At 67.2% G+C, this 55,759-nt stretch carries 56 protein-coding genes, 5 pseudogenes and 1 riboswitch (1 of these 62 cut by a window edge); of the genes and pseudogenes, 47 read left to right on the forward strand and 14 right to left on the reverse strand.

Annotation, left to right across the window (positions count from 1 at the left end; genetic code table 11):
- The 5 genes from ACRDTL_RS20925 to ACRDTL_RS20945 all read left to right on the forward strand — a co-directional run.
- Positions 1-1,129 (forward strand): AAA family ATPase (locus tag ACRDTL_RS20925; RefSeq protein WP_431508612.1); only part of this gene is annotated, 1,129 nt, incomplete at its 5' end.
- A gap of 12 nt (positions 1,130-1,141) precedes the next feature.
- Positions 1,142-2,383 (forward strand): signal recognition particle-docking protein FtsY, encoded by a 1,242-nt coding sequence (ftsY, locus tag ACRDTL_RS20930; RefSeq protein WP_431508613.1) that lies wholly within the window; start codon positions 1,142-1,144, stop codon positions 2,381-2,383.
- Positions 2,384-2,598: 215 nt separating this feature from the next.
- Positions 2,599-4,122, forward strand: coding sequence for an ammonium transporter (locus ACRDTL_RS20935; RefSeq protein WP_431508614.1), 1,524 nt, complete (start codon positions 2,599-2,601; stop codon positions 4,120-4,122).
- Positions 4,037-4,330, forward strand: a complete 294-nt coding sequence (locus tag ACRDTL_RS20940; RefSeq protein ID WP_431508677.1) for a P-II family nitrogen regulator — start codon at positions 4,037-4,039, stop codon at positions 4,328-4,330. The genes ACRDTL_RS20935 and ACRDTL_RS20940 overlap by 86 nt, the downstream gene beginning before the upstream one ends.
- Positions 4,331-4,366: 36 nt before the next feature.
- Positions 4,367-6,817, forward strand: coding sequence for a [protein-PII] uridylyltransferase (locus ACRDTL_RS20945; RefSeq protein ID WP_431508615.1), 2,451 nt, complete (start codon positions 4,367-4,369; stop codon positions 6,815-6,817).
- On the opposite strand, the gene ACRDTL_RS20950 is transcribed toward ACRDTL_RS20945, so the two are convergent.
- The 4 genes and pseudogenes from ACRDTL_RS20950 to ACRDTL_RS20965 all read right to left on the reverse strand — a co-directional run.
- Positions 6,814-7,113, reverse strand: coding sequence for a PE family protein (locus ACRDTL_RS20950; RefSeq protein WP_431508616.1), 300 nt, complete (start codon positions 7,111-7,113; stop codon positions 6,814-6,816). The two genes, ACRDTL_RS20945 and ACRDTL_RS20950, sit on opposite strands and share 4 nt — an antisense overlap.
- Before the next feature lie 20 nt (positions 7,114-7,133).
- On the reverse strand, positions 7,134-8,321 hold the full coding sequence (locus ACRDTL_RS20955; RefSeq protein ID WP_431508617.1) for a PPE family protein: 1,188 nt from the start codon (positions 8,319-8,321) through the stop codon (positions 7,134-7,136).
- Between the two features lie 19 nt (positions 8,322-8,340).
- Positions 8,341-9,213 carry a PPE family protein, SVP subgroup gene (locus ACRDTL_RS20960; protein ID WP_431508618.1) on the reverse strand — a complete coding sequence of 291 codons (873 nt, stop codon included), beginning with the start codon at positions 9,211-9,213 and terminating at the stop codon, positions 8,341-8,343.
- A 477-nt stretch (positions 9,214-9,690) separates the two neighbouring features.
- Positions 9,691-9,957 (reverse strand): annotated as a pseudogene (locus ACRDTL_RS20965) (alpha/beta hydrolase); the annotation flags it as partial.
- 64 nt (positions 9,958-10,021) lie between these two features.
- On the opposite strand from ACRDTL_RS20965, the gene ffh reads away from it, so the two are divergent.
- The 5 genes from ffh to ACRDTL_RS20990 all read left to right on the forward strand — a co-directional run bounded on the left by ffh (position 10,022) and on the right by ACRDTL_RS20990 (position 16,823).
- On the forward strand, positions 10,022-11,563 hold the full coding sequence (gene ffh / locus ACRDTL_RS20970; RefSeq protein ID WP_431508619.1) for a signal recognition particle protein: 1,542 nt from the start codon (positions 10,022-10,024) through the stop codon (positions 11,561-11,563).
- A 4-nt stretch (positions 11,564-11,567) separates the two neighbouring features.
- A complete protein-coding gene (locus ACRDTL_RS20975) occupies positions 11,568-12,635 on the forward strand; it encodes a metal-dependent hydrolase family protein (RefSeq protein WP_431508620.1) in 1,068 nt (355 codons plus the stop codon).
- A 37-nt stretch (positions 12,636-12,672) separates the two neighbouring features.
- A complete protein-coding gene (locus tag ACRDTL_RS20980) occupies positions 12,673-14,349 on the forward strand; it encodes a serine/threonine-protein kinase (protein ID WP_431508621.1) in 1,677 nt (558 codons plus the stop codon).
- Positions 14,350-14,428: 79 nt separating this feature from the next.
- Entirely contained in the window at positions 14,429-16,210 is a 1,782-nt protein-coding gene (locus ACRDTL_RS20985; RefSeq protein ID WP_431508622.1) for an N-acyl-D-amino-acid deacylase family protein, read from the forward strand.
- A 1-nt stretch (position 16,211) separates the two neighbouring features.
- Positions 16,212-16,823 (forward strand): TetR/AcrR family transcriptional regulator, encoded by a 612-nt coding sequence (locus tag ACRDTL_RS20990; RefSeq protein ID WP_431508623.1) that lies wholly within the window; start codon positions 16,212-16,214, stop codon positions 16,821-16,823.
- 13 nt (positions 16,824-16,836) lie between these two features.
- On the opposite strand, the gene ACRDTL_RS20995 is transcribed toward ACRDTL_RS20990, so the two are convergent.
- Together ACRDTL_RS20995 and ACRDTL_RS21000 are read right to left on the reverse strand one after the other, a co-directional pair.
- Positions 16,837-17,235: an STAS domain-containing protein gene (locus ACRDTL_RS20995; RefSeq protein WP_431508624.1), complete on the reverse strand. Its 399-nt coding sequence runs from the start codon at positions 17,233-17,235 to the stop codon at positions 16,837-16,839.
- 222 nt (positions 17,236-17,457) lie between these two features.
- Positions 17,458-18,330 carry a D-alanyl-D-alanine carboxypeptidase family protein gene (locus ACRDTL_RS21000; protein WP_431508625.1) on the reverse strand — a complete coding sequence of 291 codons (873 nt, stop codon included), beginning with the start codon at positions 18,328-18,330 and terminating at the stop codon, positions 17,458-17,460.
- 48 nt (positions 18,331-18,378) lie between these two features.
- Between ACRDTL_RS21000 and ACRDTL_RS21005 the strand changes: the two genes are divergently transcribed.
- The 5 genes from ACRDTL_RS21005 (at position 18,379) to trmD (ending at position 20,881) form a co-directional block, all read left to right on the forward strand.
- Positions 18,379-18,798 carry a nuclear transport factor 2 family protein gene (locus ACRDTL_RS21005; RefSeq protein ID WP_431508626.1) on the forward strand — a complete coding sequence of 140 codons (420 nt, stop codon included), beginning with the start codon at positions 18,379-18,381 and terminating at the stop codon, positions 18,796-18,798.
- A 141-nt stretch (positions 18,799-18,939) separates the two neighbouring features.
- Positions 18,940-19,416: a 30S ribosomal protein S16 gene (gene rpsP / locus ACRDTL_RS21010; protein WP_431508627.1), complete on the forward strand. Its 477-nt coding sequence runs from the start codon at positions 18,940-18,942 to the stop codon at positions 19,414-19,416.
- Positions 19,417-19,424: 8 nt separating this feature from the next.
- Positions 19,425-19,667, forward strand: a complete 243-nt coding sequence (locus ACRDTL_RS21015) for an RNA-binding protein (RefSeq protein WP_431508628.1) — start codon at positions 19,425-19,427, stop codon at positions 19,665-19,667.
- Between the two features lie 6 nt (positions 19,668-19,673).
- Positions 19,674-20,195, forward strand: coding sequence for a ribosome maturation factor RimM (gene rimM / locus ACRDTL_RS21020; RefSeq protein WP_431508629.1), 522 nt, complete (start codon positions 19,674-19,676; stop codon positions 20,193-20,195).
- On the forward strand, positions 20,195-20,881 hold the full coding sequence (gene trmD / locus ACRDTL_RS21025) for a tRNA (guanosine(37)-N1)-methyltransferase TrmD (protein ID WP_431508630.1): 687 nt from the start codon (positions 20,195-20,197) through the stop codon (positions 20,879-20,881). The genes rimM and trmD overlap by 1 nt, the downstream gene beginning before the upstream one ends.
- A gap of 84 nt (positions 20,882-20,965) precedes the next feature.
- Here trmD and ACRDTL_RS21030 read toward each other — a convergent pair whose 3' ends face one another.
- Positions 20,966-21,886 (reverse strand): hypothetical protein, encoded by a 921-nt coding sequence (locus ACRDTL_RS21030; protein ID WP_431508631.1) that lies wholly within the window; start codon positions 21,884-21,886, stop codon positions 20,966-20,968.
- 311 nt (positions 21,887-22,197) lie between these two features.
- Here ACRDTL_RS21030 and rplS point away from each other — a divergent pair, with 311 nt between their 5' ends.
- From rplS to ACRDTL_RS21055, 5 genes and pseudogenes are all read left to right on the forward strand, one after another.
- On the forward strand, positions 22,198-22,539 hold the full coding sequence (gene rplS / locus ACRDTL_RS21035; protein WP_431508632.1) for a 50S ribosomal protein L19: 342 nt from the start codon (positions 22,198-22,200) through the stop codon (positions 22,537-22,539).
- 55 nt (positions 22,540-22,594) lie between these two features.
- Positions 22,595-23,461 carry a signal peptidase I gene (lepB, locus tag ACRDTL_RS21040; RefSeq protein WP_431508633.1) on the forward strand — a complete coding sequence of 289 codons (867 nt, stop codon included), beginning with the start codon at positions 22,595-22,597 and terminating at the stop codon, positions 23,459-23,461.
- Between the two features lie 2 nt (positions 23,462-23,463).
- Positions 23,464-24,202 (forward strand): annotated as a pseudogene (locus tag ACRDTL_RS21045) (ribonuclease HII); the annotation flags it as partial.
- A gap of 81 nt (positions 24,203-24,283) precedes the next feature.
- On the forward strand, positions 24,284-24,589 hold the full coding sequence (locus ACRDTL_RS21050; RefSeq protein ID WP_012393608.1) for a DUF2469 domain-containing protein: 306 nt from the start codon (positions 24,284-24,286) through the stop codon (positions 24,587-24,589).
- Positions 24,590-24,634: 45 nt separating this feature from the next.
- Positions 24,635-25,885 carry an MFS transporter gene (locus ACRDTL_RS21055; RefSeq protein WP_431508634.1) on the forward strand — a complete coding sequence of 417 codons (1,251 nt, stop codon included), beginning with the start codon at positions 24,635-24,637 and terminating at the stop codon, positions 25,883-25,885.
- 14 nt (positions 25,886-25,899) lie between these two features.
- On the opposite strand, the gene ACRDTL_RS21060 is transcribed toward ACRDTL_RS21055, so the two are convergent.
- From ACRDTL_RS21060 to ACRDTL_RS21070, 3 genes are read right to left on the reverse strand one after another with little or no spacing between them, the layout of a single operon-like run.
- Positions 25,900-27,045, reverse strand: coding sequence for a PPE family protein (locus ACRDTL_RS21060; protein WP_431508635.1), 1,146 nt, complete (start codon positions 27,043-27,045; stop codon positions 25,900-25,902).
- Between the two features lie 59 nt (positions 27,046-27,104).
- On the reverse strand, positions 27,105-28,247 hold the full coding sequence (locus ACRDTL_RS21065) for a PPE family protein (protein WP_431508636.1): 1,143 nt from the start codon (positions 28,245-28,247) through the stop codon (positions 27,105-27,107).
- Positions 28,248-28,259: 12 nt separating this feature from the next.
- Entirely contained in the window at positions 28,260-28,559 is a 300-nt protein-coding gene (locus ACRDTL_RS21070) for a PE family protein (protein WP_431508637.1), read from the reverse strand.
- Between the two features lie 267 nt (positions 28,560-28,826).
- Positions 28,827-28,888, reverse strand: a riboswitch (Fluoride riboswitch).
- A gap of 137 nt (positions 28,889-29,025) precedes the next feature.
- Between ACRDTL_RS21070 and ACRDTL_RS21075 the strand changes: the two genes are divergently transcribed.
- Positions 29,026-29,346 carry a hypothetical protein gene (locus tag ACRDTL_RS21075; protein ID WP_431508638.1) on the forward strand — a complete coding sequence of 107 codons (321 nt, stop codon included), beginning with the start codon at positions 29,026-29,028 and terminating at the stop codon, positions 29,344-29,346.
- A gap of 27 nt (positions 29,347-29,373) precedes the next feature.
- On the opposite strand, the gene ACRDTL_RS21080 is transcribed toward ACRDTL_RS21075, so the two are convergent.
- Positions 29,374-29,757 (reverse strand): ArsR/SmtB family transcription factor, encoded by a 384-nt coding sequence (locus ACRDTL_RS21080; protein ID WP_431508639.1) that lies wholly within the window; start codon positions 29,755-29,757, stop codon positions 29,374-29,376.
- A gap of 85 nt (positions 29,758-29,842) precedes the next feature.
- Here ACRDTL_RS21080 and arsM point away from each other — a divergent pair, with 85 nt between their 5' ends.
- The 9 genes from arsM (at position 29,843) to ACRDTL_RS21125 (ending at position 37,411) form a co-directional block, all read left to right on the forward strand.
- Positions 29,843-30,610 carry an arsenite methyltransferase gene (arsM, locus tag ACRDTL_RS21085; RefSeq protein WP_431508640.1) on the forward strand — a complete coding sequence of 256 codons (768 nt, stop codon included), beginning with the start codon at positions 29,843-29,845 and terminating at the stop codon, positions 30,608-30,610.
- A gap of 93 nt (positions 30,611-30,703) precedes the next feature.
- Positions 30,704-31,072, forward strand: coding sequence for a YraN family protein (locus tag ACRDTL_RS21090; RefSeq protein WP_431508641.1), 369 nt, complete (start codon positions 30,704-30,706; stop codon positions 31,070-31,072).
- Positions 31,072-32,583, forward strand: coding sequence for a YifB family Mg chelatase-like AAA ATPase (locus ACRDTL_RS21095; RefSeq protein ID WP_431508642.1), 1,512 nt, complete (start codon positions 31,072-31,074; stop codon positions 32,581-32,583). Before ACRDTL_RS21090 ends, ACRDTL_RS21095 begins: the two co-directional genes overlap by 1 nt.
- The gene (dprA, locus tag ACRDTL_RS21100; protein ID WP_431508643.1) at positions 32,580-33,713 is read left to right on the forward strand and encodes a DNA-processing protein DprA; all 1,134 of its coding nucleotides are present in this window, start codon (positions 32,580-32,582) and stop codon (positions 33,711-33,713) included. Before ACRDTL_RS21095 ends, dprA begins: the two co-directional genes overlap by 4 nt.
- Before the next feature lie 25 nt (positions 33,714-33,738).
- Complete coding sequence (locus ACRDTL_RS21105) at positions 33,739-34,584, forward strand: siderophore-interacting protein (protein WP_431508644.1); 846 nt, start codon at positions 33,739-33,741, stop codon at positions 34,582-34,584.
- A gap of 23 nt (positions 34,585-34,607) precedes the next feature.
- Positions 34,608-35,768: a lactate 2-monooxygenase gene (locus ACRDTL_RS21110; RefSeq protein ID WP_431508645.1), complete on the forward strand. Its 1,161-nt coding sequence runs from the start codon at positions 34,608-34,610 to the stop codon at positions 35,766-35,768.
- A 32-nt stretch (positions 35,769-35,800) separates the two neighbouring features.
- Positions 35,801-36,703 (forward strand): tyrosine recombinase XerC, encoded by a 903-nt coding sequence (locus ACRDTL_RS21115; protein ID WP_431508646.1) that lies wholly within the window; start codon positions 35,801-35,803, stop codon positions 36,701-36,703.
- Positions 36,704-36,762: 59 nt separating this feature from the next.
- Positions 36,763-36,990: a CopG family transcriptional regulator gene (locus ACRDTL_RS21120; protein ID WP_431508647.1), complete on the forward strand. Its 228-nt coding sequence runs from the start codon at positions 36,763-36,765 to the stop codon at positions 36,988-36,990.
- Positions 36,980-37,411 carry a TA system VapC family ribonuclease toxin gene (locus ACRDTL_RS21125; RefSeq protein WP_431508648.1) on the forward strand — a complete coding sequence of 144 codons (432 nt, stop codon included), beginning with the start codon at positions 36,980-36,982 and terminating at the stop codon, positions 37,409-37,411. The genes ACRDTL_RS21120 and ACRDTL_RS21125 overlap by 11 nt, the downstream gene beginning before the upstream one ends.
- Positions 37,412-37,421: 10 nt before the next feature.
- On the opposite strand, the pseudogene ACRDTL_RS21130 reads toward ACRDTL_RS21125, so the two are convergent.
- Positions 37,422-37,877, reverse strand: a pseudogene (locus ACRDTL_RS21130) (M23 family metallopeptidase); the annotation flags it as partial.
- A 261-nt stretch (positions 37,878-38,138) separates the two neighbouring features.
- On the opposite strand from ACRDTL_RS21130, the gene rpsB reads away from it, so the two are divergent.
- The 6 genes and pseudogenes from rpsB (at position 38,139) to ACRDTL_RS21160 (ending at position 43,303) form a co-directional block, all read left to right on the forward strand.
- Complete coding sequence (gene rpsB, locus ACRDTL_RS21135) at positions 38,139-38,975, forward strand: 30S ribosomal protein S2 (RefSeq protein ID WP_431508678.1); 837 nt, start codon at positions 38,139-38,141, stop codon at positions 38,973-38,975.
- A gap of 1 nt (position 38,976) precedes the next feature.
- Positions 38,977-39,792, forward strand: a complete 816-nt coding sequence (tsf, locus tag ACRDTL_RS21140) for a translation elongation factor Ts (protein ID WP_431508649.1) — start codon at positions 38,977-38,979, stop codon at positions 39,790-39,792.
- A gap of 99 nt (positions 39,793-39,891) precedes the next feature.
- On the forward strand, positions 39,892-41,304 hold the full coding sequence (locus ACRDTL_RS21145) for an amidase (protein WP_431508650.1): 1,413 nt from the start codon (positions 39,892-39,894) through the stop codon (positions 41,302-41,304).
- Between the two features lie 75 nt (positions 41,305-41,379).
- Positions 41,380-42,057, forward strand: coding sequence for a class I SAM-dependent methyltransferase (locus ACRDTL_RS21150; protein ID WP_431508651.1), 678 nt, complete (start codon positions 41,380-41,382; stop codon positions 42,055-42,057).
- A gap of 137 nt (positions 42,058-42,194) precedes the next feature.
- A pseudogene (locus ACRDTL_RS21155) lies at positions 42,195-42,296 on the forward strand (DUF1360 domain-containing protein); the annotation flags it as partial.
- Between the two features lie 71 nt (positions 42,297-42,367).
- A pseudogene (locus ACRDTL_RS21160) lies at positions 42,368-43,303 on the forward strand (lysophospholipid acyltransferase family protein).
- Between the two features lie 123 nt (positions 43,304-43,426).
- On the opposite strand, the gene mbp1 reads toward ACRDTL_RS21160, so the two are convergent.
- Positions 43,427-43,666: a microaggregate-binding protein 1 gene (gene mbp1 / locus ACRDTL_RS21165; protein WP_431508652.1), complete on the reverse strand. Its 240-nt coding sequence runs from the start codon at positions 43,664-43,666 to the stop codon at positions 43,427-43,429.
- A gap of 380 nt (positions 43,667-44,046) precedes the next feature.
- On the opposite strand from mbp1, the gene pyrH reads away from it, so the two are divergent.
- From pyrH to ACRDTL_RS21195, 6 genes are read left to right on the forward strand one after another with little or no spacing between them, the layout of a single operon-like run.
- Positions 44,047-44,838, forward strand: a complete 792-nt coding sequence (gene pyrH, locus ACRDTL_RS21170) for a UMP kinase (RefSeq protein ID WP_431508653.1) — start codon at positions 44,047-44,049, stop codon at positions 44,836-44,838.
- Positions 44,839-44,893: 55 nt separating this feature from the next.
- A complete protein-coding gene (gene frr / locus ACRDTL_RS21175) occupies positions 44,894-45,451 on the forward strand; it encodes a ribosome recycling factor (protein WP_431508654.1) in 558 nt (185 codons plus the stop codon).
- A gap of 23 nt (positions 45,452-45,474) precedes the next feature.
- Complete coding sequence (locus ACRDTL_RS21180) at positions 45,475-46,380, forward strand: phosphatidate cytidylyltransferase (RefSeq protein ID WP_431508655.1); 906 nt, start codon at positions 45,475-45,477, stop codon at positions 46,378-46,380.
- Positions 46,381-46,408: 28 nt separating this feature from the next.
- Entirely contained in the window at positions 46,409-47,500 is a 1,092-nt protein-coding gene (rlmN, locus tag ACRDTL_RS21185) for a 23S rRNA (adenine(2503)-C(2))-methyltransferase RlmN (protein ID WP_431508656.1), read from the forward strand.
- A 55-nt stretch (positions 47,501-47,555) separates the two neighbouring features.
- Positions 47,556-48,065, forward strand: a complete 510-nt coding sequence (locus ACRDTL_RS21190) for a protein disulfide oxidoreductase (protein WP_431508657.1) — start codon at positions 47,556-47,558, stop codon at positions 48,063-48,065.
- A 9-nt stretch (positions 48,066-48,074) separates the two neighbouring features.
- Positions 48,075-48,941 carry a cytochrome c biogenesis CcdA family protein gene (locus ACRDTL_RS21195; protein WP_431508658.1) on the forward strand — a complete coding sequence of 289 codons (867 nt, stop codon included), beginning with the start codon at positions 48,075-48,077 and terminating at the stop codon, positions 48,939-48,941.
- A 40-nt stretch (positions 48,942-48,981) separates the two neighbouring features.
- Here the strand turns inward: ACRDTL_RS21195 and ACRDTL_RS21200 are convergent, their stop codons facing one another.
- Complete coding sequence (locus ACRDTL_RS21200) at positions 48,982-49,236, reverse strand: DUF2631 domain-containing protein (RefSeq protein WP_431508659.1); 255 nt, start codon at positions 49,234-49,236, stop codon at positions 48,982-48,984.
- Between the two features lie 122 nt (positions 49,237-49,358).
- Here ACRDTL_RS21200 and dxr point away from each other — a divergent pair, with 122 nt between their 5' ends.
- The 5 genes from dxr to ACRDTL_RS21225 all read left to right on the forward strand — a co-directional run.
- Positions 49,359-50,534: a 1-deoxy-D-xylulose-5-phosphate reductoisomerase gene (gene dxr, locus ACRDTL_RS21205; protein WP_431508660.1), complete on the forward strand. Its 1,176-nt coding sequence runs from the start codon at positions 49,359-49,361 to the stop codon at positions 50,532-50,534.
- Positions 50,531-51,733, forward strand: a complete 1,203-nt coding sequence (locus tag ACRDTL_RS21210) for a M50 family metallopeptidase (protein WP_431508661.1) — start codon at positions 50,531-50,533, stop codon at positions 51,731-51,733. The genes dxr and ACRDTL_RS21210 overlap by 4 nt, the downstream gene beginning before the upstream one ends.
- 24 nt (positions 51,734-51,757) lie before the next feature.
- Positions 51,758-52,936: a flavodoxin-dependent (E)-4-hydroxy-3-methylbut-2-enyl-diphosphate synthase gene (gene ispG, locus ACRDTL_RS21215; protein WP_431508662.1), complete on the forward strand. Its 1,179-nt coding sequence runs from the start codon at positions 51,758-51,760 to the stop codon at positions 52,934-52,936.
- A gap of 41 nt (positions 52,937-52,977) precedes the next feature.
- Positions 52,978-53,832, forward strand: coding sequence for a GNAT family N-acetyltransferase (locus ACRDTL_RS21220; protein ID WP_431508663.1), 855 nt, complete (start codon positions 52,978-52,980; stop codon positions 53,830-53,832).
- Positions 53,833-54,011: 179 nt separating this feature from the next.
- Positions 54,012-55,759, forward strand: partial view of a penicillin-binding transpeptidase domain-containing protein gene (locus ACRDTL_RS21225; RefSeq protein ID WP_431508664.1) — the 5' portion only. It continues 58 nt past the right edge of the window; 1,748 of the gene's 1,806 nt are visible here — the first part of the coding sequence; the start codon lies at positions 54,012-54,014; its stop codon lies beyond the right edge, outside the window.

The following is a 55,759-nucleotide window of genomic DNA, read 5'->3' on the forward strand; positions in this document are numbered from 1 at the left end:
GCGGTTGCGCGCGCAGCAGGCTCGCGTCGCGCGCGAGCGCGCGGCCGCGGTCGCCGCCGCGGTAGCCGACGCCGGGCGGCTGCTGGCGCAGCGACTGGTTCAGGTGGTCGGCGCCGCCTCGCGCAAGCGTGACGCACTGGCCACCGAACGCCAGCAGCGGTCGGTGGCGATGGCGGCGGTCCGCGACGAGGTGAACGCGCTGGATACCCGGATCGCAGCGCTCACCGAGTCGCTGCATCGCGACGAGGTGGCCAAGGCGCTGGCGGCGGAGCGCATCGAGCAGCTCGAGCAAATGGTGCTCGAACAGTTCGGGATGGCGCCCGACGATCTGGTCGCCGAATACGGTCCGCTGGTTCCGTTGCCGCCGACCGAGCTTGAGCTGGCCGAATATCAGCAGGCGCGCGAGCGCGGCGAGCAGGTCACCGCGCCGGCGCCGATGCCGTTCGACCGGGCCACCCAGGAGCGCCGGGCCAAACGCGCCGGACGGGATCTGGCCGAGCTGGGCCGGGTCAACCCGCTGGCGCTGGAGGAGTTCGCCGCACTGGAGGAGCGCTACAACTTCCTGTCCACCCAGCTCGAGGACGTCAAGGCCGCCCGCAAGGACCTGCTCGACGTCGTCGCCGACGTCGACGGGCGCATCCTGCAGGTGTTCGCCGACGCCTACGCCGACGTGGAACGTGAGTTCCGCGACGTGTTCGCCGCGCTGTTCCCGGGCGGGGAGGGCCGGTTGCGGTTGACCGATCCCGAGGACATGCTGGCCACCGGCATCGAGGTGGAGGCGCGCCCGCCGGGTAAGAAGATCAAGCGGCTGTCGCTGCTGTCCGGCGGCGAGAAGGCGCTGACCGCGGTGGCGATGCTGGTGGCGATCTTCCGGGCCCGCCCGTCGCCGTTTTACATCATGGACGAGGTGGAGGCCGCCCTCGACGACGTCAACCTGCACCGGCTGCTGCAGCTGTTCGACCAGCTGCGGGCTCAGTCGCAGTTGATCATCATCACCCACCAGAAGCCGACGATGGAGGTCGCCGACGCGCTGTACGGCGTGACGATGCGCGACGACGGCATCACCGCGGTGATCTCGCAGCGCATGCGCGGTCAGCAGGTCGATCAGCTCGTCGGCACCCCGGGATAGCGAGGAGTATTGGTGTCCGAAGGTGTGTGGATCGCGATCGCGGTCGTCGCCGCACTTGTCGTCATCACCGCGCTGATCCTGGGACTGGTCCGCCACCGCCGGCGGCGGATCAGCCTGTCGGCCCGTGAGCAGACGCTCGACCGCTCCGGCGGCTACACCGCGTCCTCGGGCATCACGTTCAGCCAGACAGCAATACCGGAGCGCATCGACACCACCGGACTGCCCGGCGTCGGCGATGACGCGACCATTCCGCGCGATGCACCCAAGCGCACGATCGCCGACGTCCAACTGCCCGAACCCGCGCCCGTCGCGCCGCCCGACATCGGCGCCATCGCGCCGCCGGACGGCCGGCTGGAACGACTGCGCGGCCGGCTCGCCAAATCGCAGAACGCGCTGGGCCGCAGCATGCTGGGCCTGCTCGGCGGCGGGGATCTCGACGAAGACTCCTGGGAAGAGGTCGAGGAGACCCTGCTGGTCGCCGACCTGGGCCCGGTGGCGACCGCCTCGGTGGTGTCAGCGCTGCGCGGCGAGCTGGCCGGCAAGAACGTGCGCACCGAGGCTGATGCCCGCGCAGTGCTGCGCGAGGTGTTGATCAACGAGCTGCAACCCGACCTGGACCGCTCCATCCGCGCGCTGCCGCATCCCGGGCACCCGTCGGTGCTGCTGGTCGTCGGCGTCAACGGCACCGGCAAAACCACCACGGTCGGCAAGCTGGCGCGGGTGTTGGTGGCCGACGGCCGGCGTGTCGTGCTGGGTGCGGCCGACACCTTCCGGGCCGCCGCCGCCGACCAACTGCAGACCTGGGGCGCTCGGGTGGGCGCCGAGGTGGTGCGCGGAGCCGAGGGCGCCGACCCGGCCTCGGTCGCGTTCGACGCCGTGGATAAGGGCATCGCCGCCGGCGCCGACGTCGTCGTCATCGACACCGCCGGCCGGCTGCACACCAAAACCGGGCTGATGGACGAACTCGGCAAGGTCAAACGGGTGGTGAGCCGGCGTGCGGCGGTCGACGAGGTGCTGCTGGTGCTCGACGCCACCATCGGGCAGAACGGGCTGGCGCAGGCGCGAGTATTCGCCGAGGTGGTCGACATCACCGGCACGGTGCTGACCAAGCTGGATGGAACGGCCAAAGGCGGCATCGTTTTCCGGGTGCAACAAGAATTGGGCCTACCGGTGAAGCTGGTCGGGCTCGGCGAGGGTCCCGACGACCTGGCGCCATTTGAACCCGGCGCGTTCGTCGACGCGCTGCTGGGCTGACATCACCCGAACATCTCCTGACATCGCCGCGTGGCGATCGCAAGGGCGGCGGAGCCGGGCGCTGGGGGCACCCCCAGCCGCGGAGCGGCGAGGGGGACGGGTTGTCACCATCACGTCGGTGAGCACGATGTAACCGGCGCGAAACCATGTTGCGTCGGATCCGAAACAACCCCTGCGCATTGTTTGACCAGGTCAATGACAGGAGGTTTGGGCGCGTGGACCAATTCCCGACGATGGGCGTGCCGAACACCGGTGACACCGCCTGGATGCTCGCCAGCTCCGCGCTGGTGCTGTTGATGACGCCCGGCCTTGCGTTCTTCTACGGCGGGATGGTGCGCGCCAAAAGCGTACTGAACATGATCATGATGAGCGTCAGCGCGATGGGCGTGGTGACCGTGCTGTGGGTGCTGTACGGCTACTCGCTGGCCTTCGGCGACGACGTCGGCAACATCGCCGGGAATCCTACGGAGTACTGGGGACTCAAGGGCCTGATCGGCGTCAATGGTGTTGCGGCCGTTCCGGCCGGTGATCCCGCCAGCTCGACCGCTGCGGTCGAGATTCCATTGGCGGGCAGCGTCCCCCAAACCGTCTTCGCGGCATTCCAATTGATGTTCGCGATCATCACGGTGGCGTTGATCTCCGGCGCGGTGGCCGACCGGTTGAAGTTCGGCAGCTGGATGTTCTTTGCGGCGCTGTGGGTGAGTTTCGTCTACTTCCCGGTCGCGCACTGGGTCTTCGCCTTCGACAAGGTGGCGGCAGCGCACGGCGGCTGGATCGCCAACAAGCTGCACGCCATCGACTTCGCCGGCGGCACCGCGGTCCACATCAACGCCGGCGTCGCCGGCCTGGTCCTGGCAATCATCCTCGGCAAGCGGCAGGGCTGGCCCAAAACCCCGATGCGCCCGCACAACCTGCCGTTGGTGATGCTGGGCGCGGGGCTGCTGTGGTTCGGCTGGTACGGGTTCAACGCCGGCTCGGCCACCAGCGCTAACGGCGCGGCCGGGTCGACGTTCGTCACCACCACCATCGCGACAGCGGCCGCCATGCTCGCCTGGTTGCTTACCGAGCGCATCCGCGACGGGCACGCCACCTCGCTGGGGGCCGCGTCGGGGATTGTGGCCGGATTGGTCGCCATCACGCCGTCGTGCTCGTCGGTCAACGTTTTCGGTGCGTTGGTGATCGGGGCGACCGCCGGTGTCGTGTGCGCGTTGGCGGTCGGTCTGAAATACCGGTTCGGCTTTGATGATTCACTTGACGTGGTCGCGGTACACCTGGTCGGAGGTCTTGCGGGCACGCTGCTGATCGGCCTGGTCGCGGCGCCGGGGACCACCGCCATCGCCGGTGTGTCGGGCGTGTCGCCCGGCTTGTTGTATGGGGGCGGCTTCGATCAGCTGTGGCGACAGACAATCGGCGCGGGCAGTGTTCTTGGCTATTCGGCTGTGGTGACAGCTATCTTGGCTCTGGCCATGAAACACACCATCGGGCTGCGGCTGGCCGCGGAGGATGAAGCCTCGGGCATCGACGAAGCTCAGCACGCCGAGGGCGGTTACGACTTCGCGGTTGTCGGCAGTTCGGTTCTTGCACATCCGGCTGAAGAGGAAAGAGGAAATGAAGCTGATTACCGCGATCGTCAAGCCCTTCACGCTCGAAGACATCAAGACCAGCCTCGAGGAAGCCGGGGTGCTGGGGATGACGGTCAGCGAAGTCCGGGGTTACGGGCGACAGAAGGGTCACACTGAGGTTTACCGGGGTGCTGAGTACTCGGTTGACTTTGTCCCGAAGGTCCGGATCGAGGTCTTGGTCGACGACTTTGCGACAGACAAAGTTGTTGACAGCATCGTTCGCGCGGCGCGCACCGGCAAGATCGGCGACGGCAAAGTATGGGTCAGCCCGGTGGAAACCGTTGTGCGGGTGCGTACCGGTGAGCGCGGGGCCGATGCCATATGAGACCAGCCCCAACTACCTGATCCGATCCGGGCAGGTATGAAACAGCACGGCGTAAGTTCTTTCCCGGCAACAGATTTAGCCGCTGCCCGGGCAAAGCTGCTGTCCAGCACGTCGAGTCAACTGGATGCGCCCGCGCTACGCCAAGCATGTTTGGAGCTGTACGAATCCTGGCTGATGGCAAAGGCCACCGAGATCGGTATCACGGCCGGTCGCGGTCTCGCTGTCGTCGCGACGGGCTCCCTGGGCCGTCGCGAGCTGCTGCCGTACTCCGACCTGGACCTGCTGCTGCTGCACGACAGCCTGTCCGCCGACATCGTCGGGCAGGTGGCAGATCGGCTGTGGTATCCGCTGTGGGACGCCAACATTCGTCTTGACCACAGCGTGCGCACCGTCGCGGAGGCACTGCGGGTGGCCGACGCGGATATTTCGGCCGGCCTGGCCATGCTGGACGCGCGTCACATCGCCGGCGATCAGCAGTTGTCGATGGCGCTCATCGACGGTGTGCGCCGGCAATGGCGCGCCGGAATCCGTTCCCGATTCGGCGAACTCGTCGAAACGGCGCAGGCGCGTTGGCGCCGCAGCGGCGAGATCGCCCACCGCGCTGAACCCGACCTGAAATGCGGCCGCGGCGGCCTGCGTGACGTCCAGTTGCTCGACGCATTGGCCCTCGCCCAGCTGGCCGACCGCCTCACCGTCCGCCGCCCGGGAACCTCAACGGCAGGTTCGCTGAGCGGCGCCTACCTCACCCTGCTCGACGTCCGCACCGAACTGCACCGCGTCTCGGGCCGCGGACATGACTTGCTATTGGCCCAGTACGCCGACGAGATCAGCGCCACTCTGCACGCCGGTGACAGATACGACCTGGCGCGGGCGCTGTCGGATGCGGCCCGCACCATCAGCTACCGCGTCGACGCCGGGCTGCGGACGGCCGCCAACGCGCTGCCGCGACGCGGCATCTCGGCGATGCGGCGGCGGTCGCGTCGTCCGCTGGATGAGGGCGTGGTCGAATACGCCGGGGAGATCGTGCTGGCCCGCGATGCCCGGCCGGAACGCGATCCCGGTCTGGTGCTGCGGGTGGCCGCCGCCGCGGCCGTCGCCAGGTTGCCGATCGCGGCGTCCACGCTGACCCGGCTGGCCGAAACCGCTGCCGAGCTGCCCACACCCTGGCCGCGCGAGGCGCTCGACAACCTTTTCGTGTTGCTGGCCGCGGGCCCGGCCGCGGTGGTGACAATCGAAGCGCTCGACCGCACCGGGCTGTGGGATCGGCTATTCCCGGAATGGGGCGCCGTTCGCGACCTTCCGCCGCGCGACGTCGTCCACATTTGGACCGTGGACCGCCACCTCGTCGAAACCGTCTCCCGGGCAAGAGTTTTCACCACCCGGGTAGCGCGTCCCGACCTGCTGTTGGTTGCCGCGCTGTTGCACGACATCGGGAAGGGCCGAGGCAGCGATCACAGCGTGCTGGGTGCGGAGTTGGCCACCCAGATCGGTACCCGGCTGGGGATGTGGTCGTCCGACGTCGAGATGCTGTCGAAACTGGTAGCGCATCACCTGTTGTTGGCGAAGGTCGCCACCCGCCATGACATAACCAATCCACAGGCCGTCGCGGCCGTTTCGGAGGCTCTCGGCGGGGATCCGGTGGTTCTCGACGTGCTGCACGCGCTGACCGAGGCCGACGCGCTCGCGACCGGCCCCACGGTTTGGAACGACTGGAAGGCGTCGCTGGTCGGCGACCTGGTGCGGCGCTGTCGAATGGTGATGGCCGGTGAGTCGTTGCCGCAGGCCGAACCGGTCGACCCGCACCATATTTCGCTGGCGGCCACCCACCGGGTGCATGTCGAGGTCAGACGCGGCAACGGTCCGCGCATCCACCACGCGGTGATGATCGCCCCAGACCAGCGCGGACTGCTGTCGAAGGCCGCCGGCGTACTCGGCCTCAACTCGCTGCGGGTGCATTCGGCGTCGGTGAATATCCACGACGGCGTCGCGATCAACGAATTCGTGGTCTCGCCGCACTTTGGTTCCCCCGCGGCCGCGGAACTGCTGCGGCAGCAGTTCATCACCGCGTTGGAAGGCGACATCGACGTCCTCGAGCTGCTGCACCGGCGAGCCTGTGACGCCCGACAAGCCGCGTCGCCTTCCGTCGGGCAGGTACGACAAGGCGTGCCGGTCACTTACCCGACCGCGCCGCCGCCGCGCATTCGCTGGTTCGACGGCGCCGGGCCCGGCGGGCTGATCGTGGAAATCCGCGCGACCGACCGGCCAGGCTTGCTCGCGTTGCTCGCCGGTGCGCTGGAGCACGCCGGAGTGGACATCATCTGGGCGAAGGTTGCCACCATGGGCTCGACGGTGGACGACGTGTTTTGTGTCGTGCTGCCGGCCCGCGCGACCGAGTCGATCCCAGCCATGCAGGCGGCGGTGGAGCGTGACTTGTTCGCGGTGTTGGTCTCCACCGGTTCCGACGAATCGCTCGACGAGGCTCGCTAGCCTTCCGCTACGACGCCGGTGTTCCCGGTGTCCGCGCACGACCCGGCGCTGGCGGCCAGGATGCTGACAAACATCTCATGCATTGCTCTGGCCTGGGCGCTAACCGCCTGGTAAACCTCGCCGTGCGTGGCGAACTGCGTCGCGATCACTGCCGATACCTCATCGGCCCCGGCCGGAACCAGGCCGACCGTCGGGCCGGCGGTAGCGGCTTCCCGTGCGGCCAGCGCCGAGCCGAGACTCGCTAATTTGGCGGACGCCGCCGACAACGCTTCCTTGTTCAGACCCTCGAAAGACATGGTTATCTCTTCCCTTTCCTTTAGACGAGAACCGTTTTGGGCATCACGGTGGGCTTGAAGCCATAACGGGGTGCTGCAAAGCCGTAAGATCCGCGGCCGGCCGAGGCGACCGACGGCATCCCGGCTGGCATGGTGGCCACCGGCACGCCTTCTTCGGCGGCAACGCTCCAGCCGGTGCCCGCCAACGTCGCCGAACCGGTGCCCGCCGGGGTGGCCGCAGACCAGCCGGCCGGCACCGACAACCCGCCGACCGCGGATGCCTGGCCCAAACCCGCCAACACCGGCGCGCCGCCGAAGCCTGCAGGACCCGTCGAGCCCGCCAGGACCGTTCCCAGGCCCGCGCCCAAGCCCTCCGGACCGACGGCATCCGCGAGGGCAGCTGCCGGGGTCATGCCGGCGAGGGTGTGTCCAAGCGCCACGGAGGTCGGGATGGTGTTCATGACAAACCACGCCGACGTGTTCACTGCTCCGTTCGTGGCATTCGACACGAACGGGATACCGAAGAAACTGTCGATCGAGCTCAAGATTCCACCCGACCCCGACGTGCCGGAGGCGCTTGCCAGCGGGGAGGCGAGGCTTCCCACCGTGGTTTGCAGGCCGGAAATCACCTGTGACAGCTGCGTCTGCAGACCGCCTGTGCCGGCCCCACCGACCGCGGCGGCTTGGGCGGCGATTCCCGACCCGTTGGCAATCGGCGCCGGCGAGGTCATCGGCTGAAGCACTCCGGCCGAATGTGAGCCGGCGGCGTAGCCGTACATCGCGGCGGCGTCCTGGGCCCACATCGCGGCGTAGTGAGCCTCGGTGGCCATGATCGCGGGCGTGTTCTGCCCGAGGAAGTTGGTCGCGACCAGGGCGGCCAGCTGAGTCCGGTTGGCCGCGATGACCGGGGGAGGCACCGTCATCGCGAAGGCCGCCTCGTAGGCGGCGGCGGACGCCATGGCCTGGACGGCGGCGTGCTCAGCGGCCGCGGCGGTGTGGTTCAGCCATGCCACGTAGGGCGCGGCCGCGGCGGCCATCGTCGCCGATGCCGGACCCAGCCACTCGTCGCCGGTCAGCAGTGAGATCACCGCCTCGTAGGAGGACGCGGTGGTAGCCAACTCGGCGCCCAGGGCACTCCACGCCGCCGCGGCGGCCATCATCGGTCCCGCCCCTGCGCCGGCGTACATGAGTCCAGAGTTGATCTCCGGACACAACGCTCCGAAATCCATTCCTGTCTCCTGCTCTTCGCTACACGACGGCCGGTTTGGGCATCACGGTGGGCTTGAGGCCATAGCGCGGCGCACCGAAGCCGGCGGCCTTCCCGGCTGTAGCCACCGACGGCATGCCGGCCGGGATCGTTGCCACCGGCGTGCTGTGTGGGGCAGCCGTCGTCCAGCCGGCGCCGGCCAACGTCGCAGGGGCAGGACCGACTGCCGAAGCGACCTCGCCGGCCCAACTGGGCGGCACCGACAAGCCGCCGACCGAGGATGCTTGGGCCAAATTCGCCAACACCGGCGCCGCGCCGATGCCTGCGGGGCTCACCGGCCCCACCGCACCCACCAGGCCCGCCAACCCGACGTCGGCAGCTCCCACCTCGGCAACCGCCTCGGCAGGAGCATCGAGAAGACCGCCGCCGGCAAGTCCGATCAGGTCCGACCCGGCGGAGGCCCAGTTCCCAGCGCCGATGTTGGCGATGTTGGCCAGGTTGCCTGACAGCCCACCCGGCCCGGTCCCGCCGAGGAGCCCGCCCAGCCCCGACGACCCGGACGACGATGAGCCAGCCCCCAAGAGCCCGCCGAGGATTCCCGAAGTCCCCGAGGAGGATCCGGCGGCAACCTGGTTGGCGGCCTCGGTGGTGCCATACGACGCGCCACTGGTGGCCAGGGTGTTCACAAACATCTCGTGAATCGCCGTGGCCTGGGCGCTGATCTGCTGGTACAGGCTTCCGTAGGAAGAGAACAGCATCGCCTGCAGCGTTGATACCTGATCGGCCGCCGCCGGAATCACCCCGGTGGTCGGGGCGGCCGTGGCCGCGCTTTGGGCGGTCATTGCCGAGCCGATACCTTCCAACTGGCTCGCGGCTGCGGGAAGCGCTTCAGACACTACGGTCACAAAAGCCATGAATTCTCCTCATAAGACACACCCGTTTGAAGTGCGTGGGGCACGTTGCACGTCCTTGAGCCTTCCTGAGACTTGCCCGGGAAAATGCTTCGGTAACGGTTTTTTAACGGTCGTGGGTGGACTCTTAACGGATCCAATCATCCGCGAATGAATTGGTAATTATTCCCTAACGCAGCCGTCGTGAACCCTTAACAGTGAGATTTCTTTAACAGCCCGGTTACGCCGCATGCGATCCCGGGCGTCAACTCCGGCCGGTACATCTTGCGGCGCGGTTATCGTCGCAGCTCAGGGCGGCAGCAGCGGCAGCGAGCGCGGAGCTGCCGGCCGCTGCCGTACGACGATCTTTCGGCGGCAATGATTTGCGCCGCTGGCATGCGCTCGGACGATAATGCAATGCCGAAGTTTGATTGGTATTTATTTCTTGTAATAATTGTGTTCGTCGAATTCCGCGATCGACCGCACAGGATTGCTGCGTCGTTATTCTGCGCGGTTGACAAGGTCGCGGATTTCAAGCCATTTGCGAATTCGTTCGGCGACGTTAGTCCATCCCGGTTCGAGCATCATGTTGTGCCCCATTCCGGGAAAGAATTCTGGTTCGGTCCGGTAAGCCCGCGCCGTAGCGCGCACTTCAGCGCTGGTGACCAACCCGTCGCGCTCGGCGCCGAGAACCAGGACCGGGGTGGTCACTCGCCCGGGTCTGACGCGACGCAAAATCGGATCAGTCAGGGAGGCCCGAAAGCTCTCGGGTCGCCAACCGGGTCCAAACCCCGTCAACGACGCGCTGATCGAATCCCATTAGGCTGGCACCGTGTTTGAATCGTTGTCCGACCGGCTGACAGGTGCGCTGCAGGGGCTGCGCGGCAAGGGCCGGCTGACCGACGCCGATATCGACGCCACCACCCGCGAAATTCGGCTCGCGCTGCTGGAAGCCGACGTGTCGCTGGTAGTGGTGCGGGCATTCGTCAGCCGGATCAAGGACCGCGCCAAGGGCGCCGAGGTGTCCGGCGCGCTCAACCCGGCGCAGCAGGTCGTCAAGATCGTCAACGAAGAACTGATCGCCATCCTGGGCGGTGAGACGCGCCGGTTGACGTTCGCCAAGACGCCGCCGACCGTGGTGATGCTGGCCGGTCTGCAGGGTTCCGGCAAGACGACACTGGCCGGCAAGCTCGCCGTCTGGCTGCGTGACCAAGGGCATACGCCGCTGTTGGTGGCCTGCGACTTGCAGCGCCCGGCGGCGGTGAATCAGCTGCAGGTCGTCGGCGAGCGCGCCGGGGTCACGGTGTTCGCGCCGCACCCGGGAGCATCGCCCGAAGCCGGGCCGGGCGATCCCGTCGCCGTCGCGTCGGCCGGGCTGGCCGAGGCGCGGGCCAAACATTTCGACGTCGTCGTCGTCGACACCGCCGGGCGGCTGGGTATCGACGACGCGATGATGGGCCAGGCCGCCGCCATCCGCTCGGCCATCGATCCGGATGAAGTGCTGTTCGTCCTGGACGCGATGATCGGCCAGGACGCGGTCACCACCGCGGAGGCGTTCCGCGAGGGTGTCGGCTTCACCGGTGTGGTGCTGACCAAGCTGGACGGTGACGCCCGCGGTGGTGCCGCGTTGTCGGTCCGCGAAGTTATCGGTGTGCCAATTCTTTTCGCGTCCACCGGCGAGAAGTTGGAGGACTTCGACGTCTTCCACCCGGACCGGATGTCCAGCCGCATCCTGGGCATGGGCGACGTGCTGAGCCTGATCGAGCAGGCCGAGCAGGTCTTTGACGCGCAGCAAGCCGAGGCCGCCGCGGCCAAGATCGGATCCGGCGAGCTGACCCTGGAGGATTTCCTCGATCAGATGCTGGCCATCCGGAAGATGGGCCCGATCGGCAACCTGTTGGGCATGCTGCCCGGCGCCGGCCAGATGAAGGACGCGCTGGCCGCCGTCGACGACAAGCAACTCGACCGGTTGCAGGCGATCATCCGCGGCATGACGCCGGCCGAGCGGGCTGACCCCAAGATCATCAACGCTTCGCGTCGGCTGCGTATCGCCAACGGTTCCGGCGTGACGGTCTCGGAGATCAATCAGTTGGTCGATCGGTTCTTCGAGGCCCGCAAGATGATGTCGTCGATGGTCGGCTCGATGGGAATTCCGGGGCTTGGCCGCAAATCGTCCACCCGTAAGGCCGGAAAAGCGAAAGCGGGCAAGGGCAAAAAGGGCAAGAAGCGCGGCCCGACACCGCCGAAGCGAAGTCCGATGGGTTTGCCGGCCGGATTCCCCGATCTGTCACAGCTGCCCGAGGGTCTTGACGAATTACCGCCCGGACTGACCGAGTTCGATTTGTCTCAGCTGAAGTTCCCGGGCAAGAAATAGCCGCATGCGCCTGTCCGTGCGTGGGCGCGGATTGCCCGACGGCGACCCTGCGCAGTGGTGGATCGTCGACGGCGAGCTCAGCGCCGAGCCCGTCACACATGCCGAGACCGTGTTCGACGGGGGCTGGATCATCCCGGGGCTGGTCGACGCGCACTGTCATGTCGGCATCGGCCCGGGCGGCGGGGTCGAGCTCGACGAGGCGATCCGTCAAGCCGAAACCGAGCGTGACGCGGGTGCCCTGCTGCTGCGCGACTGCGGCTCGCCGATCGACACCCGCAGCCTCGATGATCGCGACGACCTGCCCCGGATCATCCGGGCGGGGCGTCATCTGGCCCGCCCGAAACGCTATCTGCGCGGTGTGCCGATCGACATCGACGACGAATCGCAGCTTCCCGCGGCGGTGGCCGAACAGGCACACCGCGGCGACGGCTGGGTCAAGCTGGTCGGCGACTGGATCGATCGCGACGCAGGAGATTTGGCCCCGCTGTGGTCCGATGAGGTGCTCAAGACAGCGATCGACACCGCTCACGCCCACGGCGCACGGGTCACCGCCCATGTGTTCGGCGAGGACGCGCTACCCGGACTGATCAACGCCGGCATCGACTGCATCGAGCACGGCAGCGGGCTCACCGACGACACGATCGAGTTGATGGTCTCTCGCGGCACCGCTTTGGTGCCCACGCTGATCAACGTCGAGAACTTCCCCGGCTTTGCCGACTCGGCGGCGCGCTACCCACGCTATGCCGATCACATGCGCGACCTGTATGTCCGCGGCCCGCAGCGGGTCGGCGCCGCGCGCGAGGCCGGCGTGCCGATCTACGCCGGCACCGACGCCGGCGGCGGGATCGCCCATGGGCGGATCGCCGACGAGGTCGAGGCGCTCAAGGGCATCGGAATGAGCGCCACCGCGGCATTGGGCGCGGCGTCGTGGGACGCCCGCCGCTGGCTGGGTCGTCCCGGTCTGGACCACGGCGCGTCGGCAGACCTGTTGTGCTACAACGATGATCCACGCCAAAGTGCGGACCTGCTGAACCGGCCTGACCTGGTCATCTTGCGCGGGCAGATGTTCTGACCTACGGGCCGCTGCGGCCGGCGGATAGGATCGGCGCATGCCGTTGGCCCCCGGGGCGACCTTCGCCGGGTACACCATCGTTCGGATGCTGGGCACCGGCGGGCTGGGCGAGGTGTATCTCGCTCAGCATCCCACGCTTGCGCGCCACGACGCGTTGAAAGTCCTGCCCAGGGCGATGACGGCGGATCGCGAGTTTCGAACGAGATTCACCCGTGAGTCCGAGATTGCCGCAGCGCTGTTTCACCCGCACATCGCGCAGACGTATGACCGCGGCGAGTTCGAGGGACAACTGTGGATCGCAATGGATTACGTCAACGGCACCAATGTCGCACAACTCATGCGGGAGCAGTTTCCGGTCGGGATGCCGGCGGGCGAGGCCCTTGCGATCGTGACCGCGGTCGCCGGGGCATTGGATTACGCGCACCAGCGCGGAATCCTGCACCAGGATGTCAAACCGGCCAACATCTTTCTCACCAATCCAGACGACGGTGAACAACGGACCTTATTGGCCGACTTCGGAATAGGCCGTCCGCTCAGTGCGGCCGGCAGACGGACCGCAACCAACTTGACCGCGGCAACGGTCGCCTACGCCGCACCGGAACAACTGCTCGGCTCGACCATCGACGGGCGCGCCGACCAGTACGGGCTGGCCGCGACCGCATTTCATCTGCTCACCGGGGCGCCGCCGTACGAGGATTCCGACCCCGCGATGGTCATCAACCATCATCTCGGCGCCGTACCGCCGAAACTCAGTGATCGACACCCGGAGCTGGCACGCCTCGACGGCGCGCTGTCCAAAGCTTTGGCCAAAAATCCCGCGGACCGGTTCACCAGCTGTCACGAGTTCGCCGACGCGCTCAGTGATCGCGCCTGGAGCAGGGATCGCAGCCCCGAAGCATTCCTGAGCATCGTCGACTACCCGGACGAGACGATGCGCGACGCCGCGGTCGGGAAGCTCGCGCAGCACGGTCGACACGGCGCCGGCTCGCTATCGGCGATGACCACGTGGGTGCGCAGCCGGCCCTGGATTGTGCTCGGGTCGGTAACCGCGGCGGCGTTGTTGTTGTTAACCGGCTTGTTCGTCGGCATCATGGTCGGCCGACAAAACGACGCGGCGTCCACGCAGGCCGCCAGCCCCACGACCCGCTCCCCGGCTGCCGCACCGACGAGCAGCATTGCGGCCAGACCTGGACCGGGTGAGGCGCTCGACGGCGCCTATCAGGTTGACGTGAACCGGGCGGAGCAGACGTACAACGCAAATCCCGATCCTCAACCACCCAACGTGACCACCTGGTGGGCGTTTCGTTCGTCGTGCACACCCGCCGGGTGCGTGGCCGCCGGAATCATGCTCGACGACAAGAAACATCTGGTGGCCAGCCCGTCGGGTGGTGGGCACCCGATCGTGCTGGATTTCCGCGACGGTGCCTGGCAGTCCCGGCCCGAGACCGTGCAGTTCCCGTGTATCGGACAGGACGGGACAACCGCAATGCAGACCACCAAGCAGGTGTTGTCGGTGCAACCGGCCGGCCACGGCCCGCTGCGTGGTGTCATGACCGTCACCGTCGAGAGCAATGAGTGCGGCCAACAAGGAGCGGAGATAGTGATCCCGGTGGTTGCCGGACGGACCGGTGACGTGCCGCCGGGCGTCACGGTGCCCGGGCTGCCGTCGGTGACCGAGACGCCTGCCGCGCCGACCACCACGCGGACCCGCTGACCGGGCCGGGAAAGAAAGATTGTAAGTACTCACTATCTATGATATGGTCCGCTGAACCGAGACAAGAGGAGCAGTGCTGATGACTTATGACGTGATCGTTCGTGACGGCCTGTGGTTCGACGGCACCGGCAGCCCACCGCAGATCCGCACGCTGGGCATCCGCGACGGCGTCGTGGCTAAAGTCTCCGCCGAGTCCCTCGACGAAACCGGCTGCCCCGAGGTGATCGACGCGGCCGGGAAATGGGTGGTGCCCGGTTTCATCGACGTGCACACCCACTACGACGCCGAAGTGCTGTTAGATCCCGGGCTGCGGGAATCGGTGCGTCACGGCGTGACCACGGTGTTGCTCGGCAACTGCTCGCTGTCCACCGTCTACGCCGACTCGGCCGACGCCGCCGACCTGTTCAGCCGGGTCGAAGCGGTGCCCCGCAAGTTCGTGCTCGGCGCACTGGAAGCCAAGAAGACGTGGTCTGGTCCCGCCGAGTACGCCGCCGCCCTCGATGACTTGCCGCTGGGCCCCAATGTCGGCTCGATGCTGGGACATTCGGATCTGCGGACCGCAGTGCTGGGGCTGGGGCGGGCCACCGACGACGACGTCAGGCCGACGGATGCCGAACTGGACCGGATGGCGGCCATGCTCGACGAGGCGCTCGATGCCGGGCTGCTCGGCATGTCCGGAATGGACGCGGCGATCGACAGGCTCGACGGGGACCGCTACCGCTCGCGGGCACTGCCGTCGACGTTCGCCACCTGGCACGAGCGCCGCAAGCTGATCGCGGTGCTGCGCAAGCGCGGCCGGATCCTACAAAGTGCTCCCGACGTCGCCAACCCGCTGTCGGGGCTGCTGTTCTTCTTGTCCAGCAGCCGGATGCTTGGGCGCCGCAAGGGTGTTCGGATGAGCCTGCTCGTGTCGGCGGACGCGAAGGCGATGCCGGGCTCGGCGGGCGTCTTCGGTCCCGTCACCCGGTTACTCAACGCCGTGCTGGGTGCCAGCGTGCGGTTCCAGCACCTTCCGGTGCCGTTCGAGTTGTACTCCGACGGAATCGATCTCCCGGTCTTCGAGGAGTTCGGCGCGGGAACCGCGGCGCTGCATCTGCGTGACCAACTCGAGCGCAACAAGCTGCTGGCCGACACCGCATACCGGCGTAAGTTCCGGAAGGAGTTCGACCGTCGCAAGCTCGGACCCTCGTTGTGGCACCGTGACTTTCACGATGCGGTGATCGTCGAGTGCCCCGACAAGACGTTGATCGGCAAGAGCTTCGGTCAGATCGCCGACGAGCGCGGACTGCACCCGCTCGACGCATTTCTCGACGTGCTCGTCGAGAATGGGGAACGCAACGTGCGGTGGACCACCGTCGTCGGCAACCACCGGCCCAAACAGCTCAACAAGCTCGCCGCCGAACCCAGCATCCACATGGGCTTTTCGGACGCGGGTGCGCACCTGCGCAACATGGCCTTCTACAACTTCGGAGTGCGGCTGCTCAAGCGGACGCTGGACGCCGAGCGCGCCGGCGCGCCGTTCCTTGCCGTCGAACGTGCGGTGTATCGGCTGACCGCCGAGGTGGCCGAGTGGTTCGGCCTCGACGCGGGCACGCTTCGCGAAGGCGACCGTGCGGACTTCGCGGTGATCGATCCGGCCGGCCTCGACGAAACGGTGGAGGGTTATTACGAGCAAGCGGTGCCGTTCTATGGCGGGCTGAGCCGCATGGTCAACCGCAACGACGCCGCCGTCGTCACCACCGGGGTGGGCGGTGCCGTGGTGTTCCGCAACGGCGAGTTCCGCGACGGCTACGGCACGTCGGTGAAGTCGGGCCGTTTCCTGCGTGCCGATGCCCGTCAACCGCACCGGGTGCAGGTCTGAGATGGCGAGAACCCAGCAGCAGCGCCGCGAGGAGACGGTTGCGCGGCTGCTCGAGGCCAGTATCGCGACGATCGCCGAAGTCGGATATGCGCGTGCGTCGGCTGCGGTAATCACCAAGCGCGCCAACGTGTCTGTCGGTGCGCTATTCCGGCATTTCGACACCATGGGTGATTTCATGGCTGCCACCGCCTGCGAGGTGTTGCGCCGTCAGCTCGACGAAATCGGCAAAAGGCTCGCCGAAATTCCAGCCGACCAGCCGGCCTTGGCGGCGGCACTGACCATCCTGCGCGACGTCACCGGCAATTCCACCAATACGGTGATGTATGAACTCATGGTCGCTGCCCGCACCGACGAAAAGCTCAAGGCCACTTTGCAACACGTGCTGGAGCAGTACAGCTCGAAGATCTACGACGCGGCACGGGCGCTGCCCTACGCCGACAACGTTCCGGAAGAGACCTTCCCCGCAGTGGTGGCGCTGCTGACCAATATCTTCGACGGCGCCGCGCTGGTGCGCGCCGTGCTCCCGCAACCCGACATCGAAGGCCAGCGCATCACCCTGCTGACGTCACTGCTGGGTGGTCTGTTCCCGGGGTTGACCGCCACGGCCGAGTGACACGCGACGGGGGCTAGGCGTCGGCGAGTCTACTCAATGCGCCGTCGAGCGTGCGGTGCAGCGAGATGACCTCGTTCAGGCCCAGCAATGTGAGCGGCCGGTGGGTGGCCGGGCCGTCGGCAACCACCGCGAACCGGTCCGGGTCGGCCATCTTGCCGTGGGCTGCCATCAGGACGCTGATCCCCGCCGACCCGAGGAACTCAACCCGGGAAAGGTCGACGACCAGCCCATTCGGGTTTTTGGCGAGGGCGGATTCGAGTGCATCGGCCAGCTGGGGCGCGCTGAGCATGTCCACGTTTCCGCTCACCGGTACCACGATCAGCTGGCCAACCCACGTCTCGTCGACGTTGAAGTCGCTGCTGTCTGGTTGAGATGGGGTATTCGGTACAGCGTGGTGGTCTTCGGCCATCATCGCTCCTCGTTGCGCGTACCTGGACGGTCCGCTGGCGTCTACGACATGCTGTGGCTAGGGCTGTTGGCTAGGGCTGTGGCTCAACCCGGTAGCGGTGCCGGCGGATGCCCGCGCAATGCCGCGCAGGCCCATATTCGACTCCTGCAAAATAAGGTGCCACCTCATCGGCAGCCTAGCCCACCGCAGAGGCCGCCGCGACCGCCCGGGCACGCCCGGGTGCTCCTACAGCGTGCCGATCGCCGATGGCGGGTTGAGGGCGAAACCCCAGTCCAGCAGGCTGGCAGCCTGATCCCAATAGGTCGGTCCGCCCTCGTGTACCAGCCCGTACAGCATCGCGATCACCAGCCGTCGGCCGTCGCGGGCGGCGGCGCCGACGAACGTCTTGCGGGCGGCGTCGGTGAAGCCGGTCTTGCCGCCGATCGCGCCCGGATACCGGTACAGCAGTTCGTCCTGGTTGACGATCTGATGCTCGCCTCCATCACCGGGGAACATCGCCGACGGCTCGGCGATGATGTGGGCGAACACCGGATTGGCCAGCGCCGCCCGGAAGATGACGGCCAGGTCGTGCGCCGTTGAGGAGCCGGAGCCACCCGGTCCGTCCAGGCCCGACGGGGTGGCCGCATGAGTGCTCGCTGCGCCCAGCGCGGCTGCTTTGGCGTTCATCTTGGCCACGGCGGCCGCCTCGCCGCCCAGCATCTGAGCCAGCGTGTTGGCGGCATCGTTGCCCGACACCAGCAGCAGGCCGTCCAGGAGTTGGCGTGCGGTGTATGTGCGACCGGCTTTGATACCGACACAGTTGCACTCGACCTGGGTATCGGCTTCGTCGGCGACCACGGTGGAGTCCAGGCTCAGCTCGTCGAGCGCCGCCAGCGCCAACAGCACCTTGATCGTGCTCGCCGGTGGGTGGCCGACGTTCTGGTCACGCGCGGCCAGCACCCGACCGGTGTCGAGGTCGGCGACAATCCAGGTCTGAGCCGGGCCGTCGGGAATCGGCACCGAGCCGGCTGGCTGCACGGTAGTGTCGGCCCACGCTGCAGGGCTCTGCCCGAAGACGGCGGCGATCGCGACCGCGAAACACGCCATGACCTTTCGCATGGGCATTGAGCCTAATTGCGGCCACCTCATCGTGTTCAATCAATTCCCATGTTGAGTCAGGCCGAAATCTCCGACCGATTGGAGATCCAGCAGCTATTGGTGGACTACTCCACCGCGATCGATCTGCGCCGATTCGACGACCTCGACACGGTGTTCACCCCGGACGCACACATCGATTACAGCGCCTTCGACGGAATCGTGGGCCGCTATCCGGAGGTGAAGGCGTGGCTGGCGGAGGTGTTGCCGAATTTCGCCAACTACGCCCATATGCTGGGTCTTCCGTCCATCCGGCTCGATGGTGACACCGCCACCGCGCGGACCTTCTGCTTCAACCCGATGGTGTTCGGCGGGAAGGCCGTCACCACGATGCTGCTGGGGCTCTGGTACGACGACGAGTTCGTCCGTACCCCGGAAGGCTGGCGGATGAGCCGGCGCGTCGAGACCAAGTGCTTCGACCGGCGTCCGTGACGTCTGCGAGTCGCGGATTTCCACCCGACATCGGCGTTCTGGCACAATGGGCGGCTGCACACGCGAGGCAAAACCGGATCCCGGCATCCCGCCCGGATCGCTGAATTGCAGCGTGACACCCACAGGAGAAGTCGCTTAACCATGGCTGTGAAGATCAAGCTCACCCGGCTTGGCAAGATCCGCAATCCGCAGTACCGCATCGCTGTCGCTGACGCCCGGACCCGGCGCGACGGGCGCGCGATCGAAATCATCGGCCGCTATCGCCCCAAGGAAGAGCCGAGCTTCATCGAGATCGACTCCGAGCGGGCCCAGTACTGGCTGTCCGCGGGTGCTCAGCCCACCGAACCCGTGCTCAAGCTGCTGAAGATCACCGGGGACTGGCAGAAGTTCAAGGGGCTGCCCGGGGCCGAAGGCAAGTTGAAGGTCGTCGAACCCAGGCCGACCAAGCTGGAGCTGTTCAACGCGGCGCTGGCTGCCGCCGAGGGCGCGCCCACCACCGAGGCAGCGACGCCGAAGAAAAAGAAGGCCCCGGCCAAAAAGGCCGCGGCCCAGAAGGTCACCGCTGAGAATGCCGACGAGCCGGCCGGCGAGCAGGCCGAGCCGACGGCCGAAAGCTGACTGCCGCCATGAGTACCGCCGTCGTCGACGCCGTCGAACACCTGGTGCGCGGGATCGTCGACAACCCCGATGATGTCCGGGTTGACATGGTCACCAACCGGCGTGGCAGGACCGTGGAAGTGCACGTGCATCCGGATGATCTCGGCAAGGTCATCGGTCGCGGCGGACGCACCGCGACCGCATTGCGCACGCTGGTCGCCGGAATCGGCGGCCGCGGCATCCGCGTCGACGTGGTGGACACCGACCAGTAGGCGGCCATGGAGCTGACGGTCGGGCGCGTGGTCAAAGCGCACGGCGTCGCCGGCGAGGTTGTCGTCGAAGTCCGCACCGACGACCCGGAGGCCCGGTTCGCGCAGGGTACGGTGTTGCGCGCCAAAGGATCCGACGGTCAGGAGCGCCGCTACGCCGTCGACGCCGCACGTGAGCACGGTGGGCGGCTGCTGGTCCGGTTAGCCGGGGTGGCCGACCGCGTTGCCGCCGATGCGTTGCGGGGCAGCCTGTTCGTCATCGAGTCCGGGGAACTGCCGCCCATCGACGAGCCGGACACCTACTACGACCACCAGCTGGAAGGCCTTCGGGTGCGCACGACGGCGGGCCGCGACATCGGCACCGTCGCCGAGGTGCTGCACACCGCCGCCGGTGAACTGCTGGCGGTCCGTCGCGACGACGGCGGCGAGCTGCTGGTGCCATTCGTCGGCGCGATCGTGACATCGGTGTCGTTGGACTCGGCCACCGTCGAGATCGATCCGCCCGAGGGCCTACTGGAACTGGGGCGGTAATGCGCATCGATGTCGTGACGATCTTCCCGGCCTACCTGGACCCGCTGCGGCAATCGTTGCCGGGCAAGGCGATCCAGTCCGGACTCGTGCAGCTGGAGGTGCACGACCTGCGGCGCTGGAGCCACGACGCGCATCACTCGGTCGATGACGCACCCTACGGCGGGGGCCCGGGGATGGTGATGAGGGCGCCGGTCTGGGGCGAAGCGTTGGACGAGATCTGCTCGGAGACTTCGCTTCTGGTTGTTCCCACTCCCGCCGGTGCATTGTTCACCCAGGCGACCGCCGAGCGGTGGAGCAGCGCGGCGCACCTGGTGTTCGCCTGCGCCCGCTACGAGGGTATCGATCAACGGGTCATCGAAGACGCCGCACGGCGGATGCCGGTGGAAGAGGTCTCGATCGGCGATTATGTGTTGCCCGGCGGCGAATCGGCGGCATTGGTCATGATCGAAGCCGTCCTGCGATTGCTGCCCGACGTCATCGGCAATCCGCAGTCCCACCAGGATGATTCGTATTCCCCGGGGAATAGCGGCCTGCTGGAGGGTCCGTGCTACACCAGGCCGCCTACCTGGCGTGGGCTCGACGTGCCCGAGGTGCTGCTGTCCGGTGACCATGCGCGGATCGCCGAGTGGCGCCGGGCGGCAGCATTGCAACGGACCCGGGAGCGCCGGCCGGACCTCCTTCAGTAGCGCCGCGTTTCACGCGTCGAGTGTGTGGCTAGTGGCCGTCATTTTTGCGAATTCGCATCCACAAGCCACACACTCAAGCGTTGGCTAGATCCGGCCCTGGGGGAACATGGTCTTGACCGCCTGGGTGATGGTCGCCCGGGCGGTGGCGTCGTCGGAGGGCTGCAGCGACTCGACCACCATGATGTAGCGGCGGTCGTGGCCGATCACGCCGGTCGACAAGTGCATCCAGTCCGTGCCGATGCAGCACATCCACCCCTGCTTGACGGCAACCGGTTCGGCGGGCAGACCGTCCGGGATGCCGAACCGCTGCGGGTAGCCGTCGACACCGATCGCGGTGGATGCGGCGAGGTCGCCAACGATGATGTCGGCCTGCCTGGCCGGTAACCCCCCGGAGCCGCTGAGCAGCATGTCGTAGTAGCGAATCAGGTCGGATACCGAGCTCATGGTGTTCCACCAGCGCCCGTCGCTGGGCGGCGTGGTGGATGTCAGCCCGTACCGGCGCGCGACATCGGTGATGATCGCCTCGCCGCCGCGCTGGCTCCAGAAATTCTCCGCGACGCTGTCGTCGGAGGCGCGCAGCATGAGGTCGAGTGCCGGGCGGTCTTCTGCAGACAACGGGGTTTTGCCCTGCGCTTCGGCCAGCAGCAGATCATCGGCGATGAACAGCTTGGCCACCGATGCGATGCCGACCAGTTGGCCGTCACCGCTGGACACCATCTGGCCGGTGGCGCGGTCGAGTATCGCAACCGAGAGTGTGGCCCCTACAGCGGCGGCTTCGTCGGTGGCCTGCCGGATACGTGCCGGCAATCCGGCGAACGCCGCGGAGGGCTGTCCCCGCGACGACTCCGGCGCCATGATCGCCTGCACCAGCGGTGCAACGCGGCTCGTCCGGCCGACCGGTGACCGGGTGCTCGGTGCCCCGTACACCTTTGCCACCCCGCCCGCCACCAGCAAAGTGAGCACCGCTGTCGTCACGATGAGCAGCGTAGGGAACCGCGCTCGCATGCGTCTCCTCGGGCACCAATACGAAACACCTATGCGGGCTCACCACAACGACCATCCGCGCGGCCCGTCAGATTAACGTGCGTCCTTCGGTGCGTGTGGTCAGCCGCTCGTATATGTACCATTCAGCCTTGGTTTTCGGTCGGTAACTGCCCGGCGATTCGCTGCGATTTCACGCCCATGCCTGCCATCTGGCACAATTGGGCAGTTGTCTCCGGCACCAGATGCCCAAATCCATCGGCTCGGTTGACCGCTCACGCCACTTCAGGGTGAGCAGAAACTCGTGGCCGCGACCGCAAGGAAGTGTCTTCGAAATGAACACGCTGGACTTCGTCGACAAGGCGTCGCTGCGCGACGACATCCCGGTCTTCGGCCCCGGCGACACGGTCAACGTGCACGTCAAAGTGATCGAAGGTGCCAAAGAACGCATTCAGGTGTTCAAGGGTGTGGTGATCCGCCGGCAGGGCGGCGGCATCCGGGAGACGTTCACGGTGCGCAAGGAGAGCTACGGCGTCGGCGTTGAGCGCACCTTTCCGGTGCATTCGCCGAATATCGACCACATCGAGGTCGTGACCCGCGGTGACGTCCGTCGCGCCAAGCTCTACTACCTGCGGGAGCTTCGCGGCAAGAAGGCCAAGATCAAGGAGAAGCGCTGAGCGTCGGGCCGGTGTGGCTTGCGCCGGCGCAGACCGCCGTGGCTACCCTGATCCGGTGACCGAAACCACCGACTCGTCACCAGAGCCTCCACCCGATTCCGGTCCGGTCGAATCGAACCCCGCCACCAGCGAGGCGATCAGCTCGGACGCCCAGGAGAAGGAAAGCGGCACGAAACTGTCGGCGCCGCGCGAACTGGCGATTCTGGTGGCCATCGCGGTGGTTCTGTACTACGTCACGTTGACGTTTGTGGCCCGGCCCTATCTCATCCCGTCGGAATCGATGGAACCCACGTTGCAAGGCTCGCACGGCGTCGGTGACCGCATCATGGTGGATAAGGTCACCTACCGCTTCGGCTCACCGCGGCCGGGTGACGTCATCGTGTTCAAGGGGCCACCGTCGTGGAACGTCGGCTATAAGTCGATCCGCTCGGACAACACCGCGGTGCGCTGGGTACAAAATGCGTTGTCGTTTGTGGGCTTCGTACCCCCGGACGAGAACGACCTGGTCAAACGTGTCATCGCGGTGGGCGGGCAGACCGTGCAGTGCCGCAACGACACGGGGTTGACCGTCGACGGCAAGCGGCTGGGCGAGCCGTATCTGGATCCGGGGACGATGATGCCCAACCCTGACGTGCCGCTGCCGCCGTGCCCGGGTACCGGGGGTGCCGACGTCGAGTTCGGTCCGGTCGCCGTCCCGCAGGGCCGGTTATGGGTGATGGGCGATAACCGCACGCATTCGGCGGACTCGCGGGCGCACTGCACCAGCATCCCGGCCGACGCGCTGAAGGGCCTGCTGTGCACCGGTGACCCGATGTCGGGCACCGTGCCGGTGGGCAACGTCATTGGCAACGCCAGGTTCATCTTGTGGCCGCCGGCGCGCTGGGGTGTCGTGCGCGCGGTGAATCCGCAGCAGAATCAGTAGACATGGCCACCACCTGGCCGCCTCGGACGGTGATTCGTAAATCCTCAGGGTTGCGCACCCTGGAGTCGGCGCTGTACCGCGGCGGTCTGGGGCCGGTCGCCGGGGTCGACGAGGTCGGCCGCGGCGCCTGCGCCGGCCCGCTGGTGGTCGCGGCTTGTGTGCTGGGGCCCGGCCGGTTGGACAGCCTTGCGCTTCTTGATGATTCGAAGAAGCTCACCGAGAAGATGCGAGAGGCGCTGTATCCGCGGATTCGCCGCTATGCACTGGCCTACCACGTGGTGTACATCGGATCGACCGAGGTCGACCGGCGCGGTGTGCACGCGGCCAATATCGAGGGCATGCGCCGCGCGGTGGCCGGACTCTCGCTGCGGCCGGGCTACGTACTGTCCGACGGGTTCCGGGTGCCGGGACTGCCGATGCCGTCGCTGCCGGTGGTCGGTGGTGACGCGGCGGCTGCCTGTATCGCCGCGGCCAGTGTGCTGGCCAAAGTCAGCCGGGACCGATTGATGGTGGCGATGGACGGCGAGCACCCCGGCTACGGCTTCGCTGAGCACAAGGGCTACTGCACACCCGGGCATGGCGCAGCGCTGGGCGAGCTGGGTCCATGCCCTGAGCACCGCTATTCGTTTATCAACGTCCGGCGGGTGGCGACCGGAGCGGGCACCCGGGTGGTGGCCGAATTCAAGCCGGGCCCGCCGGACGAGGGTGGTGAATATCGGTGAGGAAAGATGGGACCAGACCCGCCCGGTACCGACGGGGGCCGTGTGGTGGCTCGTGGGACGAGGCGGGCAAATTGGCACAGCAGAAGGACGGCTGAGCAGGATGAGTGCCGAAGATCTCGAAAAGTACGAAACCGAGATGGAGCTCTCGCTGTACCGCGAATACAAGGACATCGTCGGTCAGTTCAGCTACGTCGTGGAAACCGAGCGACGGTTCTATTTGGCGAACAGCGTCGAGATGGTGCCGCGCAACGCCGACGGCGAGGTGTACTTCGAGTTGAGGCTGGCCGACGCGTGGGTGTGGGACATGTACCGGCCGGCCCGATTCGTCAAGCAGGTACGGGTGGTCACCTTCAAGGACGTCAACATCGAAGAGGTGGAAAAACCCGAGCTGCGGCTGCCCGAGTAGGTCAGGCCGGCCCGCGCTAGGGGACTGACAGAGGAACGAAGTCATATGACTGCGGAAGACCGCGATGCCGCCGGGGAACCGATAATTGAGTCGACTAACCGAGCCTGGCTCACTCCCGGTGTCGGTGCGGTCGGGGTGGCAAGCTTCTTCTCGGATACCGGCCATGAGGTGACGACGTCGGTTCTGCCGACATTCCTGACCGGCACCTTGGGGGCTTCGGCAGCCGCCCTCGGGATCATTGATGGGATCAGCGATGCCCTCATCGGTGTGATGAAGCTGATCGGCGGTCCGTTGGCGAACGATCCTGATCGGCGGGGACCCACCGCTTCGGGTGGTTACCTGGGGACGGCGCTGGCGACTGGAGCGATCGGTGCGGCGGCGACGGTGTGGCAAGCCGGTGTTCTGCGCGCCATCGCCTGGTTATCCCGGGGCCTACGGTCACCGGCGCGCGACGCTCTGCTGGCGTCGCTGAGCCCGGAATCCGCGCACGGCCGGGCATTCGGGCTCGAACGAGCAGGCGACAACCTGGGCGCGGTGGCGGGTCCTTTGCTGGCGGCCGGATTGGTGGCCTGGGTGGGTGTGCGGCCCGCGCTCTACTTGGCGGCTATCCCGGGCCTGTTCGCAGCGGTGGCGATCATCGTGGCCGCTCGAGAGGCCCGCCACCGGGTGCGCGCCGACGGGGCCCCGGTGGCGCGGCGACTTGAGTTTGGTGCGTTGCGCGACGCCGGCATGCTGCGAGCCCTGCTGCCGGTGGCACTGTTCGAATTCGGCAACGTCGCCACGACCATGCTGATACTTCGCGCCACGCAGTTGTTGACCTCACCGCAGCGGTCGGTGACCGCGGCGACATCGCTCGCGATCCTGATCTATGCCGGCCATAACGTGGTCGCGACGGTAGCGTCGCTGAGCGCGGGGCGGTGGTATGACCGAACCGGGCCGCGGGCGGTATTCGCGACCGGCGCGGCGGTGTACGTGATCGCCTACGGCGTGTTCGCCGCCGGGGGACATAGCCCCGTCGTAATAGCGCTGGCCTTCGCGGCAGCCGGGGCCGGCATCGGACTTGCCGAACCGACTCAATCGGCGGTGATTTCCCAACTCCTTCCCGACCGGCTTCGCGGCAGCGGATTCGGCGTACTGGGCGCGGTACAGGCAACCGGCGATCTGATGGCGACGGTGGTGGTGGGGGTGCTGTACACGGTGGCTTCGCCCGCGGTCGCTTTCGGCTACGCCGCCGCATGGATGGCGGCGGCCGTCATCGCTTCCGGGATGCTGCGGCCCGCGGCACGCCGGCCGTGAGTTAGTCCCTTCTGTCATCCAGCGGCAGGCGAGCGCGGTACCACGCTGCTGGTGCGCATCTTCGCCGCAACGTTGCTGACACCGCGCCCAGCCAATGTGCCCAGCAGGGCTTCGCCGAACATGCCTGAGCCGGGCATGGTTTGCGGGACGGCCGCGACGGCACCGGTGCCGGGTAGGGCTACCGCGGGGCTGGTCGGGAGCGTGGTGGTCGCGGCCCAGGTTTGTGGTACCGACAAGGTACCGACCAAGCTGGCCCGGCCCATTCCCGCCGATACCGCCGGAGCACCGATGCTGGCCGGACCGGCAGGCGCCAGCGGCCCACTCGACCCGGTAAAAAACGGACCGATCCCTTGAGCGGCATCGCGCCTGGCGTTGATCGCAATGGCGTTATTCGTCACCCCGATGGAGGACCCCGAGAACGACGAACTCGAGGTCGACGCGGCTGCGCTGGTGACGGACGGGATTTGCAGCAGCAGGTCTGCCGGAGACGGCAGGGTCGGGGCTGGTGGGTCGGCGGCGGGGGCGGCGAGTTGCTGCATCGCTGTGGGTATTTGCGTGAGCAGCTGCGGGGTGGCTTGCCCCGGGCCTGCGGCGGACTGGGCAGCCGCAGCGGTTTGCGCGGCCGCCCCGGCCGGGTCCGTGGTCCGCGGCGGGTCGGTGAACGGCGTCAGCCTCGACGCGGTCGACGAGGACGCCGCATAGCCGTACATCGCGGCGGCGTCCTGGGCCCACATCCGGTCGTAGTCGGCTTCGGTGGCCGCGATCTTCGGGCTGTTCTGGCCGAAAAAGTTGCTCGCGATCAGCGACATCAATTGGGTGCGGTTAGCCGCGATGAGCGGCGGGGGTACCGTCATCGCGAACCCCGTCTGGTACGCGCCCGCGGCGGTCTTGGCTTGGACCGAGGTCTGTTCGGCCTGCACGGCAGTGCTCTGCATCCAAGCCACATACGGCGCGATCGCATTCGTCATCATCATCGATGACGGGCCCTGCCATCCGGAAGTGGTCAGGCCGGTGATGACCGAGCCGTAGGCCGCGGCCGACGAGTTCAGTTCCTGGGCGAGTTGGTCCCATGCGAAGGCAGCGGCCAGCATTGGGCCCGAGCCGGGACCGAAATACATTCTGGCCGAGTTGATCTCTGGAGGAAGTGCTCCGAAGTCCATGTCTGGCATCCTTTCTTACCTGGTGGTATCGAGATTGGCGTTGTTGAGTGGTCTTCGCGTTATCCGGCTGCCGGTGAGCGCACGATGATGGGCTTGCTCTTTTGACGAGGACCGTCGAACCCGTGCCGCGAAAGCGTTCCTAAAACCGACTGGCTGAACACACTGCCGGGAACTGGTGACATATCCGTGGCCCCCGCCGAGGTGGCGGCAACACCGGAGTCCGGTAATCCCATTGCGACCATTCGGATCTCCGGCGCGGTCGTTGCCCAGTTGGGCGGCACCGACAAGGAACCGACCATGCTCGCCCGCGCCATTCCCGCTGACGGCGCTGATCCGCCAAGCCGCGACGGAGCGGCCGACACGAGTCGGCCGCCGGATTCGGCAGCCTTGTCCGCGTCCCGCGCCTCCTGGAAGGCGAGCCGCGTGTCCTGGATGAGAATGCTGCGCCCGGTGTTTCCGGCGTTACTGGAAGAGAGCGCTGTGTTGATGACGTTCGGCACATGCTCCACCGCGTTCACCAACGTCATTGCCGAGGAGGGCGCCGCGGGGTCCGCGAGTTGCTGCAGCGCGGTGGGCGTGGTGGACATCAGGTGCGACAGCGTCGTCGGCTGGGTCGCACCAGCATTGCTGGCGGCTTGGGCGACCGCGCCGGGTTGGGCGGCCAGTCCAGCCGGGTCGGTGGTCGGCCGCGGCGGCGAAAATGGGCTCAACTGGCTAGCGGCCGCCGACGATCCGGCGTAGCCGTACATGGCGGTGGCGTCTTGGACCCACATCTCGGCGTAATGAGCCTCGGTAGCCGCGATCGCCGGCGTGTTCTGCCCGAAGAAATTCGTTGCGACCAAAGCCATCAGCAGGCTGCGGTTAGCGGCGATCACCGGCGGAGGCACCGTCATCGCGAACGCGAGCTCGTAAGCCGCCGCCACCTCCATGGCCTGGGCGGCCGTCTGCTCGGCCTGCGCGCCCGTGCTGTGTAGCCAAGCCACATACGGTGCGGCCGCCGTAGCCATCGACAAGGATGCCGGACCCGACCAGCCGGCGCTGATCAGCTCCGAAACCACCGACCCGTATCCGTTTGCGGCGATGAATAGTTCGGCCGCCAGCGCATTCCACGCTGCAGCCGCGGCCATCATCGGACCCGCGCCGGGGCCGAAATACATTCGGGCTGAGTTGATCTCCGGTGGTAACGCGCCGAAATCCAGCACTTGTGCGCCTGTTCAGCCGGTGGCGATAGCGTTAGCTGCCTCGGTGGCCGCATAAGAGCCCGCGCTGGTGCCCAGCGTGTTCACGAACATCTCGTGGATCGCCGTGGCTTGGGCGCTGACCGCCTGGTACATCTGCGCGTGTACGGCGAACTGCGCTGCGGTGAGCGCCGATACCTCGTCGGCAGCCGCAGGGATCACGCCAGTTGTCGGGGCCGCCGCAGCCGCATTCTGAGTACTCATTGCCGAGCCAATACTCTGCAAGGTGCCCGCCGCCGACACCAACGTTTCCGGATGTGTGGTTACGAAAGACATGAAAACCCCTCCCTCAGAGGTGGTATTACCAATGACTGTGGATGAAATCGCTTGAGTTAGCCCGCCAGGAAGCTACGGCGGTTTAGGTGGGCGCGTCGGCGACGCGCGAGCCAAGCCATTGGATGAGCGGGACGAGTAAACCCACTGTGACATCAGGGTTTTCAATACGACGACACTGTCACCGGCGCCGAGCACATTGGTCGACGCGGCATATCGCCGGAAGGAAATTGCGGGATCCGCCACCGATCACACCTCCACCGTGTCGTTCACGCGGTAGAAGCTATTAGCCAGGGGTGGCGGTTATGGCGAGCTTCATCGCCTGAATGTGAGGCTACAGGAGGGTTGAGTTGGCCCGCAAGCTTTCTTGCGGCATTGACCGGCGGCACGCCATCATGGATACAGCAGTGAGCTCGCTCAAATCGCGGATGTCGCGGCGGGCCGCTGGATTTCGTGAGAGAAGGCCGTCGTGAGTTCGCCCTTGCGCCCGATCGGGAACGCGGCGCAGTTCGACATCATGTTCTGGTTGCCGCCAGGCGGCACCGACAACGACGTGTGGGCCAGTACGTGGGCGGAGTTGGCTGATCTCGATCCGGACGCTGTCGACCCGGTGCTCATCTTGCTTGCCGACGCCGACGTCGGCGGTTACGTGGCAACCCCGGGTGGCCGCTCGTCATGTGCGGGCAGCGAAGCGGTTCGCCGGCTCTGGGTGGATTCGCTGCAGTATCATCGCGCCGAAGACGTATTGATGGCCTTCTTGCGCAACCGAACTCAGTGCAACCGACCGTAATTGGCCGTCCGAAGCCCGGTCAGCCGGTCATGATATGCCCGAGGAACGCACATCGCTAACACTCTCCGAGGTTGCGCCCATGGCAGTGATCGCAATCGACACTGCGTCGAGGACGCCCGGCACCAGCCGGTAATAGGCCCATTTGCCGCGCTGCTCCCGCTCGATCAGGCCGGCGTCGACAAGGACCTTTAAGTGGTGCGAGACGGTCGGCTGTGACAATCCCACTGGTTCGGTCAAATTGCACACACACGCCTCGGCACCCTCGTGTGCGGCGATCAACGAGACCAACCGGAGCCGGGTCGGTTCGCCGAGCGCCTTCAGCACCGCGGCCAGCCGCTCGGCCGCGGCAGCATCCAGCACGTTGCCGGTAATCGGGCTGCAGCACGCTGAGAGGTGAACCGCCAAGGTCATGCCTTCAATTCTGCCACACGTATTGACAGGTATCGATGTATCCACCAGGCTATGTTCCATAGATAACCATCGATGTGAGGTACGGATGACCAACGACGCTGACCTACGCGAGCACGTCCGGACCCGCTATGCGCAGGCCGCGACCGCGGTGAGAGCCGGCGAACTTTTAACGGCGGAGAACTGCTGCGGGTCGTCATGCGGCCCTGGGAACCTCAACGAGACCTTCGGCGCGGCGTTGTACGACGCCGCCGAGCACTCCGAGTTACCGCCCGAGGCCGTCGCGGCGAGCCTGGGCTGCGGCAACCCGACCGCGGTCGCCGAGTTGCATCCGGGCGAACGCGTGCTCGACCTGGGCTCCGGCGGCGGCATCGACGTATTGCTGTCCGCGCGGCGGGTCGGGCCGAGCGGGTTCGCCTACGGCGTCGATATGACCGACGAGATGCTCGCCCTCGCCGAGGCGAACAAAACCAAAGCCGGCGCAACCAACGTCGAATTCCGCAAGGGCACCATCGAGGACATCCCCCTGCCCGACGCCGCCGTCGATGTGGTGATCTCCAATTGCGTCGTCAACCTGTCGGTCGACAAGCCCACCGTGGTTGCCGAGATGTTCCGAGTTCTGGTCCCCGGGGGCAGGATCGGGATCTCCGACGTCGTCGCCGAAGACCACCTCACCCCGGCCGACCGCGCCGAACGTGGCTCTTATGTCGGCTGTATCGCCGGGGCGCTGTCCAGGCAGGAGTACCTTGACGGGCTCGCCGCAGCCGGATTCGCCGATGCCTCAGTCACATTCACCCATCAAGTCGCCGACGGGATGCACGCGGCGATCATCCGCGCCACCAAGCCCGCCGGCTGATACCCCTGTGGATCAAGACGTAACTGGGGATAACTGACCGCTGACCCGGCGTGACGGGCCCGTCATGTCGGCGCCGTCGCGCAGGGTGTCCGCATGACCACGTTGACGCCGGCCGAACTGGGAGCGCTCGGCGAGCAGTTGGCCACCGATCACCTGACTGGGCTGGGACTGCAGATCCTGACCCGCAACTGGCGGTGTCGCTACGGCGAGTTGGACATCATTGCGGTCGACCCGGCCAGCCACACGGTGGTGTTCGTCGAAGTGAAAACCCGCACCGGCGACGGGTTCGGCGGGCTGGCCTACGCGGTGACCGACCAGAAGCTGCGACGGCTGCGTCGGCTGGCCACGCTGTGGCTTGCCGGCCAGCACCGACGGTGGACGGCGATCCGGATCGACGTGATCGGGGTGCGCATCGGTCGGCGCCGCACCCCGGAAATCACTCACCTGCAAGGGGTGGGCTGATGGCGCTCGGGCGTGCCTTCTCGGTTGCGGTACGCGGGCTCGACGGCGAGATCGTGGAGATCGAGGCCGACATCACCTCGGGTCTGCCGGGAGTGCACCTGGTTGGCTTGCCCGACGCCGCGTTACAGGAATCACGCGACCGGGTGCGCGCCGCGATCACCAACTGCGGTAACACCTGGCCGACAGCGCGGCTGACGCTGGCGCTGTCTCCGGCCACCCTGCCGAAAATGGGCTCGGTTTACGACCTGGCATTGGCCGCAGCGGTGCTCTCAGCGCAGCGAAAAACTCCGTGGCGGCGGCTGCAGACGGTCGTACTGCTTGGCGAGTTGGCGCTGGACGGCCGGGTCCGGCCGGTGCGCGGCGTGCTGCCGGCCGTGTTGGCCGCCAAGAGCGAGGGTTGGCCGGCCGTCGTGGTCCCGGCGGGCAACCTGGCCGAAGCCAGCCTGGTCGACGGCATCGAGATCTGGGGCGTGCGCAGCCTGGCACAGTTGCAGGCCTGGCTCGGCGGATCGGCGCAATTGGACGAACGGATTGCCGGGACGGTTGCGGCGCCGGAGTCGCAGGCGGATCTGGCCGACGTGGTAGGGCAGGCGCAGGCCCGTTTCGCAGTTGAGGTGGCGGCTGCGGGCGCGCATCACCTCATGCTCACCGGCCCGCCTGGTGTCGGAAAAACGATGCTGGCACAACGCCTTCCGGGCCTGCTGCCACCGCTCTCGGATAGCGAATCGCTGGAGGTCACTGCGATCCATTCGGTGGCCGGCTTACTGTCGGATGCCACGCCGCTGGTCACCAGGCCGCCGTTCGTGGCGCCGCACCCCAGCTCCAGCGTCGCCGCGCTGGTCGGCGGCGGGTCGGGGCTGGCGCGGCCCGGCGCGGTCAGCCGGGCCCACCGCGGGGTCCTCTTCCTCGACGAGTGTGCTGAAATCGGCGTCAGCGCACTGGAAGCGTTGCGAACACCATTGGAGGACGGGGAGATTCGCCTTGCCCGCCGCGACGGCGTGGCGCGCTATCCGGCCCGCTTTCAACTGGTGCTGGCGGCGAACCCGTGTCCGTGTGCACCGGCCGACCCGCGAGACTGTATCTGCGCCGCGGCGGCCAAACGCCGCTATCTCGGCCGGCTGTCCGGGCCACTGCTGGACCGCGTCGACCTTCGGGTCGAAATGCATTCGGTGCGGGCGGGAGCGTTCTCGGCGACGGCGGCCGAGTCGACCGAGCAGGTGCGCGGCCGGGTGGCGTCCGCACGTCATGCGGCGGCCGAGCGCTGGCGTTCCCACGGATTCACCACGAACGCCGAGGTCAGCGGACCGCTACTACGGCGAAAATTTCGGCTCTGCGGCGCGGCGATGGAGCCGCTGCGCACTGCGCTGGACCGTGGGCTACTGAGCATCCGCGGCGTCGACCGCACGTTGCGGGTCGCCTGGACACTCGCCGATCTTGCCGGCAGCACAACACCCGGGCTCGACGAGGTGGCCGCCGCGTTGAGTTTTCGCCAACCCGGAGCGGCGCGATGAGCGACCCGACGCTGCGGGCATGGGCCTACCTGTCACGAGTGGCCGAACCGCCGTGCGCCGAACTCGCAGCGCTGGTGCACCGCGTTGGGCCGGTGGATGCCGCCGAACGGGTCCGACGCGGGCAGGTCGACGACACGCTGACGCGCCATACCGAAGCCAGGCGCGAAATAGACCGGGCTGCAGAGGATCTCGAATTGCTGGATCGGCGCGGCGGTCGGCTCGTCACCGCCGACGACGACGAGTGGCCGGTGCTGGCCTTCACCGCGTTCGGCAGCGACACGGTTGCGGCCAAACCGCAGGCCAGGTCGCCGATGGTGTTGTGGGCGGTGGGGCCCGAACCGCTGGATGAGATCGCGCAGCGGGCGGCCGCCGTCGTCGGCACCCGGGCGGCCACCGCCTACGGCGAGCACGTGGCGGCGGACCTGTCGGCCGGCCTAACCGAGCGTGACGTGGCGGTGGTGTCCGGCGGGGCCTACGGAATCGACGGTGCGGCCCACCGCGCCGCGCTCGCCTCCGACGGCATCACCGTCGCGGTTCTGGCCGGTGGCATCGACATTCTTTATCCCGCAGGGCATTCCGGGCTGCTGCATCGCATCGGCGGCCACGGTTTGCTGGTCACCGAGTATCCGCCGGGTGTACGCCCGGCACGGCACCGCTTCCTGACCCGCAACCGCTTGGTGGCGGCGTTCGCGGGTGCGGCGGTGGTGGTGGAGGCCGGTCTGCGCAGCGGCGCGGCGAACACCGCCGCGTGGGCCCGGGCGCTGGGCCGGGTGGTGGGCGCGGTGCCGGGGCCGGTGACCTCCTCGGCATCGGCGGGGTGCCATGCGCTGTTGCGCGACGGCGCACTGGTGGTCACCCGCGCCGAGGACATCGTCGAGTTGGTGGGTCGCATCGGAGAGCTGGCGACCGAACAGCCACGGCCGGCCACAGCGCTCGACGGGCTCAGCGACGCCGAGCGGCAGGTCTACGAGGCGCTGCCGGGCCGCCGGACGGCCACCGTCGACCAGATCGCTGTCGCCGCCGGGTTGGCGCCCGTCCGGGTACTCGGCCCGCTGGCGATGCTGGAGGTCGCCGGGCTGGCCGAGCGCCACGACGGCGGGTGGCGCATCGTCCGCCGGCCGAAGGCGTGAACGGCGCGCTCGTATAGTCGACGGTGTGGCCGGTCGACCAGTGCACACCTTTGAAGTGGTACGTACCGACGAACTCACTCCGCACATGGTGCGGGTGGTGCTCGGCGGCAACGGCTTCGACACCTTCACGCCCAGCGAGTTCACCGACTCCTACGTCAAGCTGCTACTCGTCTCCGACGACGTCGATGTGGCCGGCTTGCCGCACCCGTTGACGCTGGACAGCTTCACCGACCTGCCCGCCGAACGCCAGCCCGCCATCCGCACCATGACAGTGCGCCACGCCGATCCGGCCGCCCGCGAGATCACCATCGACGTCGTCGTGCACGGCGAGCATGGCGCGGCCGGACTCTGGGCCGTCGACGCCCAACCCGGCCAGCCGGCCTACCTCATGGGGCCAAGCGGCGCCTACAGCCCGGATCCGGCCGCCGGTTGGCATCTGTTCGCCGGTGACGAATCCGCGCTACCGGCCATCGCTGTTGCGCTGGAAGCTTTGCCCGCCAATGCAATCGGCAAAGCCTTCATCGAAGTCGCCGGCCCCGACGACGAAATCCCCCTGACCGCGCCGGAAGGCGTGCAGGTGAATTGGATTTTCCGGGGCGGGCGCGCCGATCTGGTGCCCGAAGATCGGGCCGGCGACCACGCCCCGCTGATCGAAGCGGTGAAAACAGGCCCGTGGTTGTCCGGGCAGGTGCACGTGTTCATCCATGGCGAGGCGCAGGCGGTCATGCACAACCTTCGGCCCTACCTCCGCAAAGACCGCGAAGTGGACGCGAAGTGGGCATCGATTTCCGGCTACTGGCGGCGCGGTCGCACCGAAGAGCTGTTCCGGCAGTGGAAGAAGGAACTCGCCGAGGCTGAAGCGGCGGGCTGATCGTCGGCTGGCATGCTCAGCACATGGCATTTGGCGACTATCAGTTCGAGATCTACCTGCAAGGTCTGGCCGGGGTGACACCTGGCCTGCCGATGGCCTTTGCGGAGTTGGCAGCCAAGGCGCAGGCGGCCATGCCGCCGTCGGTGTGGTCCTATGTCGCGGGCGGCGCGGGTGACGAGCGAACGCAGCGGGCAAACTGTGAGGCCTTCGAGCGCTGGGGGCTGATCCCGCGGATGTTCGTCGGCGCCAAAGACCGTGACCTCTCCGTGGAGCTGTTCGGTATGACGCTGCCCTCACCGGTGTTCATGGCGCCCATCGGCGTCATCGGGATCTGCGCCCAGGACGGCCACGGAGACCTGGCCACCGCCCGGGCGGCCGCGGTGACCGGCGTGCCGATGGTGGTGTCGACGCTGACGGCCGACCCGCTGGAAGAGGTCGCCACCGAGTTCGGCGACACCCCCGGGTTTTTCCAGCTGTACACGCCGACCGAGCGTGAGCTGGCTGCCAGTCTGGTGCATCGCGCGGAGGCGGCCGGCTACCGGGGCATCATCGTCACGCTCGACACCTGGGTGCCCGGCTGGCGGCCCCGCGACCTGAGCACCGCCAACTTCCCGCAACTGCGCGGCCATTGCCTGAGCAACTACACCAGTGACCCGGTGTTTCGGGCGGGGTTGCAACAGCGGCCGGAAGACGACCCGCGGGCCGTGGTACTGCGCTGGGCGCAGGTCTTCGGCAATCCCCTCACCTGGGACGACCTTCCGTGGCTGCGGTCGCTGACCAGTCTGCCGCTGATCGTCAAGGGCATCTGCCACCCCGAGGATGCCCGGCGGGCCAAGGACGCCGGCGTCGACGGCATCTACTGCTCCAACCACGGCGGTCGGCAAGCCAATGGCGGTCTGCCCGCGCTGGAGTGCCTGCCGGAGGTGGTCGACGCGGCCGACGGGCTGCCGGTGCTGTTCGACTCCGGGATCCGCAGCGGCGCCGACATCGTCAAAGCGCTGGCGCTGGGCGCCACGGCGGTGGGCATCGGCCGCCCGTACGCCTACGGCCTGGCGCTCGGCGGGGTCGACGGTGTCGTACATGTGCTGCGTGCGCTGTTGGCGGAAGCCGACCTGACGATGGCCGTCGACGGCTATCCGACGCTGCGCGATCTGACCCGCGACACGCTGCGGCGCGTCAGCTGAGCCAGACCGCGGCCGTCTGCGACCGTGGGGGAGTGCAGGCGATTTTCGACGAGTTCGACGACTATCTGGCGCTGCAGCGCGGTCGCTCGGCGCACACTCGTCGCGCTTATCTCGGTGATCTGCGGTCGTTGTTCGCTTTCCTCGACGAACGCGCGCCGGGGGCGGGTCTGGCCGGGCTGAGTCTGCCGCTGTTGCGGTCGTGGCTGGCCGCGGCCGCCGGCGCCGGTGCGGCCCGCACGACGTTGGCCCGGCGCACCTCGGCGGTCAAGGCGTTCACCGCCTGGGCCGTGCAGCGTGGTCTGCTGAGCACCGACCCGGCGGCACGTCTGCAGCAGCCGAAAGCGCGTCGCGCGCTGCCGGCGGTGCTCCGCCAGGATCAGGCGCTCGCCGCCATGGCAGCAGCCAAATCCGGTTCGCAGCAAGGTGACCCGCTGGCCCTGCGGGACCGGCTGGTCGTCGAGCTGCTTTATGCCACCGGCATCCGGGTCAGCGAACTGTGCGGCCTGGACATCGACGATGTCGACACCGCGCGCCGGCTGCTGCGCGTCCTCGGCAAGGGTGACAAGCAGCGCGCCGCCCCGTTCGGCGAGCCGGCCGCCGAGGCCCTGGGTGCCTGGCTGGCCGACGGGCGTCCCGCACTGGCCACCGTCGAGTCGGGACCGGCGCTGTTACTGGGTGCTCGCGGCCGTCGGCTCGACGTGCGGCAAGCCCGCACCGTCGTGCATCAGACCGTTGCCGCGGTCAATGGCGCTCCGGATATGGGTCCGCATGGGCTGCGGCACAGCGCGGCCACCCACCTGCTGGAGGGCGGGGCCGATCTGCGCATCGTCCAAGAGCTGCTCGGCCATTCCAGCCTGGCCACCACGCAGCTGTACACCCATGTCACGGTGGCCCGGTTACGCAAGGTGCACGACCAGGCCCATCCACGGGCCTGATACGGCATGCGTATGCCGGTGAATACGCATCATGATGCGTCTCCGGTATCATCGACATCATGCGGACAACTGTGGTGATCGATAGCGACGTAGCCAGCGAGATCGAGCGTCTTCGCCGCGAAGGACTGGGCATCAGTGAGGCCCTGAACCTTCTGGCGCGTCGAGGGATGGCCAAAGAGGCCGCCGCCAAGGCAATCAAGTATCAGCACCGCACCTCGAAGATCGGCCTGAAAGTCGACGTCACGAACGTCGCCGACGTACTTGATCTGCTCGACGATGATCGTTGACGCGAACCTGCTGTTGTATGCAGTCGATGCGAGCAGCGCCCAGAACGCAATGGCCGCAGCTTGGCTGGAAGAAACACTCGACGGCGATAGCCGAGTCGGGCTTCCCTGGCAGACGATTGGTGCGTTCCTCCGGATCGTCACACATCCGCGAGTCACCGACAACCCCTTGTCGGCCGCCGACGCGTGCAGATACGTGGAAGATTGGCTCGCAGTCCCCGTGGTGTGGATTCCACCCGCAACGGAGACCACTGCCCGCATTTACGCAAGGCTATGTGCACGAGTCGAGATCACCGGCAATCTAGTCCCTGACGCACAACTGGCTGCTCTGGCGATTGAACATGGCATCGAAATAGCCTCTGCAGACACAGATTTCATGCGGTTTCCGGGCCTTCGCTGGACCAACCCGCTTGCGCACGTCTAAGCGATCCGCGCAGCGGCTTCAGCCGGATCGGCGTCGAAGCCAACAACCCCAGCGGATCGACATAGTCGGCGGCCGCGGCCGAGCCCCACATCGCACCCCAGTGCAGGCAGGCTGTGGCCGCACAACCCGGGTGGCCGCTCGCCAACTCGCCGATCACCGTCTCGGCGGTCACCCGCTGTCCGACCCGAACATCGGAGCGCACCGGCTCGTAGCTGGTGCGCAACCCGCCCGGATGGGCCAGCGACACCACCGGCCGCCCGGCCAGCAGCCCGGCGAACACCACGGTCGCGATGCCCGCCGCATACACCGGCTGGCCGGGCGCTCCGGCCAGATCAACGCCCCGATGTCCCGGGTTCCAGGTGGGTGACGGGGCATCGAAGCCGCGCACGACCGCCGGACGGGGCCGCAACGGCCAGTTCAACCGCACGTCGTCGGCAACCGCCGGGCCGGCGCAGAGCAGCGCTGCCGTCAGCAGGATCGCAAAAGACCGCACCTGCTGAGTTCACTGCGGCGCAGCCAGGCCCGCCAGCCAGGCTGTGGACAAAGCACCAGCTACCAGCGTGTAAACTGCTCATCGCGGTCCACACCAGTGGGCTGACTTCGCGTGTCTGCCGCCGACCGGATGCCGCGCGGTCCCGCCTTCGGGCGGGTCTGGCATCCCGCAGACGCCAGGGCCCGGCCTCACCCGATGCCGGGCGACAACCGACACATGAAAGCTGGCATCGCCATGGCCGTGGTGACCATGAAGCAGCTGCTTGACAGCGGCACCCACTTCGGGCATCAGACCCGTCGCTGGAATCCCAAGATGAAGCGGTTCATCTTCACCGACCGCAACGGCATCTACATCATCGACCTGCAGCAGACGCTGACCTTCATCGACAAGGCGTACGAGTTCGTCAAGGAAACCGTCGCCCACGGTGGGTCGGTGCTGTTCGTCGGGACCAAGAAGCAGGCGCAGGAGTCGATTGCCGCCGAGGCCACCCGCGTTGGCATGCCGTATGTCAATCAGCGCTGGCTGGGCGGCATGCTGACCAACTTCTCCACCGTGCACAAACGGCTGCAGCGCCTCAAGGAGCTCGAGGCGATGGAGCAGACCGGGGGCTTCGAGGGCCGCACCAAAAAGGAGATTCTCGGCCTGACCCGGGAGAAGAACAAACTGGAGCGCAGCCTCGGCGGCATCCGGGACATGAACAAGGTGCCCTCGGCGGTCTGGGTGGTCGACACGAACAAGGAGCACATCGCCGTCGGCGAGGCCCGCAAACTGGGCATTCCGGTGATCGCGATCCTGGACACCAACTGCGACCCTGACGAGGTCGATTACCCGATCCCGGGCAACGACGACGCGATCCGCTCGGCGGCGCTGTTGACCAAGGTGATCGCCTCGGCGGTGGCCGAAGGCCTGCAGGCCCGCGCCGGCCTGGGCCGCGGCGACGGCAAGCCCGAGACCGAGGCCGCCGAGCCGCTGGCCGAGTGGGAGCAGGAGCTGCTGGCCTCGGCAACCGCGACAGCGACGGGACCAGCCGCGGGCCCGGGCGACGCCGACACCACCACCACGGAAGGCTGAGATGGCGAACTACACCGCTGCCGACGTCAAGCGGCTTCGTGAGTTGACCGGGGCCGGCATGCTCGACTGCAAGAACGCGCTGGCCGAGACCGACGGTGACTTCGACAAGGCCGTCGAGGCGCTGCGGATCAAAGGCGCCAAGGACGTCGGCAAGCGCGCCGAGCGAGCCACCGCGGAGGGGCTGGTGGCCGCCAGGGACGGCGCGCTGATCGAGCTGAACTCCGAGACCGACTTTGTCGCGAAGAACGCCGAATTCCAAGCGCTGGCCGATGAGGTGGTCAGCGCCGCCGCATCCTCGAAGGCCGCCGACGTCGACGGTCTCAAAGCGGCCAAAGTCGGGGACAAAACCGTCGAGCAGGCCATCGCCGAGCTGTCCGCCAAGATCGGCGAGAAGCTCGAATTGCGCCGGGTGGCCCACTTCGACGGCACCGTCGAGACCTACCTGCACAAGCGGGCGGCCGACCTACCGCCGGCGGTGGGCGTGCTCGTTGAGTACACGGGTTCCGACAAAGATGCCGCGCACGCCGTCGCGCTGCAGATCGCGGCGCTCAAGGCCCGCTACCTGAGCCGCGACGACGTGCCCGCCGACGTCGTGGCCAGCGAACGGCGCATCGCCGAGGAGACCGCGAAGACCGAGGGCAAGCCGGAGCAGGCGCTGCCCAAGATCGTCGAGGGCCGGCTGAACGGCTTCTTCAAGGATTCCGTGCTGCTCGAGCAGCCGTCGGTGTCCGACAACAAGAAGACCGTCAAGGCGCTGCTCGATGAGGCCGGCGTCGCCGTGACGCGATTCGTCCGCTTCGAGGTCGGCCAGGCCTAAACCCTTTGCGCCGAGCGTGAAGGTGTTGCGAATTTCGGCACGGTTTTTCGCGCTGGTTTCACGCTCGGCGACAAAGCAGACCTTGCTAACGTCCATCTCATGCAACATGTTCATGCATTCGGTGACGACGCCCTCGGTGATCTCGACGCGGTCGGTGTGGCCGACGCCGTCAAGTCCGGTCGGGTAGGCCGCGTCGAGGTCGTCGAGGCCGCGATTGCCCGCGCCGAAGCCGTCAATCCGGCGCTGAACGGCTTGGCGTATCCGGCGTTCGACCGGGCGCGCGCCGACGCCTCGGCGCCAGCCAGGGACGGGTTTTTCAGCGGGGTGCCGACGTTCGTCAAGGACAACATTGATGTCGCCGAAATGCCGACGATGCGGGGAACCGACGCCTGGACGCCGCGTGCGGCTGCCCTCGACGGCGAATTCACCCGGGTCTATCTGGGCACCGCGCTAACCCCGCTCGGCAAGTCGCAGATGTCGGAATACGGCTTTTCCGCCTCCGCCGAACATCCTCGATTGGGACCGGTGCGCAACCCGTGGAACACCGACCATACCGCCGGGGCCTCGTCGTCGGGTTCCGCGGCGTTCGTCGCCGCCGGCGTGGTGCCGATCGCGCACGCCAACGACGGTGGCGGCTCGATCCGGATTCCCGCGTCCTGCAATGGCCTTGTCGGCCTGAAGCCGTCGCGTGGCCGGTTACCGGTGGACAAAGAAATGCGCCGGATGCCGGTTCGTCTGGTCGCCAACGGGGTGCTCACTCGGTCGGTGCGGGACACCGCGGCCTTCTATCGAGAAGCCGAGCGCATGTGGCGTCCACGCAAGCTGCCGCCGATCGGCGACGTGCGGCACGCCGGCAAGCAGCGGCTGAAAATCGCGGTCATCACCCGCTCGCTCGAGCGTGAATGCAGCCCCGAACTGCGTGAGCTGACATTGAAATCTGCCGGGCTGCTCGAAGAGCTCGGTCACCACGTCGACCACGTCGAAAATCCCCCGGTGCCTTCCAGTTTCGCCACCGACTTCGTACTGTATTGGGCGCTGCTGGCAATGGGTCAGATAAGTGCCAGCCGCCGCCAGTTTGGCGACGATTTCGATCGCACGCGGCTGGACAATCTGACACTGGGCCTGGATCGCCGGGCCCGGAGCAATCTGCACCGCCTCCCGCTTGCGATCCTGCGCCTGCGCGGCATTCGGCGGCGCACGGCGCGCTTCGCCCAAACCTACGATGCCGTGCTCACGCCGACGGTGGCCGATGAGCCGCCGCGGATCGGCTATCTCGACCCCACCGCCGACTATCGGCAGGTCATCGAGCGACTGCAGGACTGGGTGGCGTTCACGCCGCTGCACAACGTCACCGGCGAACCGTCGATTTCGCTGCCGCTGACGCAATCGGCGGAGGGCCTGCCGGTGGGAATGATGCTCTCGGCCGACATCGGCCAGGAGGCGCGGCTGCTGGAACTCGGCTACGAACTCGAAGAGGCTCGGCCGTGGGCGCGCATCCGGGTCGGCGCCTAGCGGGCGTCGGCGCCGTTTGTCTCAGCCGCATCAACCATCTTGACATATATCAGGTTCATTGATATATAAGACGTCATGACTGATGCACAGAAACTTGAGTTCGACACCGCCTACCGGGGCGAAGCCGCCGAGTTCGGGTTGGGAGTCCGACCGCCATGGAGTATCGGCGAGCCGCAACCGGAGATCGCGGCGCTGGTCGAGCAGGGCAAGGTGCACGGCAACGTACTCGACGCCGGCTGCGGCGAGGCGGCGGTGTCGCTATATCTGGCCGAACGGGGTTACACCACGGTCGGACTGGACTCGGCACCCACCGCGATCGAGCTGGCCAAGGCCCAGGCGGCCGGGCGCGGGTTGACCAGCGCCAGCTTCGAAGTCGCCGACATCTCCTCGTTCACCGGCTACGACAACCGGTTCGACACGATTATCGACAGCACGCTGTTTCACTCGATGCCGGTCGAGCTGCGCGACGGATATCAGCGGTCGATCGTTCGTGCCGCCGCGCCCGGTGCGTCGTATTTCGTGCTGGTCTTCGACCGTGCCGGAATGCCTACGGGTCCGGCCAACCCGGTCACCGAAGACGAGTTGCGCGAGCTGGTGTCCGAGTACTGGGTGATCGACGAGATCCGGCCGGCCCGCATTCACGCTAACTTCCCCGACGGCCTTCCCGCCGAATTCCCGGTGGCCGACCTGCGCGACGAGGGCAACGGGCGTAAGTCCGTGCCCGCCTGGCTGCTGTCGGCGCACCTCGGCTGAGCGACGGGCGTCCTTACGCACCGTACGGCGGATGTCGTCACCGCAAACGCAACGTTGTGGGTTGTCAGGCGTCGACATGGGGTAACCGGCGTGCGGGACCGGACCTCGAAGGAGCGGCTGTGGGTGACGTCAGCGACATGACCAAGCGGGCGCAGCAGGAAGCTGAAGCGTATCGCGGAGACAACCCACGACCGCTGGGCGGCTACGTCGCCGTGCTGGTTGTGTACGGCACTGCCGTCGCGCAACGGCCTCCCCGCGTCACTATTTGACGCGGGGAGTCGTCGTTAACGGATCGGGGTACTCGATCGGGATGAACGCTACGGATGGCAGGCCCGCCAAACTGCGGCAGCAGGCGCGGCAACAGGCCGATCAGGCGCGGGCTGCGATGGACGAGCGCCGTGGTGGCCAGCGGGGTGGCCTCAGCGGCTGGGTGGCGAGCCGCGCAGGCAAGTGGGATCTGGCCGGCCAGGACGAAGCCTCGTTGCACCGCCAGAAATTCTTCTGGAATCTGTTGGTGGACTATTGGTTCCGGATGGAGATCGACGGCTGGGAGAACGTCGGCGAGCCGCCGGTGTTGCTGGTGGGCATCCACTCCGGTGCTCCGTTCGTCTGGGACGCGTGGACGGTCGGCTTACAGTGGTGGCGACGATTCGGTGCGGACCGAATCTTGCACGGCACCGCACACGATGTGCTGATGGCCATCCCGGGGTTCGGCCAGTTTTTCCGTTCGATGGGTGTGTTGCCCGCGGCACCGGACGCGATCGCGACGGCGCTGGCCGAGGGGCGCGATGTCGCCGTGTGGCCCGGGGGTGAGGTGGACTCGCTGCGGCCGTAGAGTGAACGCGACCGAGCGAACCTGGCCGGCCGAAAAGGCTTCGTGAAGATGGCGATTCGCGCCGGAGTGCCGATCGTGCCGATCGCCACAGTCGGCGGTGCGGACGCTATGCCGGTGCTGATCCGCGGTGACCGGCTGTCCCGTGCTTTGCGGCTCGACCGGTTGTTGCGGCTCAAGGTATTCCCACTGGCGATCTCGTTGCCATGGGGCATCGCGCCGGCGGCGCTGCCGCAGTTACCGTTGCCGGCCAAGATCAGAACGCGATTCATGCCGGCGATCGAGCTGGATCACGACCCCGCGTGCGCCGACGACGACGAGTACGTCGACCGCAAATACCACGAGGTCCAAATCAGCATTCAGCGCGGAATGGACGCTTTGGCGCGTAAGCGCGCGCTACCGGTTTTCGGATGAGGCGGCTACGACACCTGACCTGCATGCCGGACAAGGTAATTCGGCAACTTGAACTCGGTCAGCGCGGCCCACGACGGCAGACAAGCCCGGCCCATACCGGACCGGGCCTGCCTTTGTATCTGGCTACTGGTTGGACTGTTCGCGTTTCTCGGCTGCCGCGGCGCTGGCACGGGCCGCATCGGCTTCGACCTCTTTCTTCGCCGCGTCGCGCTGCGCTTCGGCTTTGTCCTGCTGAGCCCTGCCCTCGCGGGTGAGATCGTCCTGGCCCAGCACGTTGCCGGCGGCTTCCTTGGCCTTGCCTTTGACGCCTTCGACGACGCCCTTCACGCCTTCGGCGGGTCCACTCTGGTTGTCTTCGGCCATGGATTCCTCTCCTCCTATTGGCTTGTGTCAGTGAGCCATCTTGCTCGGTACCGGCCGTTGATTCGGCCGCTCTCGGTGCGGCACGAAGACATGTCCTGCTCTTCTCGCCGCGTCGGGGCGGATTCCCCTGGCTCGCGATGCTCAAACCTCGGCTGTGATGGTGATCGGTATCCGAAACATCCTCGACGGCAATGTGGTACAGGACTCGGACCTGATGTGCCTGGGTAACCGCACCGCGCGCGGCTACTGACCGTGCCGTTAAATCAGGTGAAACGCTGAACATTAAGCTTGCACCCCGGGCATGCTGGGTGATGCCCATGGGGCAGGATGGAAGATGCCGTGTCGGGGCGCCGGGATGGCGCTCTTAAGCGAGGAGTCTGATGACAGAGTCGGAGCCGACGAGCACCGAGGGTGTACAGGCGTTCTCACCGGACAACGGATATGTAGCCGGCGGAGCGACGAGTCGGTCCAGGTACGCGCGGGTGTTGCTCAAACTCGGTGGTGAGATGTTCGGCGGCGGGCACGTCGGGCTGGATCCCGATGTGGTCGCCCAGGTCGCCCGCCAGATCGCCGAAGTGGTGCGCAGCGGCGTGCAGGTGGCCGTAGTCATCGGCGGCGGCAACTTCTTCCGCGGCGCGCAGCTTCAGCAGCGCGGTATGGAGCGCAGTCGCTCGGACTATATGGGCATGCTCGGTACTGTCATGAATAGTCTTGCGCTGCAAGACTTTTTGGAGCGAGAAGGCATCGCCACCCGAGTTCAGACCGCGATCACGATGGGTCAGGTGGCAGAACCCTACATTCCGCTGCGCGCCCGCCGGCATCTGGAGAAGGGGCGGGTGGTGATCTTCGGTGCGGGCATGGGGCTGCCCTATTTCTCCACCGACACCACGGCCGCGCAGCGGGCACTGGAGATCGGCGCCGACGTGGTGCTGATGGCCAAGGCGGTCGACGGTGTGTTCGCCGAGGATCCGCGGGTGAATCCCCAGGCCGAGCTGCTCACCGTGATCACCCACCGCGAAGTCATCGATCGCGGGCTGCAGGTGGCCGACGCCACGGCGTTCAGCTTGTGTATGGACAATGGCATGCCGATCCTGGTGTTCAACCTCCTGACCGATGGCAATATCGCCCGCGCGGTCGCGGGTGAGAAGATCGGGACGCTGGTCACCACCTAAGGGAGGATGCCGCGCCCGCTTGCTGGGGATGCAGGGATGAGGAGGAGCCGCGCAGATGATTGACGAGACTCTCTTCGATGCCGAAGAGAAGATGGAAAAAGCCGTTTCGGTGGCCCGTGACGACCTGGCGACGATCCGCACCGGCCGGGCCAACCCGGGCATGTTCTCCCGGATAGTCATCGACTATTACGGTTCCGCCACCCCGATCACCCAGCTGGCCAGCATCAATGTCCCCGAGGCGCGCCTGGTGGTCATCAAGCCCTACGAGGCCAATCAGCTGCACGCCATCGAGACGGCCATTCGCAACTCCGACCTGGGCGTGAACCCCACCAACGACGGCACGCTGATCCGGGTCGCCGTGCCACAACTGACCGAGGAACGTCGCCGCGAACTGGTCAAGCAGGCCAAGCACAAAGGGGAGGAAGCCAGAGTTTCGGTGCGCAACGTCCGCCGCAGAGCCATGGAGGAACTGCACCGCATCCGTAAAGACGGGGAGGCCGGCGAGGACGACGTCGGTCGGGCGGAGAAGGAGCTTGACAAGACCACGCACCAGTACGTCACCCAGATCGACGAGCTGGTCAAACACAAAGAAGGGGAGCTGCTGGAGGTCTAGCGGCCGTTCAGCAAACGATGTCCGTGGCAGACACTGATACCGGTGCAGGCGTCCCCGCGCAGGGGTCGGTGCGGGGATCGCCGCAGACCACGTCGCGCACCGGGCGCAATCTGCCGGTGGCGATCCTGGTGGGTGCCGTCTTGGGCGGCGGGGTCATCGCCATCTTGATGTATGCGCGGTACGGGTTCGTCGGCATCCTTGCGGCCGGCGTCCTGCTGGGCACGCTGGAGGTGACGCGGCGGTTGCGGGCCGCCGGATATGTGATCCCGGTGATCCCGCTGGTGGTCGGTGGACAGGCCACCTTGTGGTTGACGTGGCCGTTCGGTACGCGCGGCGCCCTGGCCGGGTTCGGCGGCACCGTCGTGGTGTGCATGGTCTGGCGGCTGCTGAGCCGCCACGGCCGACGAGCGGCATCTGGTACCGATGCCTCGCCGGCGAATTACTTACGCGATGTGTCGGCGACGATTTTCCTGGCGGCCTGGGTTCCGCTGTTCGCCTCGTTCGCCGCGTTGCTGGTCTACCAGCCTGACGGCGCTGGGCGGGCGTTTTCCCTCGCCGTCGGCGTTGTCAGTTCGGATGTCGGCGGGTACGCCGCGGGGGTTCTGGTCGGCAAGCATCCGATGGTTCCGGCGATCAGCCCGAAGAAATCCTGGGAAGGCCTGGTCGGCTCGCTGGTGTTCGGGGTGACCGTGACCACGCTCAGCGTTGTCTATCTGGCCGGGAAGCCCGTCTGGATCGGCGTACTGCTGGGTCTGTCTCTTGTCATCACGGCGACCCTGGGCGACCTGGTGGAATCCCAGGTCAAGCGCGACCTCGGGATCAAGGACATGGGCAGCCTGCTCCCCGGGCACGGCGGAGTGCTGGACCGCTTCGACGGCTTTCTGCCGTCGGCGGTGGTGGCCTGGGTCATCCTCACGCTGGTGCCCTGACCGGCTTGCACCTGGACACGTGGCCGTGATGAAGCAACAACTGGTATTCGAGGCTCCTCGCCGCGGGTTGCCGCCAAAGCATCTGGCCGACCTCGACGAGGCGGGCCGTGCCGCCGCCGTCGCCGAACTCGGCCTGCCGGCGTTTCGGGCCAAACAGCTCGCACACCAGTACTACGGGCGGCTGATCGCCGACCCGCGGCAGATGACCGATTTACCGGCGGCGGTTCGCGACCGGGTGGCCGAGGTGCTGTTCCCGGAGTTGCTGACCGCTGCCCGTGACATCTCCTGCGATGCCGGGCAGACCCGTAAGACGCTGTGGCGGGCGGCCGACGGCACCAGCTTCGAATCGGTGCTGATGCGTTATCCGCGACGCCACACGGTGTGTATTTCGTCGCAGGCAGGCTGTGGGATGGCCTGTCCGTTCTGCGCGACGGGGCAGGGTGGGCTGAACCGTAACCTGTCGACCGCCGAGATCGTCGAACAGGTGCGGGCCGCCGCCGCGGCGCTGCGCGACGACTGGGGCGATCGGTTGTCCAATGTGGTTTTCATGGGCATGGGCGAGCCGCTGGCCAACTACCCCAGGGTGGTGGCCGCGGTGCGCTGCATCACCGGGGCGCCGCCAGATGGGTTCGGCATCTCGGCGCGGTCGGTGACCGTGTCGACCGTCGGCCTGGCACCGGCGATCCGCAAGCTGGCCGACGAACGGCTCGGTGTGACGCTGGCCCTGTCGCTGCACGCGCCCGACGACGAACTGCGAAACACGCTGGTGCCCATCAACAATCGGTGGAAGGTCGGCGAGGCTCTGCAGGCCGCCCGCTACTACGCCGACGTGACACGGCGGCGAGTATCGGTCGAATACGCGCTGATCCGCGACGTCAACGACCAGCCGTGGCGGGCCGACCTGCTGGGTAAGCTGCTGCATCGTGCGCTGGGTCGGCTGGCGCATGTGAACGTCATCCCGCTCAACCCGACGCCGGGCAGCGACTGGGATGCCAGCCCCAAACCCGTGCAGCGCGAATTTGTCCGGCGGATCCGCGGCCGCGGCGTGTCCTGCACGGTGCGAGACACCCGCGGCCGCGAGATTGCGGCCGCGTGCGGCCAGTTGGCCGCCGACGGGTGAACCGAATCGCCCGGGTTTACGTCACCAAGACGTAGCCTTCGCGAAGGGGTTCGTGATGAGAATTCGCCTTTTGTCCCCGGTGAAAGCGTTTGCGGCGAGCGTCGTTGCGACCGCACTGCTCTTCGGTCTGAGCGCGGCACCTGCTGCGCTGGCGGCCGACGATCGTCTGCAATTCACCGGTACCACGCTCAGCGGTGCTCCTTTCGACGGCGCGAGTTTGCAGGGCAAGCCGGCCGTGCTGTGGTTCTGGACACCATGGTGTCCGTTCTGCAATGCCGAGGCCCCGGGCGTAAGCCAGGTGGCGGCGGCGAATCCGACGGTCACCTTCGTGGGTATTGCGGCGCACTCGGGTGGGGCGGCGATGCAGAACTTCGTCTCCAAATACAACCTCAACTTCACAAACCTCAATGACGCCGACGGGTCAATCTGGGCGCGCTACAACGTGCCCTGGCAGCCGGCATATGTGTTCTATCGGGCAGACGGCAGCTCCACGTTCGTGAACAACCCCACGTCGGCCATGTCCCCGCAGGAGCTGTCGGACCGGGTGACTGCGCTCACGGCGTAAGCCGCCTGCATGGACCAACGTCTGATCGGCTTGGCCTTCGCCGCCGGATTGGTCGCTGCGCTGAATCCGTGCGGTTTTGCCATGCTGCCCGGTTATTTGGTTCTGGTGGTCCGTAGAGAGGGAAGCGAGGGAAGTAGGACCGGTACGCCGACGGTGTTGGCTTCGGTCGGTCGCGCCCTGACGGCCACGGTGGGGATGGCACTGGGGTTTTTGACGGTGTTCGGCGTGTTCGCAGCGCTCACCATATCAGCGGCCACGGCGGTGCAGCGATACCTGCCCTACCTCACCGTGGTAGTCGGTATCGTCCTTGTTGCCCTTGGGATTTGGCTGTTATTAGGCCGTGAGGTCACACTGTTGACACCGGGTGCAGCGCGATGGGCGCCGACCGTCCGGCTCGGGTCGATGTACGGCTACGGCGTCAGCTATGCGATCGCTTCGCTGTCGTGCACCATCGGCCCGTTTCTGGCCGTCACGGCGGCGGGCTTTCGCCGCGGCTCGCTTGCCCAGGGGGTGTCGATCTATCTCGCCTACATCGCCGGCCTCAGCCTCGTCGTTGGTGTGCTGGCGGTCGCTGCCGCTTTCGCGAGTTCGACGCTGGTGACCCGGCTGAGGCGAGTTCTGCCGTTCGTCAACCGGATCGGCGGCGTGCTGCTGGTCCTGGTCGGGCTGTACGTGGGTTATTACGGCCTCTACGAGGTGCGTCTGCTCGACGCCCATGGCAACCCGGGAGATTCGGTGATCGCGGCCGCAGGCCGCCTGCAAGGCATGCTGGCCGGCTGGGTGCACCGACATGGCGCATGGCCGTGGGTGCTGGCGTTCGCTGTGCTGATGGTCGGCGCGCTCGCCACCGCCTGGTATCGACGGGCCCGGCGGTAGTTGATAGCTGCGTCGCGTCTCGGCCGCCGACGGGTGATCGCTACCTGAGCCGGCCTCGCCGTCGGCCCCACCAGTCGCGCACGGTGACGAAGAGCACCAGCGCGGCGAAGCTGATCAAAAACCAGTCCTCGACGTGGCCGACGTGGTTGCCGCGAATCATCAACAGCAGAAATCCGGCGATGCACAGCCCCACGATGTGCCAGGTCCGGTGGTTGATCCGGCTCCAGCCCCATTTTGCGGACGGCACTTCGGCGGTGTCGACGCCGGCGTCGCGGTTCACCTCGGTACCGACCACGGCGACTCCTTCGGTTGCGACTGGCTTGCAGACTGATGACGCCTCGACATTCTGGCACATCCCGGTTTGCCCGTCGGCTGGCTCGGGGTTCGCAGACGCGACATCCGCGGCACAATAGGTGGGTGACGAACCGCCGCCGCAAGGTCCTGGTGCTGGGCAGTACCGGCTCCATCGGCACCCAGGCACTGGAGGTCATCGCCGCCAATCCGGATCGCTTCGAGCTGGTCGGGCTGGCCGCCGGCGGCGCCAGTCCCGACCTGCTCGCACGCCAGCGCGCCGAGACCGGGGTGACCAATGTCGCCGTCGCCGACGAGCGCGCGGCCCAGGCGATCGGCCAGGTCAGCTACTGCGGACCCGAGGCGGTCACCCGGCTGGTCGAGAACACCGACGCCGACGTCGTCCTCAACGCGCTGGTCGGTGCGCTGGGCCTGCGCCCGACGCTGGCCGCGCTGGCGAGCGGGGCCACGCTGGCGCTGGCCAACAAGGAGTCGCTGATCGCCGGCGGCCCGCTGGTGCTGCAGGCGGCAGCACCGGGGCAGATCGTGCCGGTCGACTCCGAGCACTCCGCGCTGGCCCAATGCCTGCGCGGCGGTACCGGCGGCGAGGTCGCCAAACTGGTGCTCACCGCCTCCGGCGGACCATTCCGCGGCTGGTCGGCGGCCGACCTCGAAAACGTCACCCCGGAGCAGGCCGGCGCGCATCCCACCTGGTCGATGGGGCCGATGAACACGCTGAACTCCGCGTCGCTGGTCAACAAGGGGCTCGAGCTGATCGAAACCCACCTGCTGTTCGGCATCGGCTACCAGCGCATCGAGGTCGTCGTCCACCCGCAGTCAATCGTGCATTCGATGGTCACGTTCACCGACGGGTCGACGATCGCGCAGGCCAGCCCGCCGGACATGAGACTGCCCATCTCGTTGGCGCTGGGCTGGCCGGACCGGGTACCCGGCGCGGCCGCCGCCTGCGACTTCTCCACGGCGTCGAGCTGGGACTTCGAGCCGCTGGACGCCGACGTTTTCCCCGCCGTCGAGTTGGCCCGCCGGGCCGGCCAGGCCGGCGGTTGCCTGACCGCGGTCTACAACGCCGCCAACGAAGAGGCCGCCGCGGCTTTTTTCGCCGGTCGGATCGGGTTCCCCGCGATCGTGCGCACCATCGCCGACGTGTTGCACGCCGCCGACCAATGGGCGGTCCCACCCGCTACCGTGGATGACGTACTCGACGCGCAGCGGTGGGCCCGCGAACGGGCGCGGCACGCGGTCGAAACGGGCGGTCCGAGAAAGGTGACACCAACCCGATGATGTTCGTTGTCGGCATCGTGCTGTTCGCGGTTGCCATCCTGGTCTCGGTCGCGCTGCACGAGTGCGGCCATATGTGGGTGGGGCGTGCCACCGGCATGCGGGTGCGGCGCTACTTCGTCGGCTTCGGCCCGACGCTGTGGTCGACGCGGCGCGGCGGCACCGAATACGGCCTCAAGGCGATTCCGGCGGGCGGCTTCTGCGACATCGCCGGGATGACGGCCATGGAGGAGCTGGCACCCGACGAGCGGGACCGCGCCATGTACAAGCAGAAAACCTGGAAGCGCACCGCAGTGTTGCTGGCCGGCCCCGGGATGAACTTCGTCATCGGCCTGCTGCTGATCTATGTCATGGCGGTAGTCTGGGGCCTGCCCAACCTGCATCCGCTCACCTCGGCTGTAGTTGGTGAAACCGCCTGTGTCACACCAGAAATCACCAAAGGCCAGTTCGCGCAATGCAACGGTGTCGGACCCGCGTACCAGGCTGGGATCCGCCCCGGCGACATCGTCGTCAAAGTCGGCGACACCCCGGTGGGCAACTTCGCCGAGATGGCTGCCGCGATCCGCAATCACACCGGGCCCACCCCGATCGTCGTCGAGCGCGACGGCACCCGGATGACCCTGTCCGTCGACGTCACACCTGCGCAACGGTGGATCGGGGGCAGCGACACACCGTCGAAAGTCGGCATGATCGGTGTGGCGCCGAAGATCTACCCGCCCATGCACTACAACGTGGCCACCGCCGTTCCGGCCGCCTTCGTCTTCACCGGCGATTTGAGCGTTGAACTCGGTAAGGCGCTGGCCACCATCCCGACCAAGGTCGGTGCGCTGGTGCAGGCGATAGGCGGCGGCCCGCGCAGCGAAGATACCCCGATCAGCATCGTCGGCGCATCGATCATCGGCGGCGATACCGTCGACCACGGAGTGTGGGAGGCGTTCTGGTTCTTCCTGGCCCAGCTGAACTTCATCTTGGGCGCACTCAACCTGCTGCCGTTGCTGCCGTTCGACGGCGGCCACATCGCCATCGCGTTCTACGAGAAGATCCGCAACATGATCCGCTCGACCCGTGGCATGGTCGCGGCCGCGCCGGTGAACTATCTCAAACTCATGCCGGCCACCTACGTAGTCTTGGTGCTGGTCGTCGGCTACATGCTGTTGACGGTGACCGCCGATCTGGTCAACCCGATCAGGCTGTTCCAGTAGGAACCCACCCCACTAGGAGAGGCAATGACCGTCGGCTTAGGAATGCCGGCATCACCCGAAGCCACGTTGGCGCCGCGGCGCAAGACGCGTCAGCTGATGGTCGGCGAGATCGGGGTGGGCAGCGATTACCCGATTTCGGTGCAGTCGATGTGCACCACCAAGACCCACGACGTCAACGCGACACTGCAGCAGATCGCCGAGTTAACCGCCACTGGTTGCGACATCGTGCGGGTGGCCTGCCCGCGCCAGGAGGACGCCGACGCGCTGGGCGAGATTGCCCGGCACAGCCAGATTCCGGTGATCGCCGACATCCACTTCCAGCCCAAATACATCTTCGCCGCGATCAATGCGGGGTGCGCGGCGGTGCGGGTCAACCCGGGCAACATCAAGGAATTCGACGGGCGGGTCGGCGAGGTGGCCAAGGCCGCCGGTGCGGCCGGTGTCCCGATCCGCATCGGCGTCAACGCCGGCTCGCTGGATAAGCGGTTCATGGAGAAGTACGGCAAGGCCACCCCGGAGGCGCTGGTGGAGTCGGCGCTGTGGGAGGCATCGCTGTTCGAAGAACACGGCTTCGGCGACATCAAGATCAGTGTCAAGCACAACGATCCGGTCGTGATGGTCAAGGCCTACGAGCTGCTGGCCGCCCAGTGCGACTACCCGCTGCACCTGGGCGTCACCGAGGCCGGGCCGGCCTTCCAGGGCACGATCAAATCCGCGGTCGCGTTCGGCGCCCTGTTGTCGCGGGGCATCGGCGACACCATCCGGGTGTCGCTGTCGGCGCCGCCGGTCGAGGAGGTCAAGGTCGGCAACCAGATCCTGGAGTCGCTGAACCTGCGGCCCCGGTCGCTGGAGATCGTGTCCTGTCCGTCGTGCGGGCGCGCGCAGGTCGATGTCTACACGCTGGCCAACGAGGTCAGCGCGGGTCTGGAGGGGCTCGAGGTGCCGTTGCGCGTCGCGGTGATGGGCTGCGTCGTCAACGGCCCGGGGGAGGCGCGCGAGGCCGACCTCGGCGTCGCGTCGGGCAACGGCAAGGGACAAATCTTCGTGCGCGGCAAGGTGATCAAGACGGTACCCGAGTCGCAGATCGTCGAGACACTGATCGAGGAGGCCATGCGGCTGGCCGGCGAAATGGGTCAGGAACGGGGAATCGAACACGGCCCGGACGCGACTGCGAGCGGTCCGCCGGTTGTGACCGTAAGCTGATGGGGGTCTGTTCGGACCGCCTGCTCGCAGAAAGAGTCACTATGTCGGCTCCGCCCATCCCTAGTGCGGTCGACGAGCGACGGGTGTCGGTGGTGCGCGATGCCGCCGCGGTGCACCGCGTCCTCGACCACGACCCGATCGGCTCGTGCATGGTTGCCGCGCGGATCGCCGATCACGGCATCGATCCGGGCGCGCTCGGCGCCGAACTGTGGACCCGGCGCGGCGCCGCCGAGTCGTTGTGTTACGCCGGTCCCAACCTGATTCCGCTGCGGGGCGGGTCGGCCGACTTGGACACGTTCGCCGATGCGGCGATGCGCGCGTCGCGGCGTTGCTCCTCGCTGGTGGGTCGGGCCGAGTTGGTGATGCCGTTGTGGCAGCGGCTCGAGCCGGCGTGGGGTCCGGCCCGCGATGTCCGTGACCGTCAGCCACTGATGGCGTTGGACTCGATGCCCAGCTGCGAGATCGACCCGGGCGTGCGGCAGGTGCGGCTCAGCGAGATCGACGCCTACCTGGTGGCGGCCGTCGACATGTTCATCGGTGAGGTGGGCGTCGACCCGCGACTGGGCGACGGGGGCCGCAGTTACCGCCGCCGGGTGGCCAACCTCATCAGCGCGGGTCGAGCATGGGCCCGGTTCGAGCACGGTCGGGTCGTTTTCAAAGCAGAAGTGGGATCGCAATCTCCGGCGGTCGGCCAGATCCAAGGGGTCTGGGTTCACCCCGAACGGCGTGGCCGGGGTCTGGGCACGGCCGGCACCGCGACCCTGGCCGCGGTGATCGTCGGCACCGGGCGCATCGCGAGCCTCTACGTCAACGCCTTCAATACGGTGGCCCGGGCCTCGTACTCCCGGGTCGGCTTCGCCGAGGTCGGCACCTTCGCCACCGTGCTGCTGGACTGAGCGGTCGAGTGTGAATCCCTGGCGCCGGGTGTGCATCCTGGGCGGGTTTCGCGGCGTGTAGGCACCCTGAGCTCACACTCGAAGCCCTGAGCTCACACTCGCGAGCAAAGCTGACGTCACGGTTTGGTCTCGGTGCGCCTCCGACCATCGACTGCCTACCGTTCGTAACATCAGCCTCAATGGCAACTCTAAGATCACTAGTCACAGTTTTCTCCGCCGTGCTTCTCGCGGTTGCTGCTTTGCCGGCCTGCACTCCGCGCCCGGACGGCCCCGGCCCGGCGGCCGAACGGTTCTTCGCAGCACTGGCCACGGGCGACACCGCGGCGGCCGCCGAGCTCACCGACGACGCCAGCGATGCCCGGGAGGCACTCAACGCGGCATGGGCCGGACTGCAGGCCACCCACCTGGACGCGCAGATCCTCGGCTCGCACTACACCGAGGACACCGGCACCGTGGGCTACCGCTACACCTGGCAGCTACCGAAGAACCGCAGCTGGACTTACGACGGCCAGCTGAAGATGGTGCGCGACGAGGGGCGCTGGCAGGTGCGCTGGACTACCACCGGATTGCATCCGCGGCTCGGCGAGCATCAGACGTTCGCGCTGCGGGCCGACCCGCCGCGGCGTGCCGGGGTCAACGAAGTCGGCGGTACCGACGTGCTGGCGCCCGGGTACCTCTACCACTACTCATTGGATGCTCGGCGCGCCGGTGAGCAGCTGATCCAGACGGCCCATGCGGTGGTGGAGGCCCTGCATCCCTTTGATGACACCCTCGACCCGCAACTACTCGCCGAACAGGCCAGCTCCTCGCCGACCCCGTTGGACCTGGTCACGCTGCGCATCGACGACAACAACAACGTCGCGGCCGCGATCGGCGAGCTGCCCGGCGTGGTGATCACCCCGCAGGCCGAGCTGTTGCCGACCGACGATCGGTTCGCGCCCGCGCTGATCAGCGAGGTGAAAAAGGCGGTGGTCAACGAACTCGACGGCCAGGCCGGCTGGCGGGCGGTCAGCGTGAACCAGAACGGCGTCGACGTCGCGGTGCTGCACGAGGTGGAGCCGTCACCGGCGCCGTCGATCTCGATCAGCCTGGATCGTGCCGTGCAGGACGCCGCTCAGCACGCCGTGGACACCCAACCCGGTAAGGCGATGATCGTGGCGATCAGGCCGTCGACCGGCGAGATGTTGGCCGTCGCACAAAACAACGCCGCAAACGCCGACGGCCCGGTCGCCACCACCGGCCTGTACCCGCCGGGTTCGACGTTCAAGATGGTCACCGCGGGTGCGGCCCTCGAGCGGGATATGGCCACCCCGAACACCCTGCTGGGCTGTCCCGGCGAGATCGACATCGGGCATCGCAGGATTCCCAACTACGGCGGGTTCGATCTGGGCGTGGTGCCGATGTCGCGGGCGTTCGCCAGCTCGTGCAACACCACGTTCGCCGAACTGGCCAGCCGGATGCCGCCCCGCGGTTTGACGCAGGCCGCCGCCCGCTATGGCATTGGACTGGACTACCAGGTGGACGGCATCACCACGGTGACCGGCTCGGTGCCGCCGACGGTCGATCGGGCCGAACGCACCGAAGACGGCTTCGGCCAGGGCAAGGTGCTGGTCAGCCCGTTCGGCATGGCGCTGGTCGCGGCCACGGTGGACGCCGGGAAAACCCCGGTACCGAAACTCATCGAGGGACACCCGACGACCATCGCCGGCGATACCGCGCCGATCAGCGAGAAGATGCTCGGCGGGCTGCGTCCGATGATGCGGCTGGTGGTGACCAACGGCACCGGCAAGGACATCGCCGACTGCGGTGTGGTGTTCGGGAAGACCGGTGAAGCCGAAATTCCCGGTGGATCGCATTCCTGGTTCGCCGGGTACCGCGGTGACATGGCGTTTGCGGCGCTGATCGTCGGGGGCGGCAGCTCGGAGTA

This window comes from Mycobacterium sp. (genome assembly GCF_050700595.1).
Classification (GTDB): Bacteria; Actinomycetota; Actinomycetes; order Mycobacteriales; family Mycobacteriaceae; genus Mycobacterium.

Bases quoted from the DNA above. Each gene is read 5' to 3' on its own strand.
- ACRDTL_RS20945 (WP_431508615.1), top strand. From the start codon at position 4,367: ATGAAACAGCACGGCGTAAGTTCTTTCCCGGCAACAGATTTAGCCGCT.
- ACRDTL_RS20950 (WP_431508616.1), bottom strand. From the start codon at position 7,113: ATGTCTTTCGAGGGTCTGAACAAGGAAGCGTTGTCGGCGGCGTCCGCC.
- ACRDTL_RS20955 (WP_431508617.1), bottom strand. From the start codon at position 8,321: ATGGATTTCGGAGCGTTGTGTCCGGAGATCAACTCTGGACTCATGTAC.
- ACRDTL_RS20960 (WP_431508618.1), bottom strand. From the start codon at position 9,213: ATGGCTTTTGTGACCGTAGTGTCTGAAGCGCTTCCCGCAGCCGCGAGC.
- ACRDTL_RS20975 (WP_431508620.1), top strand. From the start codon at position 11,568: ATGCGCCTGTCCGTGCGTGGGCGCGGATTGCCCGACGGCGACCCTGCG.
- ACRDTL_RS20980 (WP_431508621.1), top strand. From the start codon at position 12,673: ATGCCGTTGGCCCCCGGGGCGACCTTCGCCGGGTACACCATCGTTCGG.
- ACRDTL_RS20985 (WP_431508622.1), top strand. From the start codon at position 14,429: ATGACTTATGACGTGATCGTTCGTGACGGCCTGTGGTTCGACGGCACC.
- ACRDTL_RS20990 (WP_431508623.1), top strand. From the start codon at position 16,212: ATGGCGAGAACCCAGCAGCAGCGCCGCGAGGAGACGGTTGCGCGGCTG.
- ACRDTL_RS20995 (WP_431508624.1), bottom strand. From the start codon at position 17,235: ATGATGGCCGAAGACCACCACGCTGTACCGAATACCCCATCTCAACCA.
- ACRDTL_RS21000 (WP_431508625.1), bottom strand. From the start codon at position 18,330: ATGCGAAAGGTCATGGCGTGTTTCGCGGTCGCGATCGCCGCCGTCTTC.
- ACRDTL_RS21005 (WP_431508626.1), top strand. From the start codon at position 18,379: ATGTTGAGTCAGGCCGAAATCTCCGACCGATTGGAGATCCAGCAGCTA.
- rpsP (WP_431508627.1), top strand. From the start codon at position 18,940: ATGGCTGTGAAGATCAAGCTCACCCGGCTTGGCAAGATCCGCAATCCG.
- ACRDTL_RS21015 (WP_431508628.1), top strand. From the start codon at position 19,425: ATGAGTACCGCCGTCGTCGACGCCGTCGAACACCTGGTGCGCGGGATC.
- rimM (WP_431508629.1), top strand. From the start codon at position 19,674: ATGGAGCTGACGGTCGGGCGCGTGGTCAAAGCGCACGGCGTCGCCGGC.
- trmD (WP_431508630.1), top strand. From the start codon at position 20,195: ATGCGCATCGATGTCGTGACGATCTTCCCGGCCTACCTGGACCCGCTG.
- ACRDTL_RS21030 (WP_431508631.1), bottom strand. From the start codon at position 21,886: ATGCGAGCGCGGTTCCCTACGCTGCTCATCGTGACGACAGCGGTGCTC.
- rplS (WP_431508632.1), top strand. From the start codon at position 22,198: ATGAACACGCTGGACTTCGTCGACAAGGCGTCGCTGCGCGACGACATC.
- ACRDTL_RS21050 (WP_012393608.1), top strand. From the start codon at position 24,284: ATGAGTGCCGAAGATCTCGAAAAGTACGAAACCGAGATGGAGCTCTCG.
- ACRDTL_RS21055 (WP_431508634.1), top strand. From the start codon at position 24,635: ATGACTGCGGAAGACCGCGATGCCGCCGGGGAACCGATAATTGAGTCG.
- ACRDTL_RS21060 (WP_431508635.1), bottom strand. From the start codon at position 27,045: ATGGACTTCGGAGCACTTCCTCCAGAGATCAACTCGGCCAGAATGTAT.
- ACRDTL_RS21070 (WP_431508637.1), bottom strand. From the start codon at position 28,559: ATGTCTTTCGTAACCACACATCCGGAAACGTTGGTGTCGGCGGCGGGC.
- ACRDTL_RS21080 (WP_431508639.1), bottom strand. From the start codon at position 29,757: ATGACCTTGGCGGTTCACCTCTCAGCGTGCTGCAGCCCGATTACCGGC.
- arsM (WP_431508640.1), top strand. From the start codon at position 29,843: ATGACCAACGACGCTGACCTACGCGAGCACGTCCGGACCCGCTATGCG.
- ACRDTL_RS21090 (WP_431508641.1), top strand. From the start codon at position 30,704: ATGACCACGTTGACGCCGGCCGAACTGGGAGCGCTCGGCGAGCAGTTG.
- ACRDTL_RS21095 (WP_431508642.1), top strand. From the start codon at position 31,072: ATGGCGCTCGGGCGTGCCTTCTCGGTTGCGGTACGCGGGCTCGACGGC.
- dprA (WP_431508643.1), top strand. From the start codon at position 32,580: ATGAGCGACCCGACGCTGCGGGCATGGGCCTACCTGTCACGAGTGGCC.
- ACRDTL_RS21110 (WP_431508645.1), top strand. From the start codon at position 34,608: ATGGCATTTGGCGACTATCAGTTCGAGATCTACCTGCAAGGTCTGGCC.
- ACRDTL_RS21120 (WP_431508647.1), top strand. From the start codon at position 36,763: ATGCGGACAACTGTGGTGATCGATAGCGACGTAGCCAGCGAGATCGAG.
- ACRDTL_RS21125 (WP_431508648.1), top strand. From the start codon at position 36,980: ATGATCGTTGACGCGAACCTGCTGTTGTATGCAGTCGATGCGAGCAGC.
- rpsB (WP_431508678.1), top strand. From the start codon at position 38,139: ATGGCCGTGGTGACCATGAAGCAGCTGCTTGACAGCGGCACCCACTTC.
- tsf (WP_431508649.1), top strand. From the start codon at position 38,977: ATGGCGAACTACACCGCTGCCGACGTCAAGCGGCTTCGTGAGTTGACC.
- ACRDTL_RS21145 (WP_431508650.1), top strand. From the start codon at position 39,892: ATGCAACATGTTCATGCATTCGGTGACGACGCCCTCGGTGATCTCGAC.
- ACRDTL_RS21150 (WP_431508651.1), top strand. From the start codon at position 41,380: ATGACTGATGCACAGAAACTTGAGTTCGACACCGCCTACCGGGGCGAA.
- mbp1 (WP_431508652.1), bottom strand. From the start codon at position 43,666: ATGGCCGAAGACAACCAGAGTGGACCCGCCGAAGGCGTGAAGGGCGTC.
- pyrH (WP_431508653.1), top strand. From the start codon at position 44,047: ATGACAGAGTCGGAGCCGACGAGCACCGAGGGTGTACAGGCGTTCTCA.
- frr (WP_431508654.1), top strand. From the start codon at position 44,894: ATGATTGACGAGACTCTCTTCGATGCCGAAGAGAAGATGGAAAAAGCC.
- rlmN (WP_431508656.1), top strand. From the start codon at position 46,409: ATGAAGCAACAACTGGTATTCGAGGCTCCTCGCCGCGGGTTGCCGCCA.
- ACRDTL_RS21190 (WP_431508657.1), top strand. From the start codon at position 47,556: ATGAGAATTCGCCTTTTGTCCCCGGTGAAAGCGTTTGCGGCGAGCGTC.
- ACRDTL_RS21195 (WP_431508658.1), top strand. From the start codon at position 48,075: ATGGACCAACGTCTGATCGGCTTGGCCTTCGCCGCCGGATTGGTCGCT.
- ACRDTL_RS21210 (WP_431508661.1), top strand. From the start codon at position 50,531: ATGATGTTCGTTGTCGGCATCGTGCTGTTCGCGGTTGCCATCCTGGTC.
- ispG (WP_431508662.1), top strand. From the start codon at position 51,758: ATGACCGTCGGCTTAGGAATGCCGGCATCACCCGAAGCCACGTTGGCG.
- ACRDTL_RS21220 (WP_431508663.1), top strand. From the start codon at position 52,978: ATGTCGGCTCCGCCCATCCCTAGTGCGGTCGACGAGCGACGGGTGTCG.